Raw genomic sequence first — 56,115 nt, forward strand, 5'->3', positions numbered from 1 at the left:
ACGCAGCAAGACATCCGGCACCAGCGGTTGCACCGGCCCGTTTTCATAGGTGGCGCCGGGCTTCGGATCCAGCCGGCGGATCTCCGCCACCATCTCGGTCATGTCCTCGGCATCAACGCGGCACAGCGCCATCAGACGCTTCATGTCGCGACGCGCCAATAGTTCCAGATTGTCGAGCAGCATCGCCATGGCCGGGTCGAAGCGGTTGTTTTCGAGCAGCTGGGCGGCAAGACACTCCTTCAGATCGCGGGCGAAGATGCCGGGCGGGTCGAAGCGCATCATGCGATGACGAACCGCCTCCACCTTGGCCAGGCTGGTGCCGAGGGCCGAGGCAACCGCGGATGGTTCAGCGCTGATCCGCCCCGCGCCATCCAGCAGCGCAATCAGATGTGCGCCGATCAGCCGGTCAGCCGGGTCGGCGAAGCCCAGCCGCAACTGCTGCGCCAGATGCTCGCGCAGGCTGGTCGGGTTTTCAGCCAGATCGTCGATGCCATGGGGATCGGAATCGAAGCTGTGACTGCCGCCACGCCCGGTACCGGCAAAGGACAGACCCTGACCGCCGCCATCCGCGACACCGCCCGCGTCATAGGCATTGGAAAAGTCGCCATCGAGCGGCGCCTGTTCCGGCGTCGGCAGATTGTCCGAATTCACATGGGAGAGGCTGTCCGCCTCGACCGCCGGTAATTCCGGCCTTTGATCGGTTGCCGGCCGGTCCAGCAGCGGCGTTTCCGGCCGCTCATCCTGTTCCAGAAGCGGATTGCGATCCAGCTCTTCCTGAACGAAGCCGGCCAGTTCCTGATTTGAGTAATGAAGGAGCTTGATGGCCTGCCGCAGCTGCGGGGTCATCACAAGGGACTGTGACTGGCGTAGGACCAGTCTTGGCCCGATTTTTGCTCCTATGGACATCGGGGCAGCTTAGCAGCATCGCGCTGCAGCAAAAGTGCCTACATACTAAAACGATCGCCCAAATAGACCCTTCGCACGCCTTCGTGGCTCACCACTTCGGATGGCCTCCCCTCCATCAGCACCTGGCCGTCGTGCATAATGTAGGCGCGGTCGATAATTTCCAGCGTTTCCCGGACATTATGGTCCGTAATCAGCACGCCGATGCCGCGATGCTTGAGATGAGAGACAAGATCGCGAATTTCGCCGACTGCGATGGGGTCGATGCCCGCCAGCGGCTCATCGAGCAGGATATAGCCGGGGCGGCTGGCCAAGGCCCGGGCAATCTCCAGGCGGCGGCGCTCGCCGCCCGACAGCGCCAATGACGGCGTGCGGCGAAGATGGGAAATGCCGAACTCGTTCAGCAGCCCGTCCAGCATGGTTTGCTGCTTGTCGGGGTCGGTTTCGGTGATTTCGATCACCGATTTGATATTCTGCTCGACATTCAGACCACGGAAAATGCTCGCCTCCTGCGGCAGATAGCCGATGCCCAGCCGCGCCCGGCGATACATGGGCAGCGCCGTGATGGGATTGCCGTCCAGCGTGATCTCACCGCTGTCCGGACGCACAAGGCCCATGATCATATAGAAGGTCGTGGTCTTCCCGGCGCCGTTAGGCCCCAGCAGGCCCACCGCCTCGCCACGCTTCACGGTGAGCGAGACACCCTTCACCACGGGACGCTGCTTGAAGCTTTTGCCCAAGCCCCGTGCGACCAGCCCGGCACCGGCCTTAGGCTGCGTGCGCGCGACATCCGCCATCTGAACGGGTTCCTCGACCGACTGCATGCTGGTCTTATCCTAGTGAGAGGTCGGTTTTTTGGCAGCCGGGCCGCCGGGCGCCGGGCTGCCGGACGCCGGGCTGCCTGGCACCTGCGCCTGGTCGGGCACGATCAAGCCTTTGACCTGGGTCGAGCCCTGGGACAGCAGGCGGGAGATGCCGGTCTTCATATTGACCAGCGCCTCGTCACCCACCAGCACGTTTTGCCCGCGCGTAATCCGCACATTGCCGGCAATGCGGGAGATGTCGAGATTGGGGTCATAGACCGCACGCTCGCCCTGCACGATTTCGGTCGCCGTCATGATGACGACATGGCCGATCGCGTCGACGCGCTTCAGCTTGCCAGAGGCGGGATCGTTCGGGTCGGAGGCTGCGGCGCCCTGACCGGCCGGCGTCTTGGCGGCGACCGTGGTTTTGGTCGCGGGCTGGGACGGGTTGTTCGGGCCATTGCTGTCCGTATAGGCGACCAGCACATCGGCCGCGATGCGGCGGCCGGTATTCGTCACCAGCACGGCATCGCCACGGGCGACCGCCATATGCTGGTTCGACCAGTATTCCAGCGAATCCTTGGCTGTCACGACATAGGTCGGCGTCGTCATCTTCAGCGCATGGCCGGTCAGCACCAAAACGGCCTGATCCATGTCATAGGCGCCGTGATCGCCCCAGGCCTGATCGGTCGGCGTGAAAATATGAACATGGCCCAGCGCTTCGAGGAGATAGATCTCATTATCGCCCTCAAGCCCGTCTGTGGCCTGACCGCCGCCGGACGTGCCCGAGGATGCAGGGGCGGGCGTCGGCGCGGCACCGGGTGCTGCTTTCTTTTTGCGATAATGGGCGATCAGTTCGTCACCCGTGACGGTGACATTGCCGCGCACGGCTTTCGCGTTCTGGGTGGCGATCACTTCCTGGCTGAGCTGACGCCACTCGATGCCGCCATCGGAGGTCACCGTCACCGGGCCGCCATGGGAGAAATCGATCGCCTGCGCATGGGCCATGACAGCGCCAAGCGGCGCCGCCGCCACGGATAAAGCAAAAAGGCGAACCGCGAGACGCGCCGCCCGCGTTGAGCGGGGCGCGTGCCGCGCCGTCATTGTCAGCATAGGGGTGTTCCGGTCTAGCGCCTTGGGGTCACTCATTACTCCCGTCTAGCACAAGCTTAGACGGACCCGTGAAGTGCAGGCGCGTGCCGCGATCGGTAATATTGAAACCCTTGGCCGACAGGGTGCCGAAGGGACCGTCCGCATTGACGACCTCATGGCCCGATGCGCTGGAATCCTTCAGGTTAATCGCGGCCTGGGAGGTGCGCACGGTGGTGCCATCATCCCGGTAGAGAACGACATGGTTGGTCAGGTCCAAATGCTGGGCCTTGGCATGATAGAGGCCGTCCTTCGACTGGATCATGATCCAGGAGCCGGCCTTCATCGTCATATCGCCGGCCGGATGCGTCAGCACGACGGTATCGGCGTCCGTCTGAACAGCCTGATCCGCCGTCATCGTGTACGGGCGGCCGGTATCGTCGATACCCTCGTAATGCGCCTTGGTCATGCTGCCCTGATCCGCGCCGTCCGGTCCGGTGCCGAGATGGTATGAGACGCGAGCGGGATTGTGCTGATTGATCAGTTCCGGCCACAGCATCACCAGGCTGAGCAGCATCAGCGCGCCCAGCGGCAGCAAGCGCTTCATCCAGGTGACAAGCATACGGCGCCGGCGCAGCGCACCGGACGACGGCATCTTGCGACCGCGCCAGCTGCGACGGTTCGGTGCGTGCTGATCATCCAGCTGCGTCGGACGCAGCATCTGAAGACGGTCAGGAACAGCGCTCATTCATTCCCCCATACCCAAGTCAAATGGTCCTGCGCGCGTTCCACACGATCAAGAGAGTCGTCGCGTAAACAAAGCGCGGGCCGATTGCCCCGGGGCCGATGGTCGCCAAGGCGGTTAAAACCAACCTTGCGAATCACATCACAGTTCTTAGCAATCTGTTTCACAGGCCTTGTCTTATAGCCGGGGAAAAAAGGCAGTCACATGGCAAATTCGTAACCCAATCGGGATTTTTACGTCGCCTAGCCGCGCTGATATCATTTATTTTCAAATCGTTGTGACAATTTGACCGTTTGGTCAGTGACGTCGATGCTGCATTGCACGCGAGCGTGATCAAAAACCGGTGCGGGCCTCTGGCCGCGCTGCCGGCTGGGGCGCATGGTACCGCCATCGAATTTCAATGGCTGTGTTTACCGGGCCAATGCCGTTTTCCTTGTCCTCGACCCCATCCCAAAGCCGCGTCCGCACTATTGCGCTGATCGTCGCCTGCGCGCTGTTCATGGAACAGCTGGACGCGACTGTGCTGGCGACCGCCCTGCCCAGCATGGCCCGCAGCTTCGGGGTTCGCCCGCTCCATATGAGCATCGCGCTGACCGCCTATCTTCTCAGCCTCGCAGTCTTCATCCCGGCCAGCGGCACAATCGCGGATCGCTTCGGCACCAAGCGCGTGTTCAACGCGGCCATCATTTTCTTCACGCTGGGCTCTATTCTCTGTTCGCAGACCACCAGCCTGCCGCTGCTCGTGGCGGCCCGACTGATCCAGGGCATGGGCGGCGCCATGATGGTGCCGGTCGGGCGGATCATCCTGCTGCGCAGCGCGCCGAAATCCGAACTGGTCTCGGCCATGGCCTGGTTTCTGGTGCCCGCTCTGGTCGGCCCCGTGGTCGGGCCGCCCTTGGGCGGTTTCATCACCACCTACCTGTCCTGGCGCTGGATCTTTTTCATTAATATCCCGATCGGCATCCTGGGCTGCATCCTGTCGACGCTGCTGATCCCGGATATCCGCTCCGACCAGCGCACGAGATTCGATCTGCCTGGTTTCGTGCTGTCTGGCTTGGCCCTGGCCTGCCTGACCTTCGGCTTCACGGTCGCCAGCCGCGGCACGGAATGGACGACGGCTGTGCCGCTTCTGGTCATCGGCACCCTGGCCGGCACCGCCTATGTCATCTACGCCCGGCGCCGCACCAATGCGATTCTCGACCTGCGGCTGATGCGGGTGCAGACCTTTCGCATCTCGACCATCGCCGGTTCGCTCTCCCGCATCACCTGGGGGTCCGTGCCCTTCCTGCTGCCGATGATGATGCAACTCGGCTTCGGCATGACGGCAGCGGCCAGCGGCGCCATTACCTTCATGGCTGCCGCCGGTGCCATGCTGATGAAATTCACCGCCGGCCCCCTCCTGAAGCGCTTCGGCTTCCGTCGCGTGCTGATCTGGAATCAGCTGCTGGCGACCCTCGGCATCGCCGCCTGCGCCGCCTTCACCCCCGGCTGGCCCCGGGCCGCGATCTTCACCGTTCTGCTGGCCGCCGGCTTCTTCCAGTCGCTGCAATTCACGGCCTACAACACCATTGCCTATGCCGATCTGAAGCCGGACCGCATGAGTGCGGCGACCAGTTTCTACACGGTCTTTCAGCAGCTGATGCTGTCCATGGGCATCTGTGTGGCAGCCGGCACGCTGGCGCTGTCCGCGCATATCTTCGGCCATCACGAGCCCGATCTGCTGGATTTCCGCGTTGCCTTTATCGTGGTCAGCATCGCATCGCTGTTTGCCGGGCCACTCTGCGCCAAGCTACCGCCTTCGGCCGGCGAGGAGATGAGCGGCCATCACAGCCGCCCGGCCCCCGCCAAGGCCTGAGCCGATAATCCTGCTATGCGAGACTAGATTCTCTTTCAGGGACTGAGGCTTCGGTCCTACAAAGACTCCGGCACTGACAGGACCCCGCCATAGAAGCGGGGCCGGGGGAGATAGAACATGCCGGACACCGCGCAACCGCGCCCGACCACCCATCGCTTCACAGACAATCAGCGGTGGGTGCGACTGATCCCCATCGCCATGATCGTCTACATCATCTCCTTCATGGACCGGACCAACATCTCCTATGCCTTTGCCGGCATCGGGCATGAGTTCCACGTCGGAAAGGCCCAGCAGGGTTTTGCCGGCGGCATCTTTTTCGTCGGCTATATGCTGTTCCAGATTCCCGGCGGCTGGCTGGCCGAGCATTGGTCGGCGCGTAAATTCGTCGCCATCATGATCGTCTGCTGGGGCGCGATGGCCTTTCTGTGCGGCTTCGTCCACAGTTTCGACCAGCTTGTCATCGTCCGCTTTTTCCTCGGCGTCGCCGAAGGCGGCATCTGGCCCGCCGTGCTGGTGCTGATCAGCCACTGGTTCCCGGTGCAGGAACGCGCCCGCGCCTATGCCTTCTGGATGGCCAATCTCGCCATCTCCTCCATCATCACGCAGCCACTTTCGGGCTGGATCGTCTCCATGTCGGACTGGCGGACCCTGTTCATGGTCGAGGGCGCCCTGCCCTTCATCATCGCCCTGCCGCTATGGCTGATCTTCATCCGCGACCGGCCGCGCGACGCGCCTTGGTGCTCCGCCTCGGAACGCCGCTATATCGAAACGTCAATCTCGCAGGACCGCCTGCACGAACCGCTGCCCGGTCCTTTCCGCGACATCTTCACCAATGGCACGATCTGGAAATTCGTCGGCGTTTATTTCCTGATCCAGGTCGGTTTCTACGGCCTCAATATGTGGCTGCCGACGCTGTTGAAAACTTTGACGAAGCAAGGTTTCGGCACGGTCGGGCTGATCGCGATGCTGCCCTACCTCACCGCCATCGTTTTCCTGTTCCTCAATGGCTGGGCGGCCGACCGGAACCGCCGCTACGGGCGCCATGTCTTCTATGCCACTGCCACGGCCGCCGTCGCGCTGATCATTTCGGTGCTCGTCGCGCAAAGCAGTGTCGTGCTCTCGATCGTTTTCATCTGCCTCGCGATCGGCGGGGCGCTGGCCTATGACGGGCCATTCTGGGCCGCCGCGTCGCGGGTGCTGCCGGTCGCCCTGGCGGGCGGCGCTATGGGCTTCATCAACGCACTCGGCAACCTCGGTGGCTATTTCGGACCGTTTCTGGGCGGCTATCTACAGGATCGTACCGGCAGCTTCACGGCGACCGCCGTTCTGTTCGCGGGCGCATTGCTGCTGTCAGGCCTGCTTGTGCTGACAATCCGGCTGCGCGAGAAACCGGCGGCGACCGTCCCGCCCGGACTAGGCTCCGGCCTGCCACCCAGCCGCCGCGTCACCTGACCCCAGGCTGCGAAAGGCAAGGATCGCGGCGCCCAGCAAGGCGCCGCGACTGCCGAGCACGGACTTCACAATCGGCGGCGGCGCCCGCCAGGCCAGCCGCTGCCGCAGCGCCACGCGCAAGGGCGCCAGCAAAACCTCATTGGCCTCGGCCAGGCCACCGCCGATGACGATCACCGCCGGGTCCAGCAGCAACGTCACCGTCGCAAGGCTGATCGACAGCGCCTGCACCGCCTCATCCCAAATCCTGGCGGCCAGCGGATCATGCGCCAGCCGCCCCGCAATCTCGGCGGCCGTCAATGCACTGCCACCCGCCGCGTGATACCGGCGCGCGATGGAGGAGGCCGAGGCATAGGCTTCCAGACAGCCGAACTGCCCGCAGGCACAGGCCTCGCCCCCCGGATAGACCGGAATATGACCGAGTTCGCAGGCCATCTGCGCCGCACCCGCTACCGCCTGCCCGCCGCTGACGAGCGACGCCGCGATGCCGGTGCCGATCATCGCCATGGCGGAATCGGCAAAACCCTTCGCCGCCCCCAGCTGCGCCTCGGCCAGACCCGCCGTGCGGACGTCATGGCCCGCGACGATCCCAAGCCCCAGCGTTGCGATCAGCCGTGGGACGAGCGGAAAATCGCGCCAGCCGAGATTGGAGGAAAACATGACATGGCCGCTGCGCTCATCCATGCCGGGCGCGATCAGGCCACAGGCCGCAACCGTCAGATTTTTCGCCGAGGCTTGTGCGATCATCCCCGCGACAAAGCGTTCCAGGACGGCGAAAGCCTCCTCGCCCTGCGCGCCCCCGGTCGCGGCACTATCCGCGATCAGCGTGCGGCCGGCATCGTCGATGACAGCCCCCTTGAAGCTGGTGCCGCCGACATCGATTGCGAGAACGACGGCGCCGGTCATGCCGGGTTGCGAGCGGCCCGGATAAAGGCCGCGATTTCCTCGGTGGAAGTGACAAGCCGGCCGAAGGCATCCGGCCGCATGGCGCGCAGATGCACTTCCGGCACGCCCGTCCGTTCCAGCAGCGCGCGCACATTGCCGCCGCGCACGCTGCCGCCCGCGATGATGGCCACCCGCCCAGCCGCCTGCTTGACGAGGGCGGACAGCACTTCCGCCCCGGCCTCGGCGGTCGGCTTGCCGCCCGAGGTCAGAACCGAGCGGATGCCCAGGCCCAACAGCGTTTCCAGCGCGGCCGGCAGGTCCCGCGTCACATCGAAAGCCTTGTGGAAGGTCATCGGCGTGCCGCCGCAAGCGGCTTTCAACCGTGCCATGGCCCGCGCATCGACCACGCTGGCCGCCGTCAGCGCGCCGCAGACGAAGCCGATATTCACACTGGACGCCTTCGGCAGATCGCGGATCGCCGCGATATCGGCCAGCATCACCTCCACCTCTTCGGCGGAGAAGACGAAATTGCCGCTGCGCGGTCGGATCATGATGCGGACGCCGATACGCCGCACGCGACCCAGAACCGCCTGGGCCAGGCCGAAACTCGGCGTCAGCCCGCCTTCAGACAGCGCGCTGCAGAGTTCGATGCGGTCAGCGCCCTCGGCCTCGGCCGCCAGGGCGCCTGCCAGATCGTCGACACAGATTTCCACCAGAGGCGGGCGCAAGCCGGTCGCATAGGGGGAGCCACTCACTTGATCGAGCCTGCCGTCAATCCACCCACCACTTTACCCTCGATCAACGCGAAAAGAATGATGACGGGGATAGTGGCAATCACCGAGCCTGCAAAGAGGTGGCTCCAATCGACCTGGTACTGGCCGATGTAATTGTTCAGCGCGACGGTCAGCGGCTGGGCTGCCTGGGAGGTCGTCAGCGTCAACGCCACGATGAACTCGTTCCAGGCGCTGATGAAGGTGAAGATCAGCGCCGTGACGATACCGGGCAGCGCCAGCGGCAAGGTGATGCGGAACAGCACGCCGATGCGCGTCGACCCGTCGATGAAGGCCGCTTCCTCCAGTTCCGCCGGAATGCCGGTGACATAGGCATTCAGAATCCAGACGGCGAAGGCCATGTTGAATCCGGCATTGACCAGGATCAGCGCATAGATGCTGTCCAGCATCTGAAGGTCGAGGAATTCCCGGTAGAGACCGACCAGCATGGCGGTCGGCTGGAACATCTGGGTGATCAGCACCAGCAGCATGAAGGCGTTGCGGCCCCGGAAGCGATGCCGCGCGGTGTAATAGGCGGCCGGAATCGCGACCAGCAGCACCAGGATGGTGGCGCCACCCGCGACTTCCAGGCTCACCCGCAGGTTATGGCCGAAGCCGGTACCCCAGATATCGATGAAACTGTGCCAGTTAAACTGCGTCGGCAGATAATCGCGGTCCAGCAGCTGATTGGACGGGCGCAGCGCCGCGATGATCATTTCCAGATAGGGCAGCAGGAAGATGATCGCGGCCAGATAGGCGAGGCCCATGAAAATGAGGGTGCGCGCCGGAAAACGGCCCAAAGCCGAGCGTGTGGCGGTCATGTCAGATATCCTCCCGCCGTTTTGCCGTGGCGCGCAGATAGAGCATGACTACGATCATCACGAGGGCGAAGTTCAGCACCGACATGGCGGCGGATTCGCCGATATAGCTCTGCTTGAGCTGATACATGAACGTCGTCGTCGTACTCGTCTGATGGCCGGGGCCGCCGCGCGTCATTTCCCAGATGATGGGGAAGGAATTAAAAACGTTGATGACGTTGATGAGCAGCGCCACCACGAAGGCAGGGCGCAGCAGCGGCAGGGTAATGGTGCGGTAGGTGCGCCAGGCGCCGGCCCCATCGACCTTCGCTGCCTCATAGATATCGGTCGGGATGCTTTGAAGCCCGGCCAGCAGCGCATAGGTCGCGAAGGGGATGGAGACGAAGACCGCGACCACCATCATCCAGGCGAAAGCGGTGCCCGGGCTGCCCAGCCAATCGGACGCATCGGTGTTGAAGCGGGCGAGCCAGCCGATATCGTGCAGAAAGACGTTGATGACGCCGTTATTGGGGTCCAGCGCCCAGCGGAAGACGATGGACGTCATCATGACCGACGCGGCCCAGGGCGCGATCAGCGCCCAGCGGGCGACGCGCCGCCCCGGAAAGTTCTGGTTGAAGAGCTGCGCCATGGCCAGGGAGATCAGCATCGTCGCCGCCACCACGACGATGACCCAGATCACAGTCCGGATCAGGATGCCGTAAAGGTCTGGCTCCTCGAACAGGTAGCGGAAATTCCGCCAGCCGGCCCAGCCCAGGATGAAACCATCCGGGCTGATATGCTGGAAGGCCGTGCGGATCATGATCACGACAGGCCAGAGCACGACGAGGGCAATCAATGCCATCGCCGGCCCGACCCAGAGCAAAGGCGCGAAGCTGGAAGCCCGCAAGCGGCTGGCCGACACGCCTCTTATTCGCCCTTCTCGGCGGTCTGCTGCAGGCTATCCAGCACGCTTTTCGGGTCCGGTCCGATGGCCGTGCCGATCTGCTGCTGGATCTGCGTCTTCACCTGCGCCCAGACGGTATCGCTCGGGTATTGAACAGCCTTGGGCAGCGCCGCCATGAAGGGGGCCAGCGCCGGATCGAGCTTCGAGAAGGCGGCGGCACCCGAAACGGTGCCCGGCAGCAGGTTATATTCCTGCGAGAAGGCGATCTGGTATTTGTCGCTCAGCGCGAAATCGATGAACTTCTTGATCGCTGCCTGCTTGGACCCATCGGTCTTGAAGGCGGCCATGAAGTCGCAAACGCCCAACGTGCTGTCCAGCGGACCGGCCTTGCCGGTGATGGGGGCGGTGCCCCAATCGGCATCGGTCAGCGCACCGGCGCTTTTGATGATCGGCAGCAGCGTCGTGATGCCGTTGACGATACCGATCTGACCCTGGGCGAATTGCTCCAGAATGGCGGCGCGGTTCTTGGTGCCGGGGTTGGGTTCGGTATCGCCGGCCTTGACCAGCTTGGTCATGAACTCAAGCGTCTCGACATTCTGCGGGCTGTTGATGGTCCATTTGCCGCTGGCGTCCTGATAGCCGCCGCCATTGCCCAACAGCCACAGCAGCGTCTCGGCCTGCGCCTCTTCCGGCCCCAGCGGCATGCCGTAGCCGATATGGCCCTTGGCGGCGATCTTGCCGGCATCCGTCATCAGCTCGTCCCAGGTCGTGGGCGCCCCGGCGATGCCGGCCTCGGCGAAGAGCTTCTTGTTATAGAACAGCGTGCGCGAACTGGTGGTGAAGGGCATGCCGTATTGGGCGCCCTGATAGCTGCCCAGTTTGGTGAAGGCCGGCATCAGGTTCGACGGATCGGTCATCACGTCGCTGACTTTATAGAGCAGGCCTTCCTGCGCGTAGTTGGAGAAATAGTCGCCCTCGGTGATGTCCGGATATTGCCGGTTCTGCACCATCGTCTGGATCTTGGTATCGAAATCGTTCCAGTTGACGGTCTGCACCTTCACCGTGATCGACGGATTCGCCGCATGGAAATCATCGGCGATCTTCTGCCAATAGATCTGGCTGCTGTCCTTAGGGCCGGTGCCGTAATCGGCGGCCACCACCGTCAGCACCGTATCCGCATGGGCGGAGACAGGCCCGAGCAGGCCAAAGGTCAGAGCGAGTGCCGCGGACAGGCCGCCGGCGAGGAAGGTACGACAGGTGAGGCGCATGGGGGACCTTTCTCCTGGTGTTTTTCTTGGCGGGCCGAACTCTAGGCGCGGCTCCGCCCTGTTGTATAGCAAGGACGCCGGTGGTCGCGGCGTCCGTGCGTCTTGCCTCAGCTGCCCTTCAGGGCAGTCTGCTGGATCGTCGTCAGAACGGGTTTCGGGTCAGGGCCAATGGCCGTGCCGATGATCTGCTGGATCTGCGTCTTGACCTGCGCCCAGACCGGATCATTCGGATATTGCACCGCATTCGGCAGTGCCTTCACGAAGGGCGCCAGCGTCGCATCGGTCTTGGCCAATGCCTCGGCCGCCGAGGTCGTACCCGGCAGTTCCAGATACATATGCACGAAATCGAGCTGGTATTTGTCCTGGAAGGCGAAATCGAGGAACTTCTTGATGGCGACCTGCTTGGTGCCGTCGGTCTTGAAGGCAGCCACGAAATCGCAGACGCCCAGCGTCTTGTCGATCGGGCCGGTGCGGCCGGCAATGCCGGTGGTGCCAAGGTCACCCGGCTTCAGCACATTGGCCGCCGTGATCATCGGCAGCAATGCGACCTCGCCGTTCATCATGCCGATCTGGCCCTGGGCGAATTCGTTGAACAGGTCGGTGCGGTTCTTGGTGCCGGGATTGGGCTCGGTATCGCCCGCCTTCACCAGTTGCGTCATGAATTGCAGGGTCTGCACGTTCTGCGGGCTATCGATCACCCATTTGCCGCCATCCTGATAGGCGCCGCCATTGCCCAGGAACCACAGCAACGTCTCAGCCTGTGCTTCCTCAGGCCCCAGCGGCAGGCCGAAGCCGATCTTGCCTTTGGCCTCGATCTTGGCCGCGTCAGTCTGGATTTCTTCCCAGGTCTTGGGCGGATTGGTGATGCCGGCTTCGGCGAAGATCGCCTTGTTATAGAACAGCGCGCGGGCGCTGGTGGTGAACGGCAAGCCGTATTGCACGCCGTTATAGCTGCCGAGATCCTTGAAGACCGGCATCAGGTTGGACGGATCGGTGAAGACGTCGCTGACCTTGTACAGCAGGCCTTCCTGCGCATAATTCGAGAAATAGTCGCCTTCCGTGATGTCCGGATACTGGCGATTCTGCACCATGGTCTGCACCTTGGTGTCGAAATCATTCCAGTTGATGGTCTGCACCTTCACGGTGATGGACGGGTTCACCGCATGGAAATCATCCGCAATCTTCTGCCAATAGATCTGGCTCGTGTCCTTCGGCCCGGTGCCGTAATCGGCGACGACCAGATTGAGCGTGGTGGCGGATGCCGCCGTCGTCAAAAGGCCAAGGGCCGCAGCCGCCATGATGCCGGCGACTGCGAAGGAACGACAGGCGATGCGCATGAAAAACCCTTGTGTTGCAGATGGCTGGCGGAAACCGGGGCGGAGTGTAGGCGCGCTCCGCCGGGCTTGTATAGCTGCCATGCAACGATTTTTTGCGCGCGCCAGCGACAGCGCCGATCCTATTGCTGTTGCGTGATCGACTGGTACAGTTTCGTAACGCCCGCGCTGATGCCGCCATCCACAGGCAGAATAACACCCGTAATATGCGCGGCATCGTCGGACACCAGAAAGGCGACGGCCGCCGCGACATCGGCAGGAACCGCGACTTTCCGCAACGGATACCAGGCTGTCAGCTCATCGAAGACGGCCGGATTGGCGGCGAGCCTTTCGTCCCAGGCTTGTGTCCTGACCGTACCCGGCGCGACCGCATTCACCCGCACGCCTCTGTCGCCGAATTCCACCGCCAGCACCCGCGTCAGATGCATAAGGCCTGCCTTGGCAGCGCTATAGGCAGGATGGCCGAACATGCCGAGACCGTTGACCGAGCCCATATTGACGATCGATCCGCCTTGCTTGAGCAAATGATCCTGGAATGCGCTAATGCACAGATAAGCGCTGTCGAGATTGAGCAGCATATCCCGCCGCCAGGTCGCGTAATCCATCACGCGCATATTGGCGCCGAAAGCACGCCCGGCATTGTTGATCAGCGCGCGCACGTCGCCGATGGCCAAGGCCGCTCGGGCAGCCTCATTCACCGCCGCCTCATCTGTTACGTCGAGCGTCATGGCCTGCGCCGCGCCGCCTTCGGCACGGATGGCCGCCGCCCGCGCCTCGGCCTTAGCCCCGTCGATATCGGCGCAGATCACGCCCCAGCCACGCTGGGCCAGAAGTGCCGCCGTGGCGCCGCCGATATCGCCGCCGGCCCCGGTGATGAAGGCCCATCGCTGCGCGCTCATGCTTGTCTCCCTATCCTGTCGTCCATCAACAAAGCGTCCATCAACAAAGCCTGGGCACCATGGCCGAGGCGAACGGGTGCGTATAGGCTCTGGCCCCGAGGAGATTGGCGATGACACAGGATCTGGTCGTGACCGGCGCGCGTATCATTGATGGCACCGGTGCGCCGTGGTTTCGTGGCGACCTGCGCGTCTCGGGCGGGCGGATCGCTGGCATCGGCACCAACCTGCCCAAAACGGGGGCCGATGTGCTGGATGCCGCAGACCGCTATCTCGCCCCGGGCTTCATCGACGCCCATTGCCATGACGATCTCGCCTTCCTGCGCGAACGCGAGCGGCCCGAAAAGGCAAGGCAGGGTGTCACCTCCATCGTTACCGGCAATTGCAGTTTTTCGCTCTATCCGGCCCCGCCCCATGCAGTGGACCTGCTGCGCGGCCATTTTTCCGGCCTTCTGGGAGAAACCGCGCGCGAGGAGGTTTTTGCGGATTTCGGCGGCTACAAGACCGCCCTGGAAAACCCCGGCATTGCGCTGAACCTCGTTTCTCTCGTCGGCCACGCGGCCCTGCGCCTCGCCGTGATGGGCTATGAGAAACGGCCCGCGACGCCGGACGAAATCCGCGCCATGCAGGTGCTGCTGGCACCGCAGATTCGCGCCGGCGCCGCCGGACTGTCCCTCGGCCTCGTCTATCCGCCCAGCGCTTTCGCGGAACTGCCCGAACTTGTCGCCCTTGCCGAGACGGTGCGAGACGAAGGCGGCATCCTGGCCGCCCATGTGCGGAGCTATGAGGCCAGCCTTCTGCGCTCCATCGCGGAATTCATCACCATCCTGCGCGACAGCCGCGTGCCGGGCCTGCTGTCTCACCTGCAATCGGCCGGCCGGCCGAACTGGGGCCAGATCCCCAAGGCGCTGGCACTGCTGGAACAGACCCGCGCGGAAGGGATCGATATCAGCTTCGACATGTATCCCTATCCCGCCGGCAGTTCCTACATGCTGCAACTGCTGCCGCCATCGGCGCAGGAAGGCGGGCTCGACGCGCTACGCGCACGCTTGCGGAACCCCGCACAACACGCGGCCTTGAAACAATGGGTGGAAGACGGCCAGGGTGGCGATACCCATATCCAGTCGAAAATCTCTCTGATCGGCTGGGGCAATGTGCTGATATCGGGCGTCACCAATCCAAGCCTGAAATCGCTGGAAGGCAGCCGCATGGATGCGGCGGCGGCACAGCTGGGTATCGATCCTTTCGATCTTCTGGTGCGTTTTGTGGAAGAGGATGAAGGCCAGACCGCCATTGTCATGTTCCAGCAAAGCGAAGACGACCTGCACGCCGCCTGCTGCCATCGGCTGCATATGGTGGGGTCCGACGGCCTGCCGCGCCCAGGCACGCGCCCGCACCCCCGCGCCTTCGGCACCTTTCCCCGCCTCATCGGGCCGTTGCGCCGCGACAAGGGCTGGTTCACGCTGGAAGATGCGGTGCGCCGCATGACCAGCGTGGCGGCCCAGCGTTTCAGCCTGCATAGCCGTGGCCTGCTGCGCCCCGGCATGATTGCCGATATGGTGCTGTTCGAAGATGCCGTCACCGATCACGCGACATTCGAAGACCCGGTGCAGGCGCCCTCTGGCATTTCGGATGTCTGGGTCGCAGGTCAGGCGGCGGTCGCGGACGGACAGATAACGGGCCGGCTGCCCGGCAAGGTTTTAGGACGAGGATAGGAACGACACCATGCGTCAGGCTCTCATGATCGACGGCGCCGCGAAGGCAGGCGGCCATTATTCCCACGCCGTTGTCGCCAACGGCTTCGTCTTCGTCTCGGGCCAAGGCCCGACCGAGCCCAAGACGGGCATCATGCCGGATGATTTCGCGGGCCAGGTGCGGCAGACCCTGACCAATCTACAGACCATCCTGACGGGCGCGGGCAGCAGCCTAGACGATGTCGTGAAGATCAACTGCTATCTCAGCGACGTCACCCGCTTCCGCGAGTGGAACACAATTTACACAGAATTCTTTCCGGCAGCCCCGCCGGCCCGCACGACCGTCGGCTGCCAGCTCAACGGTATTCAGGTCGAAGTCGATTGCATCGCGGTTCTGTCCCATGACTGATCTACCACAGCTCGACACGCCCGTTCCCGTCATCGACCTCGATGTGGTCGAGCGGAATCTGATTCGGATGCAGGATTACGCCAACCGCCATGGCATCGCCCTGCGCCCGCATATCAAGACGCATAAGCTGCCGGTCTTCGCCCAGCGGGCGATGGACCTGGGCGCGGTCGGCATCACCTGCCAGAAGCTGGGCGAGGCCGAGGTCATGGCCTCCGCCGGGCTGGACGATATTCTCATCTCCTATCCGCTGATCGGTGCCGGAAAGGCGCGCCGTCTGGCGGCGCTGACGCTGCTGGCCAAGATGCGCGTCGCCATCGACAATAAGCTGGCACTGGACACGCTGGCCGCCGCCGCCCGTGAGGCTCATGCGCCGATCGGCGTGTTGGTGGAATTCGACAGCGGCCAGAAGCGCACTGGCGTCGTTTCGGTCGCCGAGGCGCTGGACCTCATTGCCGCCGTGAAAGAGGTACCGGGCCTGCGCTTCGACGGGCTCATGACCTATCGCAATACCCCCCTGACCGGCCCTTTCATTCAGGCGGTGAAGGACGCCGGCGTAGCGCTGCCCATCGTTTCCAGCGGCGGCACGCCGGGCTGGGACAGCACGCATGAAACCCCGGCCATCACCGAAATGCGCGTCGGCACCTATATCTATAATGACCGCATGATGGTCGAAGCCGAGGCCGCGACACTGGCGGATTGCGCGCTCCACATCATTGCCACCGTCATCAGCCGGCCGGAACCGCATCGCGCGGTGATCGACTGCGGTTCGAAAACGCTGTCCAGCGATGTCATGCCCGGCGGCAAGGTTCCCGGCTACGGCCTCATCCTCGACTATCCCGACGCCGTGATCGAACGCGTGACCGAGGAACATGGCATGGTCGATCTCAGCCAATCCGAGATGAAGCCTAAGATCGGCGACCGCCTGCTGATCCTGCCCAACCATGTTTGTGTCGTCACCAATCTGCACAACGATGTCGTGGCGATCCGCAACGGTCAGGTGGAAGCAGTCTGGCCGGTGGCCGCCCGCGGGTTGACCCGGTGAGGAACACCCGGTGAGGATCATGCGATGACCGAACTGGCGGACAAGGATGTGCCCCGCGCCCTGCACGATATGGGCGGGGTATCCCGCTATATGTGCGAAGCGGTCGATACCGAACCGCATGAGCTGACCGATTTCGATCGCGAGGTCGATGCCATCCGCCAGCTGCTCGGCGCCAAATCCGTCATGTCCGTCGATGAGTTGCGGCGCGGCATCGAGGCGCTGCCGGAAGCCGATTATCTGCGCCTCTCCTACTATCAGCGCTGGCTGCTCTCGATGACCGCGACCTTGCTGCAGAAGGGTGTCTTCACCCAGGCCGAACTGGCCCAGGCGATGAAGGATATCCCATGATCGCGGCGGGCCAGCGCGTGCGCGTGCGGGATGACTGGCCGGAGACGCGCGGCCCCTGCCATATCCGCACGCCGCATTACCTGCGCGGCGCCACCGGCACCGTGCAGCGCCACTTAGGCGATTTTCCCAATCCCGAGGATCTCGCCTTCGGCCGCAAAGCAAGGCGCCTGTCGCTGTATCACGTCGTCTTCGACGCCTCTTCCCTATGGGGCGACGGCAAGCCGAAGGCCGAGATACTGGTCGAACTCTACGAACCCTGGCTGGAGCCCGTGTGATGCAGACATCCGACGTCGATCATGACCGGCTTCTGACGGCACTCCGCTCCCTGCTCGCCGCCAAAGGCATTACGACAGCGGCCGAAATCGCCGAGCGCATCACCATCACCGATGCCGCCACCCCGGCGCGCGGCGCCGCCATGGTGGCCAAAGCCTGGGTCGATCCCGAATTTCGTACCCTGATGCTGACGGACGGCGCGCGTGCGGCCGAGTCCCTCGGCATTCCCATGCGCGGCATGCCGCCACTCGGCGTATTGGAAAATACCCGCACGCAGCATCACCTTGTCGTCTGCACGCTGTGCAGTTGCTATCCGCGCGCCGTGCTGGGCTATCCGCCCTTCTGGTTCAAGTCGAACAGCTATCGCGCCCGCGCTGTGCGTGACCCGCGCCGCCTTCTGGCTGAATGGGGCACGGTCCTGGGCGATGATGTGGCACTGCGCGTCGTCGACAGCACGGCCGATTATCGCTGGATGGTGCTGCCCGTACGCCCCATGGGCACACGCGGCTGGTCTGAAGCGGCGCTCGCCGGCCTGGTGCGGGAAGGCGACATGATCGGCGTTACCACCCCCCAACTGCCGTCAGGTACTGCCACCCTCGCGAAGTGAGAAACCCACATCGACCGTCGCCGCGCCACTGTCGCGTCCGTGGATGCGGGCCAGCAATTTGGTCGCCGCAATTTGGCCGATGCGCTGCCGGGGCGACATGATCGTCGTCAGCGACGGCTGCACCAGCGGACCAAGGCTAAGACCGTTGAAACCGGCAATGGCGATCCGCTTCGGTACGGCAATGCCTTCCCGCTGCGCGCGCAGAATGGCGCCGATTGCCAGATCATCATTGGCGAAAAAGATCGCATCCAGCTTCTTATCCATATCGAGCAGACGCATGAGCGCGTCACCGCCCAGTTCAACGCTTGATATCGCGTCCTGGCTGAAGGGAGGACGGCATAGCAGCCCGTGCCGCTTCAGACAGCGTTCCAGACCCTTGAAGCGCTGCGTGGCGCGGTAATCCGCCTTCAGGCGCGCCCCGACGAAAGCGATGTTGCGATAGCCGCGCGAGACGAGATGTTCGCCCATGGCGTCACCCGCCTTGTAATGGGACAGGCCGACATTCATGTCGATCGGCCTGGCGCCATATTCCATCACCTCCACCACCGGCCTGTGCCAGCTCCGCAGCATGGCGCGCGTCCGCTCGGTATGGCGCAGCCCGGCGATGATCATGCCGGCAGGCGACCAGCCGAGCAGCGTATTGGCCAGCGCCTGCTCGCGCTCCAGATCGAATTGCGTATCACCCAGCAGCAGTTGGAAGCCGGCGGCATCCAGAACATCCTGCGCGCCCTGGATCACTTCCAGAAACACGATATTGCTGAGCGACGGCACGATGATCGGCACGACGCGGCTTTTGGCGGAGGCGAGCGCGCCGGCCACCCGATTGGGCACATAGCCCAGCGCTTCAATGGCGACCGCCACCTTCTCCCGCAGGTTTTCGGACACGGCGTCCGGCGTGTTGATGACGCGGCTGACGGTAATGGGCGAAACGCCGGCGCGTTCCGCCACATGTTTCAGCGTGATCGTCGCAGGTGGAAGCTGTTTACGGCCGATACGGGCGGTTGACTTAGCCATGATGGATCACGGTCAATAGGTCGCCCGCCCGCCGGAAACGTCAAAGACAGCCCCCGTGCTGAAGGACGCTTCCCGACTCGCCAGCCAGCAGACGAGGGACACGGCCTCCGCGATCTCCCCGAAGCGGCCGACCGGAATCTTGGACAGCATGAAATCGATATGCACCTGGCTCATCTGGTCGAAAATCGCCGTGCGGATGGCTGCCGGGGTAACGCAATTGACGCGGATCTCGGTCTTGGCCAATTCCTTGCCGAGCGATTTCGTGAGCCCGATGACGGCTGCCTTCGAGGCGCTGTAAGCGGAGGCATTCGGGTTGCCTTCCTTACCGGCGATGGAGGCGATATTGACGATACGCCCATAGCCGCGCGTCGTCATGAACGGCACCACGGCCTTGTTGCAATAGAAAAGCCCGTTCAGATTGACGTCGATGACGCGTTTCCAGTCATCCACCGGATAATCCGCCAGCGTCACATTCGGCCCCGTGATGCCGGCGCTGCACACCAGAATATCGATGCTGCCGAGATCGGCGGCCGTGGACTGCGCTGCCTTTGACACCGCATCCGCATCGGCGATGTCGAGCGCCACAACATGGTCGGCGCCGATTTCGGCGCGGGCCGCGTCAAGCCGCGCGGCATCACGATCCCACAGGCTGACCCGCCCGCCCTCCTGCCGGATGCGCGCGGCAATGGCGAGGCCGATGCCGGCCGCGCCGCCGGTCACGACCGCGACCTGATCCTTGAACCGTCCCGGCACTGCTATGCTTGTCATCCGGTCTCTCTCCCTCGGCAGCCGGAGAGGAAACGCCCCCGAACCGCGTCGTCGCTTTTTGTCTTATTGAAACAAGATCTTGTCGTTAATCTGTATAGATCAAGCGCCGTTACGCGCAACCGGGTCAGGGCGAGGCAGAACGGCCCGCGGGCGTCGCGCTCGCAACCGTTCTTTCGCCAAAAGCTTTGTCCAGAAAAATGAAGAAGGCGGGCCAGACGACGGCGCGGGCCGCATTATTGGTGCTTGCCGTGCCACCAAGACTGCCGAGGTCCACAAAATCGGGATTGGATAGTGCCGCCGGCAATATCGGTGGACCGAAAACCGCATGCCCCGCATGCGGGAAAGCGAAAATCTCCACCACATGGGTAAAATGCGCCGCCTTCAACTGGCGGGCGGCCATCGCTACCATGGGGCAGGACGGCCAGACAGCATCCCGCCCGCCGCAGACCATCATCACCGAACCGTCGATCTGCGCGAGGTCCATGATGGCGTCGCGGTGCGCCGGCAAACCGTTCAGACCGGAGGCATAGCGGTCGAAGGTATCGCCAGGCTCACCGGTGGGATGGGGTAGATCCGGCAACGCACGGCCTTGCCAGGAAAAGCTGGAAGCGGGCTTCACCATGCCCCACGGCCCGATACCCTGCCAAACGATGCCCGATGGCACCGCCGCCACCACGGCACGCACAGCCGTGTCATGGGACGCGACGAGCAATGCCGCCTCGCCTCCGACCGATGTGCCGAGGATCGCAATGCGCGCGGGATCAATGCCAGGCTGCGCCTGCAACCACTGCACCGCCCGCATAAAATATTCGACGGGAATCAGTTGCAGCGTGTCCGGCAAGGGGGACATACCGAAATAGGCCAGTTGCAGGGCGGCCATCCCGTGCTGCGCGATCAACCTTGCTTGGCGGGTGACAGCGGGATTGAGCCCGCCTTCCGACCCGCCGATAACCAAAACGGCCGGTATGGCGGTTTCAACACCGGATGGGCGGAAGAAATTGCCGACCAGGCCGTCTGCCGTCACCCGGCGTTCCGTCACTGCCGGTTCAGCCGCACAGGCCGAGACGGCCGGCAGAACGACGCAGGCGAAGCACAGGACAAAGAGGCGTTTCAGCATGACGGTCTCTTGGCGGCCGTTTTTATCGCACCAGCCTTATCCGCGCAGGGCGACGCGACGCAAGAGCCGTCATGCCCGAAGGCTGGACTTAGACGCTTTTGGCGTATTCCCCTTGGCCCTGGGCGTCGAGCGCCGCGAAATCCTCGTCGCTGAGATGGATCGAGGCGCCGGCGACATTCTCCGCCAGATGCGCGGTGCTGCCGGTGCCGGGGATCGGCAGCATGACCGGCGACCGCTTCAGCACCCAGGCAAGCGCCACCTGGCTGGGGCCTGTGCCAAGTTTTTCCGCAATCTTGGTGAGCACCGAACCGGGTTTTGCCAGATGGCCGGAGCCCAGCGGCGCCCAGGGGATGAAGCCGATACCCTTCTGCTCGCAATAATCCAGCACGGCCTCGCTTTTGCGGTTCACGAGGTTGTACTGGTTCTGCACGGTCACGACCGGAAAGTGTTTCTGCGCGGCCTCAATCTGCTCGACCGAAACCTCGCTCAACCCCACATGGCGGATCAGCCCTTCCGTCTGCATCGCGGCGATGACGCCGAACTGCTCCTCGGCCGGCACTTTCGCGTCGATCCGGTGCAGCTGCCACAGGTCGATCTTCTCCAGCTTCAGGCGGCGCAGGCTCATCAGCACGCATTGGCGCAGATATTCCGGGCGCCCGACGGGCATCCAGATATCCGGGCCGTGGCGCGTGAGGCCGCCCTTGGTCGCGACCGTCAGGCCCTTATAGGGCGCCAGCACCTCGGCGATCAGCTCTTCGCTGACGAAGGGCCCGTAGCTATCGGCCGTATCGATGAAATCGATGCCATGGTCGCTGAGTGCCGCCAGCGCGCGCTTCGCTTCAGGGATATCGGTGGGCTGGTTCCAAATGCCCTTGCCTGTGATGCGCATGGCGCCGAAGCCGAGGCGCGTTACCTTCAGATCGCCGCCGATCGTGAACTGGCCGGCGTCGCGTGCATTGGCTGCTGCCATTGTCTTCTCCTGCTGTCGGGTTCGAACGGAAAGTGGGAAGGATAGCAGCAGCCGTTAAGGCTAGGGTCAGGAGAAACGCACCGACACAGGGCTCTGTCCCGCAAATGTCACCTGCACACCGGCCCCGGTGGGGGCCGGCAGGCAGCCGGTCCAGGACCCGCAGGTTATGATCTGCCCGGCCTTGAGGCCACCAGCCCAGACGGCACCCACATCCGCCAGCCAGACGATGAGGCGGATCATGTCGCCGCAAGGATTGCCGAGGCCAAGCTTAGGCTCCACGCCCTCGATTGCCTGCGTCACAGTGAGATTGGGAAAATCCACGTCCTGCCAGCCTGGAACCGCGTCACCCACGATCAGCGCGCCATGACCGACGCTGTCCGCAAGCTTCATCGGGTTGGTCGCCGTCGCGTAATCGCGCAGGCGCCATTGCACGACTTCGATAACGGGATGGCAGCTCCAGATGGCAGCGATAATCTCGGCACGAGTATAAGGAAGCGGGCGCGGCGGCAGATCGGCCGCCAGCTTGAAGGCAATTTCGGATTCCACCAGACGGTCCGTGAAACGCGCGTCGAGCGTGGTGCCAGAGGGCAGAATGCCCGATGCGGGCAGCGGCGCGCAGGAAGGCGCGGCCTCGGGGCCTGCTGCGCCAACCTTCCAGCCACCGATTTTGCCCAGGACTGCGGTGACATCGGCCTGCACGGCATAGCCCTTGGCCTCCGTCAGCGGCGTCTCGGCCTCCGTCAGGGCAATGGGCTCGCCCGATGCGCGCGCGGCCAATAACCGGTCCGCCAGGGCCTTGCTCTCGTATGTCATACTGCACCGCAACAAAAGTTTATAAACATTAACTTAGCAGTTTCAAAGGCTTGGAGGGGCCTTTCGAAGTGAGGCCTGAATTCCGCAAGTTTAGAATTGCAATTCATGGTTAGAATAAGGCACCAGGGCGCAATTGAGGCAAAATTGTGTTGGAGCTGCCATGTTTTGGCCCCGATTTGGACGCGCCTTGCGGAAAACGGCGCTGGTGACCGCCCTGCTGACGCTGCCGGCCGCCGCCGCGTCAGCCCAGACGATTGGCTACGGGTCTTCAGCTCAGGTCACCATCAGCACCGTCAAGGTCTATAAGGCGAAGCATGCCGATAGCCGCGCCCTGGCGCTGCTTGCAGCGCTGTCGGCCGAGGCGGGCATTCCCTTCTTTGCCAAGCCGCCCGCGAAACCGGTGACGGTTGCGGTGGCCCTCGTGCATCCGCAGGAAGCGCCCGACCCCGCGCTCTGCATCCGGGCCGGCGTCAGTGTTAATCCGGCCGTCATGGCCGGACCGCCGATGACCCTGGAACATGGTGTCGTCGGCTGCCCCACGGATACGGCCGGCATTCCTGTGGTGCTGGTGCAGGACCCGGCGCTGGCACCGCCCCCCACCAGCCGCTCAGGCCAATATGACGTCGATGTGACGATGCGCTATCGGCTGATGGAGCGTGATCGCGTCAAGCTGATCGCAAGCCTGACCGAGCAAGGCCTTGCCTACAGCATGGACAGTGCGATTAGCGGCAATAATTTCCTGGCCGCTTTGACGATGGATTTTTGAGAACACGATTTCTGTTGCATCGGCGCGAAAGCGGGTGACAGACTGCGTTTAGTCGAAACCAACTGAAAGGAGGTGATCCAGTGTCTCATTGTGTGATGCCGCAGGGTGTTATGACCTGGATGATCGCCGCCGGAGTTTCCGCGGCCGTCTAATTCCTCGTCCGGCCCCCTGAAAAGCGGCCGTCAACAATGCTGAAGGCCCAGGATGCGCGCGCGTCCTGGGCCTTCTTCTTTTATACATGTTGCGTGAACAATTGCCTTTTACGGCACCCATCCGAAAATCGGAAAAGCCCAGCCTGTTTCCTGCAAAATCAGGTCGTTCATCGCGGGGCTGAGCGTCGACCGCCAGTCGCCGACAATGCCTTTGCGCAGAAAAGACCCATTGGCGCTATCTCCCGCCGGTCTGCCGCCGGTCATTTTGTCGAACCGCGTGGCGGCCAGACAACCGCCCACGATAGCCGGCGTCGTTTCCAGTCCCAGAAAGCGAAAAATGCCCTCGACATGCGGCACCGGGTTCTGGTGCAACTGCTCATAGGTCACCATCCAGCATGATGACGGATCAACTTTCTGAAGGTTGAGCGTCACGCGCATCCCCTGATTGATCGACGATATCGCCGATTGGAAAAAGGCCAATTTTGTGCCTTCATCGGCATTTTTCCCATTTTTCCCTTGGAAAAAATGCCAGGCCGAGGTCAGGAGATCGCGGGGATCGCGCAGGATCGTGATCAGCTTGGCGCGCGGGAACAACTGCTTGAATGCCGGAAAGGCAAAAACGTTTTCCGGCGTCTTCTCGCCGTAAGCCAGGCAATCACGTCCGTCTGCCTGCTGATGAAGGGCCAGCAGTATCGCGCTGGCCGCCAGAAAACGGCTGTCGCCATCGCCAGGAAGCGGATAACCCTTGGTATGGCTGAAGATCTCGGCATTTTTTGCCGCCAGCGATTTGCGGCGCGCAGCGATGACACCGTCAAACAGCGAGAAAATCTCCTTGGCGAAAAGCCCTTCGCCCCGGCAGGAGGCCTGCGGATGCTGGTCGATGATCTGCTGCAGCCATGTCGTGCCCGAACGGGGCGCACCGCCAACAAAAAATATTTGGCGCGTCGCGATCCGGCGCAATTCCTCGTTGATTTGAAACCAGTCTGTCACAGCGTTACGCGCTTCCCTCACCAAACTGTGATCATGCCTTAAACCCGTCAGCTTGACCATGCACCGGGCGCGTCAAACCCGACCCGTTCGTTGACCGCTATCGGCTCCAAATCTATCCTTCCCACCATGATGAATATCGGTGAAGCCTCGGCGGCATCGGGCGTCTCAGCCAAGATGATCCGCTATTATGAACGCGTGACCCTGATCGCGCCGGCCGGCCGCTCCGCCGCCGGCTATCGCCGCTATGGCGAGATGGATGTGCAGACGCTGCGATTCCTCAAACGGGCCCGCAATCTCGGCTTCTCCGTGCAGCAGATGCGTGACCTGCTTGCTCTATGGCGGGACGAAAGCCGCTCCAAGCCGGAAGTTCAGAAACTCGCCTTGTCTCATGCCGCCGCGCTTGAAGTGAAAGCCCGGGAGATCGCGGAAATCAGCGCGGCTTTGCGCTCCCTCGCCCATGCCTGTGAAACCAGCGATCGTCCGGGCTGCCCGATCATCGAGGAACTGGCCGACCAGGCAGGCCCCATCGCCGCCTGAAACAAGGCCGCTCGTCGCCATAAACTGGCCATTCCCGGCCTTACGCTTGCCATGCTGCATTGCGATACCACTTCCCGGCGGATGGTCTGACCGCGAAAGGATTGCTTGTGCCCAATTTGCTGCGTCGGGATTTGGTTCAGGGTGGCCTCGGTCTGTCCGGTATCGCATTCCTGTCTTCTCTCGGCTTGCGGCCGAGCCAGGCAGCGTCCGCGCCCCGCACCGCGCCGGAAGCAGGGCCTTTCGACGGGTCCACGGTGCAACATCTGGCGCAGAAGATGGCGACCGAACCCTATCAGGCGCCGAATACCACGCTGCCCAGCGCCATCGCCCATATGACCTGGGATGATTTCCGTGGCGTCAATTATCGCCCGGACCAGGCGCTGTGGCATGACCAGAAACTGGGCTTTCAGGCGCAGTTCTTTCCGCGCGGATTTTTGTATCCGGCCAAGGTCGACATGTTCGAAGTGGCGGACGGCAAGGCAGCCCCCGTTCCTTACACACCCGACCTGTTCAACTATGACAATCCCAAGCTGAAAGTGCCGGATAATCTTGGCTATTCCGGGCTGCGCATCCTGAGCCCGATCAACAAGCCCGATGTCTTCGAGGAATTCTGCGTCTTCCTCGGCGCCAGCTATTTTCGCGCCGTCGCCAAAGGGCAGGTGTACGGCCTGTCCGCGCGCGGGCTTGCCATCGGCACCGGTGACCCGAAGGGCGAGGAATTCGCCCGCTTCAGCGCCTTCTGGCTGGTGCGGCCACCGGCCGGCCAGAACTCCCTTGTCGTCTATGCGCTGCTCGACAGCCAGAGCGTCACGGGCGCCTTCAAATTCACCATCACGCCAGGCAATGAGACCGTCTTCGACGTCGAAAGCAGCCTGTTTCCGCGCGTCGACATTACCGAACCCGGCATCGCGACGCTGACCGGCATGTTCTATTTCGATGCCAATAACCGCAACAAGGTGAATGACTGGCGGCCGGCTGCCCATGACTCGGAGGGGCTGTCGATGTGGACGGGGTCCGGCGCGCAGCTCTGGCGGCCGCTGAATGACCCGGCGGCGCTGCAATTCAGCGCCTTCCAGGATTCCAGCCCACACGGCTTCGGCCTCATGCAGCGCAAGCGCGCCTTTTTCGATTACCAGGACGTCGCGCTGCAATACGAGAAGCGGCCCAGCCTCTGGATCGAACCGATCGGCGACTGGGGCCAGGGCGCGGTCGATCTGGTCGAAATCCCAAGCCCGAACGAGGTCAACGACAATATCGTCAGTTTCTGGCGGCCGAAGGACAAGCTGGCCGCCAAGGGCCAGTATAATTTCACGTATCGCATGCATTGGGGCTGGGATAATCCGCAGCCGACCCAGCTCGGCCGTATCGTCGACACCCGCATCGGCAATTCCGACGACCATTCCGGCTTGGAAATCGTCCTCGATATCGTGGGCGACGCGGTGAAGACCCTGCCGGCGGACGCCAAGCCGCATGCCCAGCTTTCCGCCAGCGCCGGCAAGATCAGCGCGGTGGTGGTGGAGCCCAATCCGGCCACCGGCGGCCAGCGCATCATGTTTACGCTGGAGCCGGGCGACGCCAAGCTTATCGAACTCAGCGGCGTGCTGATGAACGACCAGACGCCGCTGTCTGAAACCTGGCTCTACCGCTGGACACCATGACCATGACCTTGCCCGGTTACCTGCCTGCGGAGGCGCCGCTGGCGATGCCGGTGCAGTCGCTGGGCGTGGCCCCCAAGCGCGGCCCGCGCCCGGTCACGGCACCGCGCGGCCTTTTTTTCCGGCGGCTTTTCGTCATCGGCGGTGCCGTCATCATGACCGCCGGTGGCGGCGCCGAAATGTACAAGGTCTTCAACGGCAATGGGCCGAGCGTCCTCGGCATCCTGATCCTGATCCTGTTCCTTGTGCTCTTCGCCTGGATTGCGCTGTCCTTCATGAGCGCGGTCGGCGGATTTTTCGCGAGCCTCGCCGGCGGGGGCCTGGGCCTCGGCATCACCAGAAACGGCCCGCTGCCGCAGTTGCGCCATCGCACGGCGCTGCTGATGCCGACCTATAATGAGGAACCGGCCCGGGTCATGGCCGGACTTAAGGCCATCCACCACTCCTTGGCGGCGACCGGCCAAGGCGAAAACTTCGACATCTTCATCCTCAGCGACACGACGGACCCGGATGTCTGGATCGCCGAGGAGGCTGCCTTCCTCGCCTTCCGCGCCGAGATCGGTGCGGGCGCGCCGCGCCTGTTTTACCGGCGCCGCGCCAAAAACATCGATCGCAAGGCGGGCAATATCGCGGAATGGGTGCGCCGCTTCGGGGCTGCCTATCCGCAGATGCTGACGCTGGACGCCGACAGCCTGATGGAAGGCGAGACCGTGCTGCGCATGGCCGCCGCCATGGAAGCCCATCCCGGCGTCGGTCTTCTCCAGACCCTGCCCGTCATCGCCGGCGGCACATCCCTTTTCGCCCGGATGCAGCAATTCGCCGGCCGGATTTACGGGCCGGTGATCGCCCAGGGCATTGCCTGGTGGCACGGGTCGGAAGGCAATTACTGGGGCCATAACGCTGTCATCCGCACCCAGGCTTTCGCCGAACAGGCCGGCCTGCCGCATCTCAAGGGACGAAAGCCTTTCGGCGGCGCAGTGTTGAGCCATGATTTCGTCGAAGCAGCCCTGATGCGGCGTGGCGGCTGGGCCATTCATATGGTCCCGGCCTTGGGGGGTAGTTACGAGGAAAGCCCGCCGTCGCTGACCGATGTCGCCATTCGCGACCGGCGTTGGGCGCAGGGCAATCTGCAACATGTCGGCGTGCTGCCGGCGCGCGGGCTGCACTGGGTCAGCCGCCTGCATCTGCTCATGGGCATCGGCAGCTACGTCACCGCACCGCTCTGGCTGCTGTTCCTGCTCGTCGGCGTATTGGTCTCGCTGCAATCGCGCTTCGTGCAGCCGCAATATTTCGGCGCCACCAAATCCCTGTTTCCGCGCTGGCCGCAGGTCGATCCGGTGCTCGCGAAATGGGTTTTCATCGGCACCATGGCGGTGCTGCTGGCGCCGAAACTCTTCGCCTATATCCTGCTGCTGGTGAACGGCCCGCTGCGGCGGGGCGCGGGCGGTGCCTTCCGTGCGCTGCTCAGCCTGCTGCTGGAAACACTGATCGGCGGGTTGATCGCGCCCGTCGCCATGCTGATCCAGACGGAAGGCGTGATGCAGATATTAGCTGGGCGAGACAGCGGCTGGAACGCGCAAAAGCGGGACGGCGATGCCGTGCCGCTGCGTCTGGTCTGGCGGCAATATTGGCGATTCATGGCGACGGGCGTCATTCTGGCCGTCATCGCCTATGCCGTCTCCCCGGCCCTGTTTCTCTGGATGACGCCCGTTCTGCTCGGCCTTGTGCTGGCCGTGCCGCTGGTGATGCTGACGGCGTCGAGCCGTGTCGGTGTCGCGCTGCAACGGATGGGCCTGCTCAGCATTCCTGAGGAGCGGCAGCCCAATGCCATTCTGCAAAGTGCCGCCGCATTGCGGAGCGGCAGCACGCCGCCGATCCCCCATGCCATCCGGCATCTGCTGGGGGATGCGGCGCTGCTGGCCGCCCATCGCGCCATGCTGCCGCCGGCCCGCCGGCCGGGCCAAGACCCGATCGACGTGCCGCTGCTGGTGGGGCTGACCAAGCTCGCCGAGACCGACAGCTTGCAGAAGGCGATCGATCAATTGTCGAAACAGGAAACCGCCGCCGTGCTCGGCTCCGCCGAGGGGCTGGATCGGTTGCAGGCAATGGCGAGGGACTTCGCTGTGCTCAGTCTGGGGGATGGTTAGAAGTCTCGCAAGTTTGCCTGTTACTTGCGACGAAGGGTAGATCCCCGGGACAAGCCCTGGGATGACAAAATTAAGATGACCTATCAATTATTTCGTCATCCTCGGGCTTGACCCGAGGATCCATCCGCTTCCGCGCAATAAACGCTTCAACGTCAAACTCCGTCGTTAGTCCGCTTTCCTCGCCTTCACGCAAAGCTGCGCGTAGGGCCGCTAATTTCGTGGGCTTTGGCGCGTTCGGATTAACCACCGATCGTCTCCCTACTTCGCTGACTTCCGACGATACACCACCATCGTATCGTAGCGCTTCCACACCGTATAATCTGCCGCCAGTGCAGCATTCATGGCGGCGTAGACGTCCAGATTGCGGGTCGCCGCGTCCTTGTCATCCGGATTGGTGCGGCGGATGATGAACATCGGCTTGGCCGCCAGGATGCGGTTCAACTCGGCCAGCGGGTCGATGCCGACCGTATGGGCCAGGAGTTTTGAGAGCAGAAAAGACGGAAAAACGAATTTCGTCGGCAGAGGTTCGCGCAGCAGCGCGTAGAGGATCGGCTCGCCGTCGAAGGCATAGGCCTCAGCCCCTGGCACGGCCGCCAGCGCTGGTTTGAGGTCAGCGGCAAGCTGGGCCGGGGTATCGCGCAGCGGCGCGAAGCCTGGGACAGGCGGCCGCTCCATATTGGCGACCATGCGGCCCATATCGGCACTGCTGCGGGACAGCATGGGGATCAGGTTGAGCACGAACAAAACACCAACGGCAACGCGGACCGAACGCGGCAGGTTACGGAAAAGCCAAGCCAGCATCAGCGCCGTTGTGATGCAGAGCACCGGCAGCAGTTGCAGAAAGTAATGGCTGAAATACAGCCCGCCGGAGGCGACGCCGACCGCACTGGTGACCAGCCAAGCAACCAGCACAAGAGTTTGACGTGGCGCGCGGATCACGCGTGCCGCAAGCCAGACCAGGGACAGGAACAGCGCCGGGAATAGCATCGCTTGCGCCCGGTAGGCGCGCTCCGCCAGATTGCCCGACACCGGCAAAGCGACACGCCGCGTATTGGACAGAAGGCTCGCCTCGACCATCACCGGCAGCTTGCCCTGCGCGGCATAAAGCAGAACCGTCGCCAGAAAGGGTGCCAGCGCGCCGAGGCTGAACAGCAGCCCCAGCCGGATTGCGTCCCACAATCCGGCCACGCCGCGCCGCAGACGCCCCGGCAGGATCAGCATGGCGGCGTAAACCGCGAACATGTCGAAAACTGCGACATATTTGACCATGAAGGCAAAGCCGAGGGCGAGGCCGATGCCGACCGCGCGACCGGCGCGGATCGGCCCTTGCGCCGTCAACGCCCACAGCATGCCGAGGAGCGTGAAACACTCCATGAAGATTTCGGTATTGGCGGCGATGCCGTCATCCGGGATCGTCGTGCCGATCACCAGCAGACCGGCGATGCCGGCAAAAAGCTCCGCCGCCACGGCCGGTTGATCGCGCAAACAATATCGCGCGATGCGCCATGTCAGCAAGGCCATGCCGGCAATCGCCGCCACGCCGGCCAGGCGCATGGACAGGACGCTGTCGCCGAACACGCTCTGAAAGACAGCGAAAATCGCGTAGATGCCGACCGGCTTATTATCCCAGACGGCGGTATAGGGCAGATGCCCGGCCCGCCATTGCTGGGCCATGATGAAATACAGGCTCTCGTCCCAATCCACCACGCTCATGACGAAGCTCGGCGCGCGGGTCAGGACGGTGACCAGAACCAGCCCAGCCGGGATCAGCCAAGGCAGAGGGCGCCATCGCCCTTCAGGTCGCGAAGCAGCAGCGCTCATCCCTTCGTGGCGGCCACGGCGCGCGGCGTGATGTGACGGGACGGCCGGGTCATCGCCTCAATCCGCAGCAGCTCATCCAGCACGCGCTCCTCCAGCAAACCCTCTTCCAGCACAATCTCCCGCACGCCGCGCCCTTCCGCCAGAGCCCGCTTGGCGATGCGCGACGTCACCTCATAGCCCAGCGTCGGCGCCAGTGCCGTCACCAGCCCGATACTGTGGTTGACCAGGTCCAGGCAATGCTCCCGATTGGCGGTAATGCCGGTGATGCAGTTCTGGGTCAGGCTGTCGATGGCCGAGGTCAGCATGCGCAGGCTTGTCATGATGCTATAGGCGATGGTCGGCTCGAAGGCGTTCAGCTGCAACTGCCCGCCCTCGGCGCACATCGTCACCGTCAGGTCATGCCCGATGACGAGATAGGCGACCTGGCTGACGACTTCCGGGATCACCGGATTGACCTTGCCCGGCATGATGGAAGACCCCGCCTGCCGCGCCGGCAGGTTGATTTCGCCGATCCCCGTGCGCGGACCGCTGGAGAGCAGCCGCAGGTCATTGCAGATTTTGGAAAGCTTCACGGCAATCCGCTTCAGCACGCCGGAAAACAGCACGAAGGCGCCCATATCGGACGTGGCTTCAATCAAATTGGGGGCGAGCGACAATGGATGGCCGCTGATCGCCGCCAGTTCCTCCACCACCAAAGGCGCGTAGCGCGGATCGGCATTGATGCCGGTGCCGATGGCCGTCGCCCCCAGATTGACCTCATGAAACAGCGCCGCGACCTCGCCCAGGCGCTGCACGTCTTCTTTGACGGTGACATGGAAGGCGTCGAATTCCTGGCCCAGCGTCATCGGCACCGCGTCCTGCAACTGGGTACGGCCCATCTTCAGGACATCGGCGAATTCCGCGCCCTTCTTCTTCAGGGCCAGCGACAGGTCGCGCAGCGCCCGCTGCAAGGGCTTCACGCCTTCCAAGGTCGCCACGCGCAAAGCGGTGGGATAGGCGTCATTGGTGGACTGCGCCATGTTGACGTCGTCATTGGGGTGCAGCAGGTCGTAACGACCGCGCTTATACCCGGCCAGAACCAGGGCCAGGTTCGCGACAACCTCATTGGCATTCATATTGGTGGATGTGCCGGCGCCACCCTGCACGGCATCGACCACGAACTGGTCATGATAATCACGGCTGGCCAGCAGCGCCTCGCAGGCGCGCTCGATCATGGCGGCCTTCTCGGCCGGAAGATCGCCCAGCATCCTGTTCGTGCGCGCCGCCGCCTGTTTCACCATGGCCAGCGCCCGCACCAGATCCGGGAAATGCCCGACTGCCACGCCGGTTATCGGAAAATTCTCGACCGCGCGCAGGGAATGCACGCCCCAATAGGCGGAGGCCGGCACCGCGGCCTCCCCCAGCAGATCATGCTCGATGCGGGTCTCGATGTCCGACAGGGTCACTTGCCGCGTGGTCGCCAAGTGCAGCGTGTCTGTAGGGGTGGTGTCGTCCTGGGTTTCGAAATCGGCCGTCATGGAACTGGCTCGTTTTTATGATTGCAGCCCAGCGACTCTGCCGCCGTCCGACGGGCCGTTGAAGCCCTTTCCGCCCTCACTCAGGCATGCACGTTCATCGGCACATGAAAGCCGGGCATGAGCAGGTTCAGGATCATCAGGATCAGCAGCACGGTAATCAGCAGGCCGAAGATGCCGCCCAGCAGGCGCAGCGCGCCGACGATGACCAGGATGGCCGCCACCACCAGCACGGCGGATTGCGTCTGGCCGTGAATGCCCGCCTGTTCCAGCAGATGGCGCAAAGCATTCTCGATGAGGATGATCACCGCCATGACGACGCCGACCAGCCGCAGGATCAAGGTAAGCACGAAATCGATGGCGGAATTCATTCAGAACCGTCCTTCCGGGCAAGCCCTATAGCTGGCATCCCGCGTGCGCGTGCCAAGGGTCAGACGGGCTGCGGAGCATCCGCCACGAAGCGCGCCCAACCCTCCGCCCGCAGGTTGCAGGCGGGGCAATGGCCGCAGCCATAGCCCCAAGGGTGCCGCGTACTGCGGTCCCCCAGATAGCAGGTATGGGTGTCCTGGTTGATAAGCCGTACCAGCGCGTCGCCGCCGAGGCCAGACGCCAGCGCCCAGGTGGCGGCCTTGTCGATCCACATGAGCGGCGTATGCAGCACGAAGCGCCGGTCCATGCCGAGGTTCAGGGCCAATTGCAGCGCCTTAACGGTATCGTCCCGGCAATCGGGATAGCCTGAGAAATCGGTCTCGCAGACGCCGGTGACGATATGCTTGATGCCCCGGCGATAGGCGGTGACGGCCGCCATGGTCAGGAACAGCAGGTTGCGCCCGGGCACGAAAGTATTGGGCAGCCCGTCCGCCTGCATGGCGATTTCGGTCTCCTGCGTCAGCGCCGTCTCGCTGAGCTTGCCGACGATGCCGGCATCGATCAGGTGATCGGCCCCCAGCTTCCCCGCCCAGGCGGGAAAATCAGCCCGCAGCGCGTCCAGGAAGGCCGGGCGGACATCCAATTCCACCCGATGGCGCTGGCCGTAATCGAAGCCGATGGTCTCCACCGACCCGAAACGGTCGAGCGCCCAGGCGAGGCAGGTCGCCGAATCCTGCCCGCCCGAAAAGAGAACCAGAGCCTTGTCGTCCGCTGCCGTCACGCCGCACCCTTCTCCCGGATCACATAGGTGTAGAAGCGCATAACCCCATCCTTCGTCTCCCGATAGAGGCCCTGAACCTCGGATTCGAAGCCCGGGAAGAGGTTGGACGCGCGCTCGAAGACCTTCAGATAGTCGATCATCGGCTGGGCGCGGCCGCCGACGCGCTCACCCGGCACCACGGTCGCGATGCCCGGCGGATAGACCAGCCACAGGGTGGCGGCGATGCGCCCGGCGGCCTCGTCCAGCGGCACATAATCGACATTGTTGCGCACCAGTTCCCGCGTCGCCTCATGCGGATGCATGGCCATTTCGGGCAGATGCTCGGCGCGGAACTGCGCCGCCTGCAAGGCGCTGGTGCCGCTCCGACGATAAAAGGCGTGCATTTCGGCGCAGAGGTCGCGCAGACCGACACCGGTATAGCGGGCCGGGCGGCGCGCAACGAAGCCGGGGAAGACGTCTTCCAGCGGCCGGTTCTCGTCATGCAGCTTCTTGAAGGTGACGAGATGGGACAGCAGCGTGCCGGCCTTGCTGCTTTCCACGCCCGGCGTCAGCAGGAACAGCAGGGAGTTGAGGTCGTTCTTTTCCGGCACGATACGGTTTTCGCGCAGATATTCGGCGACGACCGGGGCCGGAATGCCGTGATCGGCATAGCGGTCCTCAGTGCTGTCCGAAAAACCCGGCGTCAGAATGGTCAGCTTATTGGGGTCGGTGATGGCCCAGCCTTTTTCCAGGCTGGGGAAGCCGTGCCAGAATTCATCCGGCACCAATTCCCACTGCGCCGGATCGCTAGCCAGAAGATCGGTCTCGGCATCTTCCCAGCGCATCCCTTCCGAGCTGCGCGCAGCCTCCGACGGCTGCACGAAACGCGGCACGAAGGGCTCGAAGAACCAGCGGCGGGTCGGGTCCGTCTCATGCTCGCCATATTCCCGCGCCGCGAGGCGGATTTTCTTGCGGAGCTCGATGCCGAGACGAACGGTATCGTCCCACAGAACTTCGCCCGAGCGGCCCTTCATCATCTGCGCGCCGACATCCAGCGAGGCGAAGAGCGGATAGAAGGGGCTGGTGGAAGCGTGGAGCAGAAAGAACTCGTTGAAGCGTTGCGAGGTCACCTGACGGCGCTGCCCGGCGAGGTGGCTGTCCTTCACATGGATTTGGCTCGCCTGGCTGAAACTGGCCAGCTGCTTGTGACTGCTTTGGGTGACGATGATGCCGGGGTCATTCGGACCCAGCTTGTCCAGCCCCATGCCGAAGCGGCCACGGAAGAGCGGGTGGAACTTCATGAAGCCGGCCCAGGCTTCGTCGAACAGCACGTAATCGCAAAGATGGCCGATGCGGGCGATGATTTCCTCGGCCGAAACGATGGTGCCGTCATAGGTGCATTGTTCCACCACCGCCGCGCGGAAGGGCCGCTCCCGCAGCCAGGCGTCGGGGTCTTTCACGGCCGGGTTGTCGCGGATCGCTTCGCGCAGGCGCGTCTCATCCAGCGCGGCCAGGCTCATCGGCCCGATCATGCCATGCGGATTGCGCGCGGTTTCGATATAGACGGGCGTGGCACCCGCCAGCAGCAAGGCGCCGTGATGCGCCGCCTTATGGTTATTGCGGTCGAAGAGCACCAGATCGCCCTCGGCCAGAAGAGCGTTGAGCACGATCTTGTTGGAGGCCGAGGTGCCGTTGAGCACGAAATAGGTGCGCTCGGCCCCGAAGATTTTGGCGGCCTCCTGCTCGGCGCGCAGAGCCGGGCCTTCATGGGTCAGCAGGTCACCCAGTTGCAGCACGGAATTGTCGAGATCGTCGCGGAAGACGGCTTCGCCTAAGTGTTCCACGAAGATGCGGCCGATGGGGCTGCGGCGATAGAAGGCGCCGCCATTATGGCCCGGGCAGGTCCACAGCATATTGCCCTGCTCGGCATAGTCCACCAGCGTGCCGAAGAAGGGCGTCTTCAGGCTGTCGGCATATTGCCGCAGGCGGGCGACGAGGTTTTTGGCGATGAAGTCCGGCGTTTCTTCCGCCAGGAAGATAAAGCCGTCGACATTGTCCAGCACCTCCACCGGGATCTGCTCCAGCGTCTGGCGCCGCACCAGGATGATGATCGGCACGTCCAGCCCGCGCTTGCGCACGAGGTCGATCAGCGCCGAGGATTTGCCGCTGACGCCCTTCTTGCCCCAGTCGACCACGATACAGCCGAGCGCCGCGTCGGTGCGGATGACGAGCTCGGCATCCTCCTCCCGCCGGGCGCGCAGGACCGCGTAACCGTCCTGCTCGATCTCCTGCACGATCTGGGTGAGGCGCGCGCCCTCCATATCGCTCTCATTGAACGACGGAACGCAGATGAGGAACTTGAAGCGGCGCGAATATTCCATCCGATTATCCTTCAGACGCGTGGACCGACGAGGCTCGACGGCACTGCCCGCAGGCGCATAGCGCTATCGACCGCGACTGTGTGACAAATTTCTTTCATAAAGAACGATTTTCAATCGGTGTATCGTTTGACGGCCCGATTTTCCCCGTATATTCAGCCTTAGGAAGCGGGAGAACCGGTCAATGACGATTTCACGCCGTAGAATATTGCAGGCATCCGGCGCGCTTCTGCCGGCCTTGGCCCTGGGGACTGAGGCGCAGGCCGGTGACCGCGTGCTGAAGGTCGGCTACCAGAAGGCCTCCGTGGCCCTCTCGTTGCTAAAGGCGCAAGGCCTGCTGGAAAAGCGGCTGAAGCCACTGGGCTATGGCGTGAGCTGGGCCATTTTCACCTCCGGCCCGCCGATCCTGGAAGCCCTGAATGACGGCGCGGTCGACCTGGCCTTTACGGGTGAGCCGCCGCCGATCTTCGCTCAAGCGGCCGGCGTGCCTGTCGTCTATGCCGCCGCGACGCAACCCTCCCCGCGCTCCGTCGCCATTCTGGTGCAGCCGGGCAGTAGCGTGAAGACGGTGGCCGACCTGCGCGGGAAAAAGGTCGCGGTCGCGAAAGGGTCCAGCGCCAATTATCTGGTGGTGGCGGCCATCCGCCATGCCGGCCTCGCCTGGTCCGATATCACGCCGGTCTATCTGCAGCCGTCGGACGGGCGCGTGGCCCTGCAATCAGGCGCGGTGGACGCCTGGGCCGTGTGGGACCCGTTCGAGGCATCGGCCCAGGTGGCGGGTGCCAAGATTCTGACAGACGGCACGGGGCTGATGCCCAACCGCGCCTTCTATCTGTCGAGCCATGACTTCGCGACGCAGAACGCCCCGGCGCTGAAGGCCGCCATCGGTGCCATTCAGGAGATCGAGGCCTGGGAACCGAAGCATGTCGATCAGATCGCGACCGACCTGTCCAAGACCATCGGCGTCTCGCCCGAAATTCTGAAGGTTTGGTTCACGCGGCAGAAATACGGGGTCGAGCCGGTGACTCCGGCGATTGTGGCGGACCAGCAGAAGATCGCGGATACGTTTGCAGCGCTGCACCTGATTCCGAGGAAGATTGATGTGTCACAGGCGGTGCTGGGATAGAGGCAGGCACTGGCTCCGACGACTTCTGAATGTCGGGGCGAGCCAATATATCATGAGGGTCGAAAATACCGATCACAATCAGCGTCGTCGCCGCGACCGCGATAATGACGAGCCGCACGATCGGCAGTCTTGTTCGTGAGCGCGGTGGCGCGGTTGGGCCTCTAACCTCTTTCCCACGCGATATAAATCCGGCTTCTGCATGGGAAGTACCACTCTTCTCCTGCCGCGCCAACGACAGCATCCTCGCCAGCCGGGCGGCGATAGCCTTTGCCGCTTCTGCATTAGCAAGTTCCAGCCCCGATGCTCTGATCTGCGCGGCTAACTGGCTTGTGGCTTCCAGGACAGGCATATTTTGCAAACGGGCCGTTTCGTCCCAAGGGTCAATACCTTGCTGAGCAAGCATTGAGTTGACCGTCAGAACCATGCCGCTCGGCAGCGTTCCTATCTCGGCAAACAAGAAGCCGTTCATCGCTTGGCCCGACCTTATGCCGCGCCTTTGCCGAGATAGATTGCGGCTACTGCGAGAATTATAGCGCACGATCACGATCGCTCCGCCAGAAATGGTTAAATGCAAATATATGAATCAATCACGACCGCGCCGCGCCGCGCGATCCAAGTTTTGCAAGGCCGCCACCGCGTGGAGAAGCGTGCTTTCCGCCGTTTGATGAAGACAGCGCAGCGGCGCGCGCACTGAACCGTCCGCAATGCCGCTTTTCTTGAGAATAGCCTTCAAACCCACAGAAGGATGGACAGCATTCAAAGCGCACGAAGATGATATCAAGACATCGCGAATCGTACGAAACTGTCCGACATCGCTTAAATTCCAGGTAGAAACGAGTTGAGCGCAGGCACGGGGGGCGACATTGCCTATTGGGCTGATCCAGCCCTGGCCGCCCGCCGCGATATGGCAAGCCGCCAGGCGGTCATCCGCTATCAATTGTACAAAAGTTTCCCCCAGTATCGACTGTCGGCGCGAAAAACGAATTGGATCCAGGTGGTTGAGAACCAGACCGTAGATGAGATCAGAGCGGAAAAGGGATTCAATCATGTCTTCCGAAATATGTGGGCGGAGGAGCGCATCGCCATGCTCGACGAAGACAGGCCTATCGATGGCATGGCTCACGCGCCGGATACAGCTTTGCGCTTCCTCCGGTCCAAAGGATGATGAATGTGGCAAACGACAAATAAGCGCGTCTGCACCGCCGCGAATCAAAAGCTGCGCCAAATCATCCGTTTGCCGATGCATAGAAAAATCGAGATAGGCCAAAACCAGACTGCGGCGTCGCGAGGTATCGTTTGCGATCTCGACAAGCCGCAGCAATTCAGATTCACCCAGGCTGAGGCCTTCACCAATGTCTGAACCGATAACAAGATCTGTCCTAGCCTCAAGCTGCTTATCACATAATATTTGAAACGCTTCCTCGTCGATGCGACCGTCACGGAATGGCGTCACGAGTGCAGTGTAAACGCGATTGTAATCCAATAAGACAGACATGAGACGCCATCCAAAAGCAGGGAATACTGTCGTGCAACAGCAGGTGCGGCAAATCCTGCGAGCGCTTTCGACTATCTGCAATCGGCAGGTTCGCAGGCCTGACAAGAAATAGAAAAATCCATATCAATCAATATATTACGGGCTTTTATATCTTTTAAATGCAGAAAACCCTTTTTTACTATGGATTTTTAACGGCAGCCGCTACCAGCCTTGTGAGGGGTCAATACAACACTGACGAGGACACCGCTTGCGATGATTTCGCGATATATTTTTCAGCCTTTTATTCTTCTTATACTGTGATTCATTGCTGAAACTTCCCTCTATTTTAAATGAGTTTTCAGAGATCCGCTGATAGCGCAGCAAGGCTCGTAGCATTTCAGAAAATGTCCAGTAATACGCATGATGAGCGACGCTCTATTCGTATTCGCACCGCTACTATCATGCGTAGTCGTGCCATCTTCTCTTTTCTAAAAAAAATCTGAACATAGAATGACACAAAATACTTTATATTTCGGCATTCCTACCAACAGGCTGCGCGATGTCTCAGACACCGTAACGGCCTACGACGAAAATTTTTGGCATAACGGCCATTCCGTACCGATCATGATATTCGACGATTCATCCATCGCAAATCACGAAAAATATTTTCCTAATCTTGAAGAAATAAAGACTTACAACGAGGTATTTTATATCGGTCCAGCCGAGAAAGAGCAGTTCATCGGTCTGATCTGTCGCAGATTACGCGATCGCAAACTCGAGGCACTTGTCCGTAATCTGTTCAGGCCCAGCTACGGCGGCAACCGCAACTTCAGCCTGATGTACACGATTGGCGACCATTTCGTCAGTTCTGACGATGATATGCGACCCTTTGCCCTCATTGAGGATAGCCCGGAATCCCTGGGTGAAGGGGAGATCAGTCGCGGCAAGCTTATTAATCGCCGTGCAAACGGCCATACGCGGCGAAGTTTCGATATCATTCAGTCCTTCCGCGATATCCTTGGCAAGACCGCTTTTGAAGCACCATCGAATTATGAACGCGGCGAATTGCTGATCGACAGCAGTATGGATCTGGAATCCAATACCTCACTCGGTTTCGTTCGGGAAAATTCACTCGGCCTGCAGGCCGGAAAAGTCCCAAAACATGCCTTGGTTAAAATAGCCCAGACATTCCGAACAGGAACAAATGATATTGACGCCGTCGATTATCTCTCCATTTTTTTAGAGGATGAATCAAGTCTTGATCCAGAAGCGCTGAACGATTCCTACGTGCTGGTAAATTTCCGTCCCTGTGTCACCAATAGAAATTGGCGCATGGATTGCGGTGTCGCTGGTTATGATAATTCTCATGGCTTGCCGCCGTTTTTCCCAATCCGCCTACGTTTTGAGGATTACATTTACCGACTCTGGATTCAACAGCCCAATGTCATCTCGGCGCATGTGGATTCCGCGCAAACGCATATCAAGAGCAACTACATGCGCAGCCCGCTGGCAGCGGAGATTTTTAATGAGTCAATTTGCAGTCTTCTGAAAAACAAAATCCGTATGACGCTAAGTCGTGTCGAAGAACACGGCATCCAATTCGACTATGATGGTTACGTCAGTCTACAGGATAGCGCTGATCTTCTGGATCAAGCCAATCATCTGCTCGATCGTATCGCCAAGGCTGCTCAAGAGACCGAGGCACCAGATCGCGTGATTGCCCTCAAGAGCTTCAGTGAAAATCTGCGCCGCTCTCTCTATGATCTGGAGCCAGACTTCTTTCAGCAAAATGTCAGCCGAATTGTGAGCGAAGAGGTGAGCCTCATCAAATCGGCGCTCGAACTCTGGCCGACATTGCTGGAAATCGCCTATTTTCAACGTAAGGGTAAGGCGCTGCCAATGCGCCGCGTGAAAACCAAAGCAAAGGTGGCGCAGCGAGCCGCCAGCTGAAGCGACCATGCGCAACACGCCGACTGAAGCGCACCGGCTCACCCCCTGCCCACAACCCGCGCCGCCGCGCCCAGAATGTCGAACAGGTCCAGCAGCCGGGCCACGTAATGGTCATGCACGGCGAAGCCCTGGGCAGTGGGGTCAAAGAACTGCCGTTCCAGGGCGTCCACCATCTTCGTCAATCGTTTCTGGTGCAATCCTAATCGCCGCTGCACCGGGTCGGCGATGATGCCGGCGAAGGCGGCCAGTGACGCCGAGGCCAGCATCAGCCCGCCCGTCGTGCCCATCACCAGCCCCGCCGCCGGGGGGGCGATGGGGAAGACCACATACCAGGCGGACGCCGCCCAGGCGCCCAGCGGAAAGCTGGACGCCGCCACATGTTGCGAAATCACCCCGGCCAGCGCGGGGCCCAGCGTCGCCGCCCCCGGCGTCAGCTTCTGCACGGCCAGCGCGCCGGCGCCGAGGTTGAGCAGTCCCGTCGTAATCTCGGCCGCCGCGCCGCGCGTCAGCCCGTATTCGGCCATCGCTTCCCGCAGCCGCGCCGCGAAGGCAGGGTCCGCCCGATGCCGGCCGATCTCAGCCAGCAGGGTCTCAATCGTCCCTTCCAGAACCGGGCTTTCCAGAATGGCATCCGTCAGGGCGTTGCGATTGCTGACCCGATGCTTCTGCGCCATCGGCAGGCCCAGCAGCACGGTCATGATCCGCCACTCAATCTCCTCCGCCACATCGGTGGGCAGCAGAATGGAACGGTCCAGCAGCTTTTCCACCCGCTTGGCGCGCAGCCTGCGGGCAGCCTTCGCCCCCAGTTGCATCGCCACCTGCGGCAACGCCAGCGTCAGGTTCAGCGGCGCGCGGGCGATATCCCAACCCACCGCCGCGCGGTGCAAGGCGAGCGACCCGGTGAAGGAAAAATTCGCATCCACGAAAGGCCCGATCATCGTGCGCCGGGCCGCGAAATAGCGGCGCGCCCCGTCTTCCACGGCGGCGCGGGCGGCTGTCAGGTCCAGCGTCTGATTATCCGTCATGCCGTCAAGTCAAAGAAAAAGGGCGGCTCGCGCCACCCTTTTCATTAGCCCAGCCGATCACAAAATGGACCGGTGATCAGGCCTTGGCGGCCTCATGCGCGGCCATGCCGTCCAGGATCGCCTTTTCGGCGGCCGCGCGGTCACCCCAGCCCACGACCTTCACCCATTTGCCGGGTTCCAGATCCTTGTAGCGGGTGAAGAAATGCTCGATCACCTTGCGGGTGATTTCCGGCAGGGTCGATAGTTCGGTGTGATCCTTGAACTGCGGATGCACCTTGTCATGCGGCACGCAGACGATCTTCTCGTCCTTGCCGGATTCGTCTTCCATGAACAGCACGCCGATGGGCCGCGCGCGGATAACGGCGCCGGGCACAACCTGGGCCGGAACCAGCACCAGCGCGTCCGCCGGGTCACCGTCCTCGGACAGCGTGCCGGGGATGAAGCCGTAGGCGGCCGGATAGGCCATGGGCGTGAACAGGAAACGGTCGACGAAGATGGCGCCGCTCTCCTTGTCGACCTCGTATTTCACGGCCGAACCCTGCGGGATTTCGATCACCACATTGACGTCGCCCGGCGGGGCCTTACCCGTGGGAATCTTGGTCACATCCATGACGGTCTCCGGACTGCTATCAAAGTTAAATCGGGGCGCACCCTCGTCTATTCGCGCGCCACTGCCAAGTCTAAACCCTTACCGATCGGCAAGATCACGCCGAGATGTCTCGGACATGGACAGGACGGCGATCAGGCTGACGACGGCCGCGATGGTGATGTAATGGCCCACCCAGGCCAGGCCGCCATAGGCCACCAGCCGCTGCGCGATATAGGGGGCCAGCGATCCGCCCAGGATTCCGCCCAGGCTATAGGCGGCCGAAGCGCCGGAGTAGCGCAGGTTGGTCGGGAACAATTCCGGCAGCAGCGCGCCCATGGGCGCGAAGGTGAAGCCCATCAGCACCAGTTCGATCACCAGAAACAGCAGCACCAGATCGGGCTGGCCGCTGCCCAGCAGCGGCCCGATGAGAAAGCCCGAGAGGCCGGCGGCAATGGCCGCCACCGCCAGCACCGGGCGGCGGCCGAAGCGGTCTGCCAGCAGGGCGGCAATGGGGGTCGCGATTGCCATGCCCAGAATCGCGATGCACAGCAGGCCGAGGAAGGTCTGGCGCGGGATATGGCCGATCTTGGTGCCGTAACCCAGCGCGAAGACGGTCGAGATATAGAAAAGCGCGTAGCAGACGACCATGGCGAAGGCGCCCTGCAACAGCGGCACCCATTGCCGGGTGATGACGTCACGCACCGGCAAGGCCACGCGCTCGGCACGGTCCAGCGTTTTCTGGAAGGCGATCGTCTCCGGCAGGCGGCCACGGATGTAGAGGCCGATACCGACCAGCACGGCGCTGCCCAGGAAGGGTATGCGCCAGCCCCAGTCCAGAAACTGCTGTTCCGTCAGCACGCTGAACAGGAGGAGGAAAAGTCCGTTCGACAGCAGAAAGCCGATGGATGGCCCTAGCTGCGGAAACATGCCGAACCAGGCGCGGCGTCCGGCGGGCGCATTCTCGGTCGCGAGCAAAGCCGCACCACCCCATTCGCCGCCCAGGCCGATGCCCTGGCCCAGCCGCATGATGCAGAGCAGGATGGGGGCGATAAAGCCGGCGGTCGCATAGCCCGGCAGCAGGCCGATCAGCACCGTCGACAGGCCCATCACCAGCATCGAGGCGACGAGGGTGGATTTGCGGCCGACGCGGTCACCGAAATGGCCGAACAGGAAGGCGCCCACGGGCCGCGCCAGAAAGGCGATGCCGAAGGTCAGGAAGGCCGCCAGCTGTTCCGCCTGCGGCACATGGGCCGGAAAGAACACCGGCCCCAGCACCAGCGCCGCCGCCGTGCCGTAGATATAGAAGTCATAGAATTCGACCGTGGTGCCGATCAGGCTGGCCAGGACAATGCGGCCGGTGCCGGCGGGCGCCATGGCAGGCGCGGCCTGCCCCGTCCGTGTGGACGTGAAAGACATGAAAAGGTTTCTCTCCCCAGATTGACCGAAAGTTTCGCCCAACCCGGGGTTACACGAAAGAGGTTCTATGCGCATGGCAGAGCTTGCCAAGCGGCCCCCCTTCGGGGGATATGCGGTCCTCTGCGCCTGTAGCTCAACGGTTAGAGCGGGCCGCTCATAACGGCTTGGTTGCGGGTTCGATTCCTGCCAGGCGCAGTGAAGCAGCCCTCGCTTGATGGTTGCCCCTAACCCCGACATTGCCTAGAGCAGCAGCCACGTCCCCGCGCGCATTCGGAGCATCGCCATGGCCGCCTACCAGTATGTCTATGTGATGAAGGACGTGACCAAGGCCTATCCGGGCGGTCGCGAGGTCTTCAAGGGCATCACCCTCTCCTTCCTGCCAGGCGTGAAGATCGGCGTGCTGGGCGTGAACGGCGCCGGTAAGTCGACGCTGCTCAAAATCATGGCCGGCATCGAAAAGGAATTCGGTGGCGAGGCCTGGGCGGCGGACGGCGTGCGCATCGGCTATCTGGAGCAGGAGCCGCAGCTCGACCCCACCAAGACCGTGGGCGAGAATGTGGCCGAGGCCTTCGCCGTGGTGAAGGCGGCGCTGACCCGCTTCAACGAAATCTCCGAAAAGTTCATGGAGCCGATGGAGGAGGATGAGATGAACGCTCTCCTCTCCGAACAGGCGGCCTTGCAGGAAAAGATCGACGCCGGCGACGGCTGGGAAATGGACCGCAGGATTGAAATCGCGCTCGACGCGCTGCGCTGCCCGCCGGCCGATTCCGAGGTAACGAAGCTTTCGGGCGGTGAGCGCCGCCGCGTGGCCCTGTGCCGCCTGCTGCTGGAAAAGCCCGACCTGCTGCTGCTCGACGAACCGACCAACCATCTGGACGCCGAAAGCGTCGCTTGGCTGGAACATACGCTGCGGGAATTCGCCGGCACGGTGATGATCATCACCCATGACCGCTACTTCCTGGACAACGTGACCAACTGGATTCTGGAAATCGAGCGCGGCCGCGGCTACCCGTTCGAGGGCAATTACTCCTCCTGGCTGGATCAGAAGCGCAAGCGCCTGGCCCAGGAAGAGAAGGAAGAGAGCGCCCGCCAGCGCGCGCTCGCGGCCGAAGCCGAGTGGATTTCCTCCTCGCCCCGCGCCCGCCAGTCCAAGAGCCAGGCGCGTATCAAGCGCTATGAGGAGATGCAGCAGGCGAGCCAGGAACGCGCCGGCGGCGTCGCCGAAATCGTCATCCCGCCCGGCCCCCGCCTGGGCGGCGTGGTGATCGAGGCGACCGACCTCAAAAAGGGTTTCGGCGACCGCATGCTGGTCGACGGGCTGAACTTCAAACTGCCGCCGGGCGGCATCGTCGGCGTCATCGGGCCGAACGGCGCCGGCAAGTCCACCCTGTTTCGCATGATCCTGGGTCAGGAACAGCCGGACGAGGGCAGCTTGCGCATCGGCGAGACCGTGAAGCTCGGCTATGTCGACCAGTCGCGCGACAGCCTGGACCCGAATAAGAACGTCTGGGAGGAAATCTCAGGCGGCACCGACGTTATCCATCTCGGCAAGCGCACCATCGCGAGCCGCGCCTATGTCGGCGCCTTCAACTTCAAGGGCTCGGACCAGCAGAAGAAGGTCGGCATCCTCTCGGGCGGTGAGCGCAACCGCGTGCATCTGGCCAAGATGCTACAGAGCGAAGCCAACGTCATTCTGCTCGATGAGCCGACCAACGATTTGGACGTCGATACGCTGCGCGCCCTGGAAGAGGCCTTGGCCGAATATCCCGGCTGCGCCGTTATCATCAGCCATGATCGCTGGTTCCTCGATCGCCTGGCCACCCATATCCTGGCCTTCGAAGGCGACAGCCATGTCGAGTGGTTCGAGGGTAACTTCCAGGACTACGAAGAGGACAAGCGACGTCGACTGGGCGCCCAGGCGACCGAGCCGCATCGCATCAAGTATCGTCCCCTCGCCCGCTGAGGCGGCAGGCGGCCAGCGCGAGATAATCGCCTTGGCCAGCCCTTCCGCTGGAAGGCCTGCATCGTGACTGATCCCTGGACCATCCCGCCCGCGACGGACGGCTGGAATCCCGCATGGGTTCTGCGTACCGGGCGGCTGATCATGCGGCCCGTCTCCGGCCGTGACGCGGCCGAAATCGCGGCGCTCAAGGCCGATCCGCGCGAATACGCCATGATGCTGGGCGGGGTCCGCAGCCCCGAACAAGCGACGGAGGAACTGGCCGCCGATGTCCGCGCCTGGGGCGCCTACGGCATCGGCATGTGGTCGGCGCGCGACCGCCTGACGGACGAATTCCACGGCATCGCCGGCATCATGCGGCGGCCGGACGGGCGCGGCATGGCGCTGCGCTTCGCCTTCGAGACGGAGGCGCGGGGTCGTGGCTATGCGCGGGAAGCCGCCGTCGCCGCCCTTCATTTCGCGCATGAGCGCGCCGGCATTTCCCGCGTCATCGCCGTCGCCCGCGAAACGAATGCCGCGTCTTCCATGCTGCTAACGAGTATCGGCATGCATGAGGCCCCCGAACTGGCCTTCACGCGCGATGATTACCGGATGCTGGTCTTCGTCAGCGAACCCAGCCTCTATACCGTTGAAAACTGGCACTGGGACCGCAGCAGCCAAGACTGAGAAACGCGCGCCGAGGGTTGAACGCAGGCGGCTTGCCCCGGTTTTGTGGCCTCTGCCCCTCTATCATAACAGAGTTTCGCGACTTGACCGGCGAAGGGGCGGACGTCCATATCGGCTTTGATCCGGACATGAACCGCTTACCTCACATCCGCTCTGCGGGTGATTCTAGGTGTTTCGACAATGACCCTTCCTCTGATGCCTAAAGCCACCGCCGTCTGGCTGATCGACAAGACCGCCCTGACCTTCGAGCAGGTCGCGGAATTCTGCGGCATGCATCCGCTGGAAGTGCAGGCCATTGCCGATGGCGAAGTGGCCCAGGGCATCATGGGCTATGATCCGGTCGCCAATAGCCAGGTGACGGCTGAGGATATCGCCCGTTGCGAGCGCGATTCGAATGCCCGCCTGCGCATCCTGGCCTCGGCCGTACCGGCCACGAAAAAGACCCGTGGCGGCCGCTATACGCCGGTCGCAAAGCGCAATGACCGCCCGGACGCCATCGCCTTCCTGCTGCGCAACTATCCGCAGCTGTCGGAACTGCAACTGTCGAAGCTGCTCGGCACGACCAAGGAAACGATCCAGAAGGTGCGCGAGCGCAGCCATTGGAACAGCGCCAATATCAAGCCGCGCGACCCCGTCATCCTCGGCCTCTGCAAGCAGAGCGACCTGAACGAGGCCATCGCCCAGGCGAATGACCGGCTGCTGAAGGAAGGCCGCCAGGTGCCGCCGCCGCCGCCGCCGATGACCGAAAACGACGCGGCCTGATCAGCGCTTCCGCGTTCAGGACAAAAAAAGGGTAGGCGATGCGCCTACCCTTTTTTCATTCTGGTCTCTCATTCTGGGGGATTGTGCCGATCCCGGAGCTAATGGCCGCTACTGGCTGAAAGCCGGGCCATTTCTTCCTTTAATCGAAGTTTTTCGCGTTTGAGAGTGCCGATGGTCTCAGTATCCCGGGCCGGTCTGCGGTCCTCGGATGCCAAACGCGCTTCCAGGCTGGCATGGCGATCTTTAAGGCTATCAATACGGGCCTGTAGAGACATGGGATCTCCCTTCTAACAAGCACTTAGGGTCATAAGCCCGCCCATCCAGGACGGAACCGGGCGGACCTCCAAACGCTACTGCCATCGGCTTGTCATATTCCAGCGGAAACGCACACAATATCGCGATTGCCTTGCCGCAACCGCGAAGGGTATGAGCGACCAGGACCTCATGCTAAACAGGCACCATGCTCTCTGATCGTGACACCGTGCTACGCCGCCTGCATGAGCTTCGGAGCGAGCACCGCGACCTCGATACCGTCATCGTCCGGATGATCGATATCGGGGCGGTGGACCTGCTCAATGTCCAGCGCCTCAAGAAGCGCAAGCTTTCTCTGAAGGATGAGATCGCCCGGCTGGAAAGCCGCCTCATCCCCGACAATATCGCCTAGTGTTCTGATACAGAACGCTTCTTTTTGCTCGCACGGATCAAGATGACGTCTCAGCCCTCTGCCCATCCCTCTCATGACGCTGAGAAACAGCCGCCTTTGGTCGGCGTCATCATGGGCAGCCAGTCCGACTGGGCAACCATGCGCCACACGACGGAAACCCTGGCCGCCCTGCATATTCCGTATGAAACGCGGATCGTCTCGGCCCATCGCACGCCGGACCGGCTCGCCGAATATGCCAAGGCGGCGCGTGGGCGTGGGCTGAAGGTCGTCATCGCCGGTGCCGGCGGCGCGGCCCATCTGCCCGGCATGTGCGCTGCCTGGACCATCCTGCCCGTCCTCGGCGTGCCGGTCGAAAGCCATGCGCTGAAGGGCATGGATAGTCTTCTCTCCATCGTGCAGATGCCGGGCGGCGTGCCGGTCAGCACTTTCGCCATCGGCCGGGCCGGCGCCATCAATGCCGCCCTGACCGCCGCCGCCATTCTGTCCCTGTCCAATCCGCATCTGGCGGAAGCGCTGGAAGCCTGGCGGGCGGCGCAGACGGCGGCCGTCGGCCATGAACCGGTCGAGGAGCCGGCGGCGTGAGCCTTCTGGCGAAAAGTCTGGCGCCCGGAAGCACCATCGGCATCGTCGGCGGCGGCCAGCTTGGCCGCATGTCGGCCATGGCCGCAGCCCGGCTCGGCTATCGCGCGCATATCCTGACCCAGGAAGCGGACGGCCCGGCGGCTCAGGTCGCGGCCGGCATCACGCCCGGCGGCTATGACGATCCGGCTACCCTTCGCGCCTTCGCCGCCGCCGTCGATGTCGTGACCTTCGAATTCGAGAATGTCAGCGCCGAGGGCCTTTCGCTCCTCGCCGACCTCAAGCCGGTGCACCCCTCGCCCAAAATCCTCGGCATCAGCCAGGACCGGGTGCTGGAAAAATCCTTCCTCAACGGCGCCGGTGTCGCCACCGCGCCCTGGGCGGAAGTGACCGATGAGGCCAGCCTGAGGGCGGCTATCGAGACGATCGGCCTGCCCGCCATCCTGAAGACCAGCCGGCTTGGCTATGACGGGCGCGGCCAGGCGCGGGTGGCCACACCCGAGGAGGCGCTGGCCGCCTTCCATCGCCTGGAACCGAAGCCTTTGGTGCTGGAAGGCCTGGTAAATTTCGCCTGCGAGGTCAGCGTTGTCGTCGCGCGCGGCGCGGACGGCCAGATGGCGAGTTTCGACACGGTCGAGAACCACCACAAGAACGGCATTCTGGACCTGACCTTCGCCCCGGCCCGGATTACCGAAGAGGCTGCGGCCAGCGCCCAGGCGCTCGGCCGTCAGGTCGCGGAAGCGTTGGACCTCGTCGGGCTTCTGGCCGTCGAAATGTTTGTCGATGCCGATGGCAGTCTGCGGGTGAATGAAATCGCGCCGCGCCCGCATAATTCCGGCCATTGGACCATGGATGCCTGCCCGGCCAGCCAGTTCGAAATGCATATCCGCGCCGTTGCCGGCTTGCCGCTGCCGGCCGCTGGTCGGCATTCCGACGCCATGATGAAGAACCTCATCGGGCCGGATGACATGGCGCTGTGGCCTGAAATCGTCGCGGCCGAAGGCCTGATCCCGCATCACTACGGCAAGGCGGAAGCACGGGCAGGCCGCAAGATGGGCCATGTGAACCGGCTTTTCCCCAAAGGCAGCCTGCCCGGCCCCTTCGGCATCAATGCCGCCCTGGGACCGCTGGCCGAACCAACCGCTCAGCAGGACTGAGCGGCTGAGGGTTGCCGGCCATGGGGCCTGCACCCTAGATAGGCGCCCTTATCCATCGCGGCCCTTAAACCGGAAGATTTGCCATGCCCGCCATCACCCTGCCTGACGGCTCCGTGCGACATTTCGCAGGCCCCGTCACCGGCACTACGGTGGCGGCGGATATCGGACCGGGTCTGGCCCGCGCGGCGCTGGCCATGCGCGTCGACGGCAAGATTCTCGACCTCGCCCGCGAAATCGATTCCGATGTGAGCCTCGCCTTCATCACCCGCAAAGACCCGGAAGCGCTGGAGATGATCCGCCACGATACGGCGCATGTCCTGGCCGAGGCCGTGCAGGCGCTGTACCCCGGCACGCAGGTGACCATCGGCCCGTCCATCGAAAACGGCTTCTATTACGATTTCGCCCGCAACGAGCCCTTCACGCTGGAAGATCTGCCCAAGATCGAAGCGAAGATGCGCGAGATCATTGCGGCCAACGCGCCCTTCACGCGCGAAGTCTGGGACCGCGACGAGGCCATCGCCTTCTTCCGGGAGAAGGGCGAACGCTACAAGGCCGAGCTGATCCAGGACCTGCCGCCGACCGAGACCATCACCCTCTACAAGCAGGGTGACTGGATCGACCTGTGCCGTGGCCCGCATATGCGCGGCACCGGCGATGTCGGCACCGCCTTCAAGCTGCAGAAGGTCGCCGGGGCCTATTGGCGCGGCGATCATCGCAACGCCATGCTCAGCCGCATCTACGGCACCGCCTGGCGCGACCAGAAAGAGCTCGACGCCTATCTGAAGATGCTGGAAGAGGCCGAGCGCCGCGACCATCGCCGCATCGGCAAAGCCATGGACCTTTTCCACATGCAATCCGAAGCCCAAGGATCGGTGTTCTGGCATTCCAAAGGCTGGCGCCTGTACCGGACGCTGGAAGCCTATATGCGCCGCCGCCTGGATGCCAACGGCTATGCCGAGGTGAAGACGCCGCAGCTGGTTGACCGCACCCTGTGGGAACATTCCGGCCACTGGGAAAAGTATCGCCAGAACATGTTCGTGGCGACGGTCGACGAAGAGCCTGACGTCACGCTGGCGCTGAAGCCGATGAACTGCCCCTGCCATGTGCAGATTTTCAACCAGGGCCTGCGCTCCTACCGCGAGCTGCCGATGCGCATGGCCGAATTCGGCGCTTGCCACCGCTACGAGCCTTCGGGCGCGCTGCATGGCATCATGCGCGTGCGCGCCTTCACGCAGGACGACGCGCATATCTTCTGCACGGAAGACCAGATCGGCTCCGAAACGGTGCGGTTCGTCACCCTGCTTTCGGCGATCTATCGCGACCTCGGCTTCGAGGAATTCCGCGTGAAGTTCTCCGACCGTCCGGATGCCCGCGCCGGAACCGATGAGCAGTGGGATCGCGCCGAAAAGGCCCTGCACGAAGCCTGCCGCGAAGCCGGCATCGCCTATGAGGACAATCCCGGCGAAGGCGCCTTCTATGGTCCGAAGCTGGAATTCGTGCTGCGCGACGCCATCGGCCGCGACTGGCAGTGCGGCACTTTGCAGGTCGATTATATCCTGCCGGAGCGTCTGGACGCCGAATTCATCGGCGAGGACGGGGCCAAGCATCGCCCGGTCATGCTGCATCGCGCGATCCTGGGCAGTTTCGAGCGCTTCCTTGGCATCCTGATCGAGCAATATGCCGGCCGCTTCCCGCTCTGGCTGGCGCCGGTGCAGGTGGTGGTCGCCCCAATCGTGTCGGACGCCAATGACTATGCCGAGGAAGTCGCGGCCCTGTTGCGGGCGCGCGGCCTTTCCGTGCAGACCGACCTGCGCAATGAGAAGATCAACGCCAAGGTGCGCGAACACTCGCTTGCGCATGTGCCGGTGATTGCGGTGGTCGGCCGCCGCGAGGCGGAGCTGGAACAGGTCAGCCTGCGCCGCCTGGGCGACGACAAGCAGACGGTGATGGGACTGATGGAAGCCGTCGATCTGCTCGGCGCCGAGGCATTGCCGCCCGACCTGCGCCCGGCCGAGCCTACGGCCGCATAACCGCCGCCTCGATCCGGACAAAGCTGGCTTGATCCCGGCGCCTCTTGCGAAGAGGCGCCGCCATCATTGATATATGCTGCGTCTGGGTGGATGTGATTGCATCCCGCCGTGCGGAGCGCTATCCGTTCCACCCCATCAACATTGCCTACCAAGTCCTACACATCGACAGGAGAGCTCCATCCCTAGGCCACCCCAAGCGCCCCAACCGCCGCGTAACGACGGTCCGCGTGTGAATGAAGAAATCCGCTCGCCGCAGGTCCGCCTTATCGACCAGGACGGCGAGATGATCGGCGTGATGAGCGCCCGCGACGCGATGCAGCGTGCGTTTCAGGTGGGTCTCGACCTGCTGGAAATCAGCCCGAATGCTGAACCGCCGGTCGTGAAGATCCTGGATTTCGGCAAGTTCAAATACGAACAACAAAAAAAGAAGAACGAAGCCAAGAAGCGCCAGAAGGTCGTCGAGATTAAAGAGGTCAAGGTTCGGCCGAATATCGACGAGAACGACTACCAGGTGAAGCTTCGCGCCATGAAGTCCTTCATCGGCGAGGGCGACAAGGTGAAGGTCACCCTGCGCTTCCGTGGTCGTGAAATGGCGCATCAGGACATCGGCGTGAAGGTGCTGGAACGTATCCGTGGCGACATGGACGATCAAAGCAAGGTCGAGCAGATGCCCAAGATGGAAAACCGTCAGATGGTCATGGTGCTGACTCCGCGCTGAGCGCGGATCGCATCGTCAGGCCTTCCAGAGCCGGTTTGGTCTTGACCGCTGGCCCTGATCTTGAATGGCCCCGATCTTGTATATATCGACCCCGATTATCCGATCGGGGTCGATTATGCCTGGAATGTCCTTTGATATCGCCCATCTGCGTGCCGCTTATCTGAGCGGCAGCCTGACGCCCGTGCAGGTCATCGCCGAGGCGCTGCGGCGTATCGCCGCCATCGACGATCCCGCCATCTGGATTTCCCGCGCCACGGATGACGTGCTGATGGTCGAGGCTGAGGCACTCACCGCGCGCCTGGGCGACATTGCCGCTCTGCCGCTTTACGGCATTCCCTTCGCCGTCAAAGACAATATCGATGTCGCGGGCCTGCCCACGACCGCCGCCTGCCCGGCCTTCGAATATCATCCTCCGACCTCGGCGGCGGTGGTGGACAAGCTGGTGGCTGCCGGCGCCATTGTTATCGGCAAGACCAATCTGGACCAGTTCGCAACTGGGCTGGTCGGCGTCCGCTCCCCCTATGGCATTCCCCGCAATACGTTTGACCCGGCGATGGTGCCGGGCGGATCAAGCTCCGGCTCGGCCGTCTCAGTCGCGGCCGGGCTGGTGAGCTTCGCGCTCGGCACAGATACGGCCGGGTCCGGCCGGGTGCCGGCCGCCTTCAATAATCTCGTTGGCTTGAAACCGACGCGCGGCCTGATCAGCAATACCGGCATGGTGCCGGCCTGCCGCTCCATCGACTGCGTCTCCATCTTCGCGCTGACGGTGCCGGATGCGTTATCCGTCCTCGACGTGGCGGGTGGGTTCGACGCGGCTGACGCCTATTCCGTCGCTGCTCCGGCCGGGTTCAAGGCCGCGCTGCGCGCCGCGCCGGCGGCCTTCACCTTCGCCGTGCCGCATCAGGCGGAGCTGAAGTTTTTTGGCGACGAAGACGCGCGGACGCTATTCGCCGAAGCCGTCGCCCGCGCGGAAGCCTTGGGCGGCACCAAGATCGAAATCGATTTCTTGCCCTGGGTGGAGACCGCGAATCTGCTTTACGGGCCCTGGACCGCCGAGCGCACGGCCGCCGTCGGCCCGCTTCTGGCGGTCGAACCCAATGTGCTGCACCCGGTCACGCGCAAGATCGTGGAAGTCGGGCTGGCTCCCACGGCGGTCGAGATCTTCCAGGCGCAATACCGGCTGCAAGAGCTACGGCAGACGATTGCCCCCGTGTGGCAGTCGGCCGATTTTCTGCTCGTGCCGACCACGGGTAGCGCCTTCAGCCTGGCGGATCTGGAGGCCGAGCCGGTCGCCCGCAATACCGACCTCGGCTACTACACCAACTTCACCAATCTGTTGGACCTTGCCGCCATCGCCGTGCCGAGCGGCTTCAAGCCGAATGGCTTTCCGGCTGGCGTGACGCTGATCGGCCCAGCCTGGCATGACGCGAAACTGGCTGCCGTCGCATACAGCATGCACAAGGCCACGGGCGCCCCGTTGGGTGCCACCGGCCTGCCGCAACCTGATGCCGCCGTCGTGCCGGCCGTGAGCAGCCAGCCGGAGATCGAAATCGCGGTCTTCGGTGCTCATCTGACCGGCCAGCCGCTGAACCCGCAGCTGCGCGGTCTCGGCGGCCGCTTTCAGCGCGCCTGCCACACCGCCGCATGCTACAAAATGGTCGCCATTCCAGGCCGCATTCTTCGCCCCGGCCTGATCGATATCGGCGACGGCGGCGCGGTGATCGAGGGCGAAATCTGGTCTCTGCCGAGCGCCGCCCTCGGCGCCTTCCTGGCGACCATCACATCCCCGCTCGGCCTTGGCACCGTCAGACTGGCGGAAGGGCAATCCTCGCTCGGCTTCATCTGCGAAGGCGGCGTTTCGACGGCGGCCGCGCCAGATGTCAGCGGATTCGGCTATTGGCCCCGCTATCTGCGGTCGCTTGCCCAGTAGCAGGCCCTGCAACGGCTGATTGACAGCCCTGTTAGTACCAGGTCTCGGCAAGATGAGGGAAAGCTTGACCGGAACGAGGCGGCACGCCATTTACGGCAGTACCGACGACAATAAGAGGAATATTACCGATCTATGTCAAAAGAGGACATGATCGAGTTCAGCGGTATGGTTGCGGAGCTTCTGCCCAACGCCATGTTTCGCGTGAAACTCGACAATGACCACGTCATCCTGGCCCATACCAGCGGCAAGATGCGCAAGAACCGCATCCGCGTGCTCGCCGGCGATCGCGTCAATGTTGAAATGACGCCCTACGACCTCACCAAGGGTCGCATCACCTTCCGGTTCAAATAATAAGAACCCAGCCTGATCGCGGCCTGGTTCTGGCCTCTGCCAGTCCCCGCCGCCTTGAGCTTCTCGCCCAGCTTGGTCTGACGCCCGATCGTATTCTCGCCCCCGATGTCGATGAGACACCGGTTCGGGGTGAGTTGCCGCGCGTCTATGCCAGGCGCGTCGCCAGGGCCAAGGCTTTGGCCGTCGCCCAGTTGCTCCCTGACGCTCGCATTCTGGCTGCCGATACCGTGGTCGCCGCCGGGCGGCGCATTCTGCCCAAAGCAGAAACGGAAGAGCAGGCGCGGCATTGCCTGACCTTCCTATCAGGCCGCCGGCATCGCGTGCTGACGGCGGTTGCCGTCTGCGACGGCGGAGCGATACGGGAGAAGCTGGTCGAAACCGTGGTGATCTTCGCCCGCCTCTCCCAATCCGAGATCGACGCCTATATCGCGACCGGCGAATGGCAGGGCAAAGCTGGCGGCTATGCCATTCAAGGCCAGGCCGCAGCCTTCATCCGTTATATCGCGGGCAGCTATTCCGGCGTCGTCGGCCTGCCGCTGCATGAGACGGCGCAGTTGCTGGGGCTTTGACGCCCCTCACCGCTTCGGCACAAAAAAGGCGGCCCCGTGAGGGACCGCCTTTTGTCGTCTCCGGCGAAAGCCGGTCTTAGTAGCGATAAAGATCGTGCTTGAAGGGGCCGCTGACGGAACCGGCGCCGATGTAATCGGCCTGCTTCTGGCTCAGTTTGGTCAGCACGGCACCGACTTTGGCGAGATGCAACGCTGCGACCTTCTCATCCAGCACCTTCGGCAGGGTATAGACCTTCTTCTCATAGGCGCCGGGCTTCGCCTGCCACAGTTCCAGCTGCGCCAGAACCTGGTTGGTGAAGGAGGCGGACATCACGAAGCTCGGGTGACCCGTGGCATTGCCGAGGTTCACGAGGCGGCCTTCGCTAAGCACGATCAGGCGCTTGCCGTCCGGGAAGATGACCTCGTCGACCTGCGGCTTCACATTGTCCCACTGCAGGTTGCGCAGCGCGTCGATCTGAATTTCCGAGTCGAAATGGCCGATATTGCAGACAATGGCGCGGTGCTTCATGGCGCGCATATGCTCGATGGTGATGACATCGACATTGCCGGTCGCGGTCACGAAGATATCGCCGCGCGGGGCGGCGTCTTCCATGGTCACGACCTCATAGCCTTCCATCGCCGCCTGCAAGGCGCAGATCGGGTCGGCTTCGGTCACCAGCACGCGGCAGCCGCCGTTGCGGAGAGACGCGGCCGAACCCTTGCCGACATCGCCGAAGCCGGCGACGACGGCGACCTTGCCGGCCATCATGACGTCGGTGCCACGGCGGATGGCGTCCACCAGGCTTTCACGGCAGCCATAGAGATTGTCGAATTTCGACTTGGTGACGCTGTCGTTGACGTTGATGGCGGGCACCAGCAGCTTGCCGGCCTTGGCCATTTCCCACAGGCGATGCACGCCCGTCGTCGTTTCCTCGGAAATGCCACGCACATCGGCCAGCATTTCAGGATATTTGTCGTGCATCAGTACCGTGAGATCGCCGCCATCATCCAGGATCATGTTCGGGGTCCAGCCGTCCGGACCGCGCACCGTCTGCTCGATGCACCACCAGAACTCTTCCTCGTTCATGCCTTTCCAGGCGAAGACCGGGATGCCTGCGGCGGCGACGCCGGCGGCGGCATGGTCCTGGGTCGAGAAGATATTGCAGGAAGACCAGCGCACGGTCGCGCCCAGCGCCACCAGCGTCTCGATCAGCACAGCGGTCTGAATGGTCATATGCAGGCAGCCGGCAATGCGGGCGCCGGCCAGCGGCTTGCTGGCACCATATTCCGCGCGAAGGGCCATCAGGCCGGGCATTTCGTCCTCGGCC

Annotated in this window: 54 protein-coding genes and 1 tRNA gene (2 of these 55 running past the window's edge); 26 read left to right on the forward strand and 29 right to left on the reverse strand. The window is 62.9% G+C overall.

What is annotated here, in order from left to right; genetic code table 11:
- The 4 genes in view from rpoN to lptC are tightly spaced (at most 39 nt apart) and all read right to left on the reverse strand, a layout consistent with a single transcriptional unit that may run on beyond the window.
- Window positions 1-906 carry the 5' portion of an RNA polymerase factor sigma-54 gene (gene rpoN, locus ASILVAE211_RS09075; protein WP_227320985.1) on the reverse strand. The gene continues 609 nt to the left of window position 1, outside the view, so 906 of the gene's 1,515 nt are visible here — the first part of the coding sequence; it begins with the start codon at window positions 904-906; the stop codon falls past the left edge of the window.
- 38 nt (window positions 907-944) lie between these two features.
- Window positions 945-1,700 carry an LPS export ABC transporter ATP-binding protein gene (lptB, locus tag ASILVAE211_RS09080; protein WP_227321273.1) on the reverse strand — a complete coding sequence of 252 codons (756 nt, stop codon included), beginning with the start codon at window positions 1,698-1,700 and terminating at the stop codon, window positions 945-947.
- 39 nt (window positions 1,701-1,739) lie between these two features.
- Window positions 1,740-2,819 carry an LptA/OstA family protein gene (locus ASILVAE211_RS09085; RefSeq protein WP_227320986.1) on the reverse strand — a complete coding sequence of 360 codons (1,080 nt, stop codon included), beginning with the start codon at window positions 2,817-2,819 and terminating at the stop codon, window positions 1,740-1,742.
- A 28-nt stretch (window positions 2,820-2,847) separates the two neighbouring features.
- Window positions 2,848-3,543 carry an LPS export ABC transporter periplasmic protein LptC gene (gene lptC / locus ASILVAE211_RS09090; protein WP_227320987.1) on the reverse strand — a complete coding sequence of 232 codons (696 nt, stop codon included), beginning with the start codon at window positions 3,541-3,543 and terminating at the stop codon, window positions 2,848-2,850.
- Window positions 3,544-3,973: 430 nt separating this feature from the next.
- Between lptC and ASILVAE211_RS09095 the strand changes: the two genes are divergently transcribed.
- Both ASILVAE211_RS09095 and ASILVAE211_RS09100 read left to right on the forward strand, forming a co-directional pair.
- Complete coding sequence (locus ASILVAE211_RS09095; protein WP_227320988.1) at window positions 3,974-5,395, forward strand: DHA2 family efflux MFS transporter permease subunit; 1,422 nt, start codon at window positions 3,974-3,976, stop codon at window positions 5,393-5,395.
- Between the two features lie 117 nt (window positions 5,396-5,512).
- Entirely contained in the window at window positions 5,513-6,847 is a 1,335-nt protein-coding gene (locus ASILVAE211_RS09100) for an MFS transporter (RefSeq protein ID WP_227320989.1), read from the forward strand.
- On the opposite strand, the gene ASILVAE211_RS09105 is transcribed toward ASILVAE211_RS09100, so the two are convergent.
- From ASILVAE211_RS09105 to ASILVAE211_RS09135, 7 genes are all read right to left on the reverse strand, one after another.
- Window positions 6,809-7,750, reverse strand: a complete 942-nt coding sequence (locus tag ASILVAE211_RS09105) for an ROK family protein (RefSeq protein WP_227320990.1) — start codon at window positions 7,748-7,750, stop codon at window positions 6,809-6,811. The genes ASILVAE211_RS09100 and ASILVAE211_RS09105 overlap by 39 nt on opposite strands.
- Complete coding sequence (locus ASILVAE211_RS09110; RefSeq protein WP_227320991.1) at window positions 7,747-8,484, reverse strand: copper homeostasis protein CutC; 738 nt, start codon at window positions 8,482-8,484, stop codon at window positions 7,747-7,749. Before ASILVAE211_RS09110 ends, ASILVAE211_RS09105 begins: the two co-directional genes overlap by 4 nt.
- Window positions 8,481-9,320: a carbohydrate ABC transporter permease gene (locus ASILVAE211_RS09115; protein ID WP_227320992.1), complete on the reverse strand. Its 840-nt coding sequence runs from the start codon at window positions 9,318-9,320 to the stop codon at window positions 8,481-8,483. The genes ASILVAE211_RS09110 and ASILVAE211_RS09115 overlap by 4 nt, the downstream gene beginning before the upstream one ends.
- A gap of 1 nt (window position 9,321) precedes the next feature.
- Window positions 9,322-10,218: a carbohydrate ABC transporter permease gene (locus ASILVAE211_RS09120; RefSeq protein WP_227320993.1), complete on the reverse strand. Its 897-nt coding sequence runs from the start codon at window positions 10,216-10,218 to the stop codon at window positions 9,322-9,324.
- 5 nt (window positions 10,219-10,223) lie between these two features.
- Complete coding sequence (locus ASILVAE211_RS09125; protein ID WP_227320994.1) at window positions 10,224-11,468, reverse strand: extracellular solute-binding protein; 1,245 nt, start codon at window positions 11,466-11,468, stop codon at window positions 10,224-10,226.
- A gap of 107 nt (window positions 11,469-11,575) precedes the next feature.
- Entirely contained in the window at window positions 11,576-12,805 is a 1,230-nt protein-coding gene (locus tag ASILVAE211_RS09130; RefSeq protein WP_227320995.1) for an extracellular solute-binding protein, read from the reverse strand.
- A gap of 119 nt (window positions 12,806-12,924) precedes the next feature.
- Window positions 12,925-13,701, reverse strand: coding sequence for an SDR family oxidoreductase (locus ASILVAE211_RS09135; RefSeq protein ID WP_227320996.1), 777 nt, complete (start codon window positions 13,699-13,701; stop codon window positions 12,925-12,927).
- Between the two features lie 110 nt (window positions 13,702-13,811).
- On the opposite strand from ASILVAE211_RS09135, the gene ASILVAE211_RS09140 reads away from it, so the two are divergent.
- The 6 genes from ASILVAE211_RS09140 to ASILVAE211_RS09165 are packed head-to-tail and all read left to right on the forward strand — an operon-like array spanning window position 13,812 to window position 18,071.
- Window positions 13,812-15,413: an N-acyl-D-amino-acid deacylase family protein gene (locus ASILVAE211_RS09140; RefSeq protein ID WP_227320997.1), complete on the forward strand. Its 1,602-nt coding sequence runs from the start codon at window positions 13,812-13,814 to the stop codon at window positions 15,411-15,413.
- Window positions 15,414-15,423: 10 nt separating this feature from the next.
- A complete protein-coding gene (locus tag ASILVAE211_RS09145) occupies window positions 15,424-15,801 on the forward strand; it encodes a RidA family protein (RefSeq protein WP_227320998.1) in 378 nt (125 codons plus the stop codon).
- Window positions 15,794-16,843, forward strand: coding sequence for an alanine racemase (locus ASILVAE211_RS09150; protein ID WP_227320999.1), 1,050 nt, complete (start codon window positions 15,794-15,796; stop codon window positions 16,841-16,843). The genes ASILVAE211_RS09145 and ASILVAE211_RS09150 overlap by 8 nt, the downstream gene beginning before the upstream one ends.
- A gap of 24 nt (window positions 16,844-16,867) precedes the next feature.
- Window positions 16,868-17,191 carry an SH3-like domain-containing protein gene (locus tag ASILVAE211_RS09155; RefSeq protein WP_227321000.1) on the forward strand — a complete coding sequence of 108 codons (324 nt, stop codon included), beginning with the start codon at window positions 16,868-16,870 and terminating at the stop codon, window positions 17,189-17,191.
- Window positions 17,188-17,466 (forward strand): SH3-like domain-containing protein, encoded by a 279-nt coding sequence (locus ASILVAE211_RS09160; protein WP_227321001.1) that lies wholly within the window; start codon window positions 17,188-17,190, stop codon window positions 17,464-17,466. The genes ASILVAE211_RS09155 and ASILVAE211_RS09160 overlap by 4 nt, the downstream gene beginning before the upstream one ends.
- Window positions 17,466-18,071 (forward strand): nitrile hydratase subunit alpha, encoded by a 606-nt coding sequence (locus tag ASILVAE211_RS09165; RefSeq protein WP_227321002.1) that lies wholly within the window; start codon window positions 17,466-17,468, stop codon window positions 18,069-18,071. The genes ASILVAE211_RS09160 and ASILVAE211_RS09165 overlap by 1 nt, the downstream gene beginning before the upstream one ends.
- On the opposite strand, the gene ASILVAE211_RS09170 is transcribed toward ASILVAE211_RS09165, so the two are convergent.
- The 5 genes from ASILVAE211_RS09170 to ASILVAE211_RS09190 form a co-directional block, all read right to left on the reverse strand.
- Entirely contained in the window at window positions 18,045-19,085 is a 1,041-nt protein-coding gene (locus ASILVAE211_RS09170) for a LacI family DNA-binding transcriptional regulator (protein WP_227321003.1), read from the reverse strand. The genes ASILVAE211_RS09165 and ASILVAE211_RS09170 overlap by 27 nt on opposite strands.
- A 12-nt stretch (window positions 19,086-19,097) precedes the next feature.
- Window positions 19,098-19,853 (reverse strand): SDR family oxidoreductase, encoded by a 756-nt coding sequence (locus tag ASILVAE211_RS09175; protein WP_227321004.1) that lies wholly within the window; start codon window positions 19,851-19,853, stop codon window positions 19,098-19,100.
- A 124-nt stretch (window positions 19,854-19,977) separates the two neighbouring features.
- A complete protein-coding gene (locus ASILVAE211_RS09180) occupies window positions 19,978-20,970 on the reverse strand; it encodes an alpha/beta hydrolase family protein (protein ID WP_227321005.1) in 993 nt (330 codons plus the stop codon).
- Window positions 20,971-21,058: 88 nt separating this feature from the next.
- Window positions 21,059-21,940 carry an aldo/keto reductase gene (locus ASILVAE211_RS09185; protein ID WP_227321006.1) on the reverse strand — a complete coding sequence of 294 codons (882 nt, stop codon included), beginning with the start codon at window positions 21,938-21,940 and terminating at the stop codon, window positions 21,059-21,061.
- A gap of 66 nt (window positions 21,941-22,006) precedes the next feature.
- Entirely contained in the window at window positions 22,007-22,753 is a 747-nt protein-coding gene (locus ASILVAE211_RS09190; RefSeq protein ID WP_227321007.1) for a 2-keto-4-pentenoate hydratase, read from the reverse strand.
- A 160-nt stretch (window positions 22,754-22,913) separates the two neighbouring features.
- On the opposite strand from ASILVAE211_RS09190, the gene ASILVAE211_RS09195 reads away from it, so the two are divergent.
- A complete protein-coding gene (locus ASILVAE211_RS09195) occupies window positions 22,914-23,519 on the forward strand; it encodes a hypothetical protein (protein ID WP_227321008.1) in 606 nt (201 codons plus the stop codon).
- Window positions 23,520-23,779: 260 nt separating this feature from the next.
- Here the strand turns inward: ASILVAE211_RS09195 and ASILVAE211_RS09200 are convergent, their stop codons facing one another.
- On the reverse strand, window positions 23,780-24,721 hold the full coding sequence (locus tag ASILVAE211_RS09200; RefSeq protein WP_227321009.1) for a sulfotransferase family protein: 942 nt from the start codon (window positions 24,719-24,721) through the stop codon (window positions 23,780-23,782).
- A gap of 30 nt (window positions 24,722-24,751) precedes the next feature.
- On the opposite strand from ASILVAE211_RS09200, the gene ASILVAE211_RS09205 reads away from it, so the two are divergent.
- The 3 genes from ASILVAE211_RS09205 (at window position 24,752) to mdoH (ending at window position 29,000) form a co-directional block, all read left to right on the forward strand.
- Complete coding sequence (locus tag ASILVAE211_RS09205) at window positions 24,752-25,198, forward strand: MerR family transcriptional regulator (protein WP_227321010.1); 447 nt, start codon at window positions 24,752-24,754, stop codon at window positions 25,196-25,198.
- 116 nt (window positions 25,199-25,314) lie between these two features.
- A complete protein-coding gene (locus tag ASILVAE211_RS09210) occupies window positions 25,315-26,856 on the forward strand; it encodes a glucan biosynthesis protein (protein WP_227321274.1) in 1,542 nt (513 codons plus the stop codon).
- 2 nt (window positions 26,857-26,858) lie between these two features.
- The gene (gene mdoH / locus ASILVAE211_RS09215) at window positions 26,859-29,000 is read left to right on the forward strand and encodes a glucans biosynthesis glucosyltransferase MdoH (protein WP_227321011.1); all 2,142 of its coding nucleotides are present in this window, start codon (window positions 26,859-26,861) and stop codon (window positions 28,998-29,000) included.
- 70 nt (window positions 29,001-29,070) lie between these two features.
- Here mdoH and ASILVAE211_RS26310 read toward each other — a convergent pair whose 3' ends face one another.
- The 6 genes from ASILVAE211_RS26310 to ASILVAE211_RS09245 form a co-directional block, all read right to left on the reverse strand.
- Window positions 29,071-29,310: a type II toxin-antitoxin system ParD family antitoxin gene (locus ASILVAE211_RS26310; RefSeq protein WP_319799548.1), complete on the reverse strand. Its 240-nt coding sequence runs from the start codon at window positions 29,308-29,310 to the stop codon at window positions 29,071-29,073.
- Entirely contained in the window at window positions 29,259-30,821 is a 1,563-nt protein-coding gene (locus ASILVAE211_RS09225; RefSeq protein ID WP_227321013.1) for an ArnT family glycosyltransferase, read from the reverse strand. Before ASILVAE211_RS09225 ends, ASILVAE211_RS26310 begins: the two co-directional genes overlap by 52 nt.
- Window positions 30,818-32,338 carry an aspartate ammonia-lyase gene (locus ASILVAE211_RS09230; protein ID WP_227321014.1) on the reverse strand — a complete coding sequence of 507 codons (1,521 nt, stop codon included), beginning with the start codon at window positions 32,336-32,338 and terminating at the stop codon, window positions 30,818-30,820. The genes ASILVAE211_RS09225 and ASILVAE211_RS09230 overlap by 4 nt, the downstream gene beginning before the upstream one ends.
- A gap of 80 nt (window positions 32,339-32,418) precedes the next feature.
- Window positions 32,419-32,706 carry a hypothetical protein gene (locus tag ASILVAE211_RS09235; protein ID WP_227321015.1) on the reverse strand — a complete coding sequence of 96 codons (288 nt, stop codon included), beginning with the start codon at window positions 32,704-32,706 and terminating at the stop codon, window positions 32,419-32,421.
- A 59-nt stretch (window positions 32,707-32,765) separates the two neighbouring features.
- Window positions 32,766-33,485 carry a 7-cyano-7-deazaguanine synthase QueC gene (gene queC, locus ASILVAE211_RS09240; RefSeq protein ID WP_227321016.1) on the reverse strand — a complete coding sequence of 240 codons (720 nt, stop codon included), beginning with the start codon at window positions 33,483-33,485 and terminating at the stop codon, window positions 32,766-32,768.
- Window positions 33,482-35,845 (reverse strand): Orn/Lys/Arg family decarboxylase, encoded by a 2,364-nt coding sequence (locus tag ASILVAE211_RS09245; RefSeq protein WP_227321017.1) that lies wholly within the window; start codon window positions 35,843-35,845, stop codon window positions 33,482-33,484. The genes queC and ASILVAE211_RS09245 overlap by 4 nt, the downstream gene beginning before the upstream one ends.
- A 181-nt stretch (window positions 35,846-36,026) precedes the next feature.
- Here ASILVAE211_RS09245 and ASILVAE211_RS09250 point away from each other — a divergent pair, with 181 nt between their 5' ends.
- Window positions 36,027-36,968, forward strand: a complete 942-nt coding sequence (locus ASILVAE211_RS09250) for an aliphatic sulfonate ABC transporter substrate-binding protein (protein ID WP_227321018.1) — start codon at window positions 36,027-36,029, stop codon at window positions 36,966-36,968.
- Window positions 36,969-37,551: 583 nt separating this feature from the next.
- Here the strand turns inward: ASILVAE211_RS09250 and ASILVAE211_RS09255 are convergent.
- Window positions 37,552-38,463, reverse strand: a complete 912-nt coding sequence (locus ASILVAE211_RS09255; protein ID WP_227321019.1) for a dihydrodipicolinate synthase family protein — start codon at window positions 38,461-38,463, stop codon at window positions 37,552-37,554.
- Window positions 38,464-38,952: 489 nt separating this feature from the next.
- Here ASILVAE211_RS09255 and ASILVAE211_RS09260 point away from each other — a divergent pair, with 489 nt between their 5' ends.
- Window positions 38,953-40,392 (forward strand): hypothetical protein, encoded by a 1,440-nt coding sequence (locus ASILVAE211_RS09260; RefSeq protein WP_227321020.1) that lies wholly within the window; start codon window positions 38,953-38,955, stop codon window positions 40,390-40,392.
- Window positions 40,393-40,430: 38 nt separating this feature from the next.
- Here the strand turns inward: ASILVAE211_RS09260 and ASILVAE211_RS09265 are convergent, their stop codons facing one another.
- The 3 genes from ASILVAE211_RS09265 to ASILVAE211_RS09275 form a co-directional block, all read right to left on the reverse strand.
- Entirely contained in the window at window positions 40,431-41,417 is a 987-nt protein-coding gene (locus ASILVAE211_RS09265) for a DUF6635 family protein (RefSeq protein ID WP_227321021.1), read from the reverse strand.
- Between the two features lie 76 nt (window positions 41,418-41,493).
- Window positions 41,494-42,027, reverse strand: a complete 534-nt coding sequence (gene ppa / locus ASILVAE211_RS09270; protein WP_227321022.1) for an inorganic diphosphatase — start codon at window positions 42,025-42,027, stop codon at window positions 41,494-41,496.
- A gap of 78 nt (window positions 42,028-42,105) precedes the next feature.
- Window positions 42,106-43,422 carry an MFS transporter gene (locus tag ASILVAE211_RS09275; protein WP_227321023.1) on the reverse strand — a complete coding sequence of 439 codons (1,317 nt, stop codon included), beginning with the start codon at window positions 43,420-43,422 and terminating at the stop codon, window positions 42,106-42,108.
- Between the two features lie 122 nt (window positions 43,423-43,544).
- Here ASILVAE211_RS09275 and ASILVAE211_RS09280 point away from each other — a divergent pair.
- The 4 genes from ASILVAE211_RS09280 (at window position 43,545) to ASILVAE211_RS09295 (ending at window position 46,810) form a co-directional block, all read left to right on the forward strand.
- Window positions 43,545-43,617: transfer RNA gene (locus ASILVAE211_RS09280), tRNA-Ile, on the forward strand.
- Window positions 43,618-43,705: 88 nt separating this feature from the next.
- Window positions 43,706-45,385 carry an energy-dependent translational throttle protein EttA gene (ettA, locus tag ASILVAE211_RS09285; protein WP_227321024.1) on the forward strand — a complete coding sequence of 560 codons (1,680 nt, stop codon included), beginning with the start codon at window positions 43,706-43,708 and terminating at the stop codon, window positions 45,383-45,385.
- A 63-nt stretch (window positions 45,386-45,448) separates the two neighbouring features.
- Window positions 45,449-46,048: a GNAT family N-acetyltransferase gene (locus tag ASILVAE211_RS09290; RefSeq protein WP_227321025.1), complete on the forward strand. Its 600-nt coding sequence runs from the start codon at window positions 45,449-45,451 to the stop codon at window positions 46,046-46,048.
- Window positions 46,049-46,228: 180 nt separating this feature from the next.
- Window positions 46,229-46,810, forward strand: a complete 582-nt coding sequence (locus ASILVAE211_RS09295) for a DUF1013 domain-containing protein (RefSeq protein ID WP_227321026.1) — start codon at window positions 46,229-46,231, stop codon at window positions 46,808-46,810.
- 98 nt (window positions 46,811-46,908) lie between these two features.
- Here ASILVAE211_RS09295 and ASILVAE211_RS09300 read toward each other — a convergent pair whose 3' ends face one another.
- Window positions 46,909-47,085, reverse strand: a complete 177-nt coding sequence (locus ASILVAE211_RS09300; RefSeq protein ID WP_227321027.1) for a YdcH family protein — start codon at window positions 47,083-47,085, stop codon at window positions 46,909-46,911.
- A 185-nt stretch (window positions 47,086-47,270) separates the two neighbouring features.
- On the opposite strand from ASILVAE211_RS09300, the gene ASILVAE211_RS09305 reads away from it, so the two are divergent.
- From ASILVAE211_RS09305 to ASILVAE211_RS09340, 8 genes are all read left to right on the forward strand, one after another.
- A complete protein-coding gene (locus ASILVAE211_RS09305; RefSeq protein WP_227321028.1) occupies window positions 47,271-47,474 on the forward strand; it encodes a YdcH family protein in 204 nt (67 codons plus the stop codon).
- A 42-nt stretch (window positions 47,475-47,516) separates the two neighbouring features.
- A complete protein-coding gene (gene purE, locus ASILVAE211_RS09310; RefSeq protein WP_227321029.1) occupies window positions 47,517-48,056 on the forward strand; it encodes a 5-(carboxyamino)imidazole ribonucleotide mutase in 540 nt (179 codons plus the stop codon).
- The gene (locus tag ASILVAE211_RS09315) at window positions 48,053-49,210 is read left to right on the forward strand and encodes a 5-(carboxyamino)imidazole ribonucleotide synthase (protein WP_406566036.1); all 1,158 of its coding nucleotides are present in this window, start codon (window positions 48,053-48,055) and stop codon (window positions 49,208-49,210) included. The genes purE and ASILVAE211_RS09315 overlap by 4 nt, the downstream gene beginning before the upstream one ends.
- 83 nt (window positions 49,211-49,293) lie before the next feature.
- The gene (gene thrS / locus ASILVAE211_RS09320; RefSeq protein WP_227321030.1) at window positions 49,294-51,240 is read left to right on the forward strand and encodes a threonine--tRNA ligase; all 1,947 of its coding nucleotides are present in this window, start codon (window positions 49,294-49,296) and stop codon (window positions 51,238-51,240) included.
- Window positions 51,241-51,418: 178 nt separating this feature from the next.
- Window positions 51,419-51,958, forward strand: coding sequence for a translation initiation factor IF-3 (infC, locus tag ASILVAE211_RS09325; RefSeq protein WP_227321276.1), 540 nt, complete (start codon window positions 51,419-51,421; stop codon window positions 51,956-51,958).
- Between the two features lie 124 nt (window positions 51,959-52,082).
- Window positions 52,083-53,888 carry an allophanate hydrolase gene (gene atzF, locus ASILVAE211_RS09330; RefSeq protein ID WP_227321031.1) on the forward strand — a complete coding sequence of 602 codons (1,806 nt, stop codon included), beginning with the start codon at window positions 52,083-52,085 and terminating at the stop codon, window positions 53,886-53,888.
- A gap of 132 nt (window positions 53,889-54,020) precedes the next feature.
- Window positions 54,021-54,239: a translation initiation factor IF-1 gene (infA, locus tag ASILVAE211_RS09335; protein WP_227307622.1), complete on the forward strand. Its 219-nt coding sequence runs from the start codon at window positions 54,021-54,023 to the stop codon at window positions 54,237-54,239.
- A complete protein-coding gene (locus ASILVAE211_RS09340; protein WP_227321277.1) occupies window positions 54,236-54,808 on the forward strand; it encodes a Maf family protein in 573 nt (190 codons plus the stop codon). Before infA ends, ASILVAE211_RS09340 begins: the two co-directional genes overlap by 4 nt.
- 76 nt (window positions 54,809-54,884) lie before the next feature.
- On the opposite strand, the gene ahcY is transcribed toward ASILVAE211_RS09340, so the two are convergent.
- On the reverse strand, window positions 54,885-56,115 hold the 3' portion of the coding sequence (ahcY, locus tag ASILVAE211_RS09345; protein WP_227321032.1) for an adenosylhomocysteinase. It continues 89 nt past the right edge of the window; the window shows 1,231 of its 1,320 coding nt (coding positions 90-1,320); its start codon lies beyond the right edge, outside the window; the stop codon is at window positions 54,885-54,887.

Source organism: Acidisoma silvae (assembly GCF_020618775.1).
Taxonomy (GTDB): Bacteria; Pseudomonadota; Alphaproteobacteria; order Acetobacterales; family Acetobacteraceae; genus Acidisoma; species Acidisoma silvae.

What these genes read in the sequence shown, in the direction of transcription:
- lptB (WP_227321273.1), bottom strand. Translation starts at nt 1,700, where the DNA reads ATGGCGGATGTCGCGCGCACGCAGCCTAAGGCCGGTGCCGGGCTGGTC.
- ASILVAE211_RS09085 (WP_227320986.1), bottom strand. Translation starts at nt 2,819, where the DNA reads ATGCTGACAATGACGGCGCGGCACGCGCCCCGCTCAACGCGGGCGGCG.
- lptC (WP_227320987.1), bottom strand. Translation starts at nt 3,543, where the DNA reads ATGAGCGCTGTTCCTGACCGTCTTCAGATGCTGCGTCCGACGCAGCTG.
- ASILVAE211_RS09100 (WP_227320989.1), top strand. Translation starts at nt 5,513, where the DNA reads ATGCCGGACACCGCGCAACCGCGCCCGACCACCCATCGCTTCACAGAC.
- ASILVAE211_RS09105 (WP_227320990.1), bottom strand. Translation starts at nt 7,750, where the DNA reads ATGACCGGCGCCGTCGTTCTCGCAATCGATGTCGGCGGCACCAGCTTC.
- ASILVAE211_RS09115 (WP_227320992.1), bottom strand. Translation starts at nt 9,320, where the DNA reads ATGACCGCCACACGCTCGGCTTTGGGCCGTTTTCCGGCGCGCACCCTC.
- ASILVAE211_RS09125 (WP_227320994.1), bottom strand. Translation starts at nt 11,468, where the DNA reads ATGCGCCTCACCTGTCGTACCTTCCTCGCCGGCGGCCTGTCCGCGGCA.
- ASILVAE211_RS09130 (WP_227320995.1), bottom strand. Translation starts at nt 12,805, where the DNA reads ATGCGCATCGCCTGTCGTTCCTTCGCAGTCGCCGGCATCATGGCGGCT.
- ASILVAE211_RS09135 (WP_227320996.1), bottom strand. Translation starts at nt 13,701, where the DNA reads ATGAGCGCGCAGCGATGGGCCTTCATCACCGGGGCCGGCGGCGATATC.
- ASILVAE211_RS09140 (WP_227320997.1), top strand. Translation starts at nt 13,812, where the DNA reads ATGACACAGGATCTGGTCGTGACCGGCGCGCGTATCATTGATGGCACC.
- ASILVAE211_RS09145 (WP_227320998.1), top strand. Translation starts at nt 15,424, where the DNA reads ATGCGTCAGGCTCTCATGATCGACGGCGCCGCGAAGGCAGGCGGCCAT.
- ASILVAE211_RS09150 (WP_227320999.1), top strand. Translation starts at nt 15,794, where the DNA reads ATGACTGATCTACCACAGCTCGACACGCCCGTTCCCGTCATCGACCTC.
- ASILVAE211_RS09155 (WP_227321000.1), top strand. Translation starts at nt 16,868, where the DNA reads ATGACCGAACTGGCGGACAAGGATGTGCCCCGCGCCCTGCACGATATG.
- ASILVAE211_RS09160 (WP_227321001.1), top strand. Translation starts at nt 17,188, where the DNA reads ATGATCGCGGCGGGCCAGCGCGTGCGCGTGCGGGATGACTGGCCGGAG.
- ASILVAE211_RS09165 (WP_227321002.1), top strand. Translation starts at nt 17,466, where the DNA reads ATGCAGACATCCGACGTCGATCATGACCGGCTTCTGACGGCACTCCGC.
- ASILVAE211_RS09170 (WP_227321003.1), bottom strand. Translation starts at nt 19,085, where the DNA reads ATGGCTAAGTCAACCGCCCGTATCGGCCGTAAACAGCTTCCACCTGCG.
- ASILVAE211_RS09175 (WP_227321004.1), bottom strand. Translation starts at nt 19,853, where the DNA reads ATGACAAGCATAGCAGTGCCGGGACGGTTCAAGGATCAGGTCGCGGTC.
- ASILVAE211_RS09180 (WP_227321005.1), bottom strand. Translation starts at nt 20,970, where the DNA reads ATGCTGAAACGCCTCTTTGTCCTGTGCTTCGCCTGCGTCGTTCTGCCG.
- ASILVAE211_RS09185 (WP_227321006.1), bottom strand. Translation starts at nt 21,940, where the DNA reads ATGGCAGCAGCCAATGCACGCGACGCCGGCCAGTTCACGATCGGCGGC.
- ASILVAE211_RS09190 (WP_227321007.1), bottom strand. Translation starts at nt 22,753, where the DNA reads ATGACATACGAGAGCAAGGCCCTGGCGGACCGGTTATTGGCCGCGCGC.
- ASILVAE211_RS09195 (WP_227321008.1), top strand. Translation starts at nt 22,914, where the DNA reads ATGTTTTGGCCCCGATTTGGACGCGCCTTGCGGAAAACGGCGCTGGTG.
- ASILVAE211_RS09200 (WP_227321009.1), bottom strand. Translation starts at nt 24,721, where the DNA reads ATGGTCAAGCTGACGGGTTTAAGGCATGATCACAGTTTGGTGAGGGAA.
- mdoH (WP_227321011.1), top strand. Translation starts at nt 26,859, where the DNA reads ATGACCTTGCCCGGTTACCTGCCTGCGGAGGCGCCGCTGGCGATGCCG.
- ASILVAE211_RS09225 (WP_227321013.1), bottom strand. Translation starts at nt 30,821, where the DNA reads ATGAGCGCTGCTGCTTCGCGACCTGAAGGGCGATGGCGCCCTCTGCCT.
- ASILVAE211_RS09230 (WP_227321014.1), bottom strand. Translation starts at nt 32,338, where the DNA reads ATGACGGCCGATTTCGAAACCCAGGACGACACCACCCCTACAGACACG.
- ASILVAE211_RS09235 (WP_227321015.1), bottom strand. Translation starts at nt 32,706, where the DNA reads ATGAATTCCGCCATCGATTTCGTGCTTACCTTGATCCTGCGGCTGGTC.
- ASILVAE211_RS09245 (WP_227321017.1), bottom strand. Translation starts at nt 35,845, where the DNA reads ATGGAATATTCGCGCCGCTTCAAGTTCCTCATCTGCGTTCCGTCGTTC.
- ASILVAE211_RS09250 (WP_227321018.1), top strand. Translation starts at nt 36,027, where the DNA reads ATGACGATTTCACGCCGTAGAATATTGCAGGCATCCGGCGCGCTTCTG.
- ASILVAE211_RS09255 (WP_227321019.1), bottom strand. Translation starts at nt 38,463, where the DNA reads ATGTCTGTCTTATTGGATTACAATCGCGTTTACACTGCACTCGTGACG.
- ASILVAE211_RS09260 (WP_227321020.1), top strand. Translation starts at nt 38,953, where the DNA reads ATGACACAAAATACTTTATATTTCGGCATTCCTACCAACAGGCTGCGC.
- ASILVAE211_RS09265 (WP_227321021.1), bottom strand. Translation starts at nt 41,417, where the DNA reads ATGACGGATAATCAGACGCTGGACCTGACAGCCGCCCGCGCCGCCGTG.
- ppa (WP_227321022.1), bottom strand. Translation starts at nt 42,027, where the DNA reads ATGGATGTGACCAAGATTCCCACGGGTAAGGCCCCGCCGGGCGACGTC.
- ASILVAE211_RS09275 (WP_227321023.1), bottom strand. Translation starts at nt 43,422, where the DNA reads ATGTCTTTCACGTCCACACGGACGGGGCAGGCCGCGCCTGCCATGGCG.
- ettA (WP_227321024.1), top strand. Translation starts at nt 43,706, where the DNA reads ATGGCCGCCTACCAGTATGTCTATGTGATGAAGGACGTGACCAAGGCC.
- ASILVAE211_RS09295 (WP_227321026.1), top strand. Translation starts at nt 46,229, where the DNA reads ATGACCCTTCCTCTGATGCCTAAAGCCACCGCCGTCTGGCTGATCGAC.
- ASILVAE211_RS09300 (WP_227321027.1), bottom strand. Translation starts at nt 47,085, where the DNA reads ATGTCTCTACAGGCCCGTATTGATAGCCTTAAAGATCGCCATGCCAGC.
- ASILVAE211_RS09305 (WP_227321028.1), top strand. Translation starts at nt 47,271, where the DNA reads ATGCTCTCTGATCGTGACACCGTGCTACGCCGCCTGCATGAGCTTCGG.
- purE (WP_227321029.1), top strand. Translation starts at nt 47,517, where the DNA reads ATGACGTCTCAGCCCTCTGCCCATCCCTCTCATGACGCTGAGAAACAG.
- thrS (WP_227321030.1), top strand. Translation starts at nt 49,294, where the DNA reads ATGCCCGCCATCACCCTGCCTGACGGCTCCGTGCGACATTTCGCAGGC.
- atzF (WP_227321031.1), top strand. Translation starts at nt 52,083, where the DNA reads ATGTCCTTTGATATCGCCCATCTGCGTGCCGCTTATCTGAGCGGCAGC.
- infA (WP_227307622.1), top strand. Translation starts at nt 54,021, where the DNA reads ATGTCAAAAGAGGACATGATCGAGTTCAGCGGTATGGTTGCGGAGCTT.